The 41,370-nt window shown below is 36.6% G+C and carries 37 protein-coding genes and 3 pseudogenes (1 of these 40 cut by a window edge); 31 read left to right on the top strand and 9 right to left on the bottom strand.

Annotated features, from left to right (window positions below; translation table 11 throughout):
- Positions 1 to 70 precede the first annotated feature (70 nt).
- Both WQ54_RS29105 and WQ54_RS29100 read left to right on the top strand, forming a co-directional pair.
- Positions 71 to 400 (top strand): helix-turn-helix domain-containing protein, encoded by a 330-nt coding sequence (locus tag WQ54_RS29105; protein ID WP_046512178.1) that lies wholly within the window; start codon positions 71 to 73, stop codon positions 398 to 400.
- Positions 322 to 1,263 (top strand): IS3 family transposase, encoded by a 942-nt coding sequence (locus WQ54_RS29100; RefSeq protein WP_156178051.1) that lies wholly within the window; start codon positions 322 to 324, stop codon positions 1,261 to 1,263. The genes WQ54_RS29105 and WQ54_RS29100 overlap by 79 nt, the downstream gene beginning before the upstream one ends.
- A 104-nt stretch (positions 1,264 to 1,367) precedes the next feature.
- On the opposite strand, the gene WQ54_RS29095 is transcribed toward WQ54_RS29100, so the two are convergent.
- Positions 1,368 to 1,607: a hypothetical protein gene (locus WQ54_RS29095; RefSeq protein ID WP_046589940.1), complete on the bottom strand. Its 240-nt coding sequence runs from the start codon at positions 1,605 to 1,607 to the stop codon at positions 1,368 to 1,370.
- Between the two features lie 806 nt (positions 1,608 to 2,413).
- Between WQ54_RS29095 and licT the strand changes: the two genes are divergently transcribed.
- The 3 genes from licT (at position 2,414) to WQ54_RS29080 (ending at position 6,747) form a co-directional block, all read left to right on the top strand.
- Positions 2,414 to 3,253 (top strand): BglG family transcription antiterminator LicT, encoded by an 840-nt coding sequence (gene licT, locus WQ54_RS29090; protein ID WP_046589939.1) that lies wholly within the window; start codon positions 2,414 to 2,416, stop codon positions 3,251 to 3,253.
- Between the two features lie 139 nt (positions 3,254 to 3,392).
- Positions 3,393 to 5,222: a beta-glucoside-specific PTS transporter subunit IIABC gene (locus tag WQ54_RS29085; protein ID WP_046589937.1), complete on the top strand. Its 1,830-nt coding sequence runs from the start codon at positions 3,393 to 3,395 to the stop codon at positions 5,220 to 5,222.
- Positions 5,223 to 5,304: 82 nt separating this feature from the next.
- Positions 5,305 to 6,747 (top strand): glycoside hydrolase family 1 protein, encoded by a 1,443-nt coding sequence (locus WQ54_RS29080; protein ID WP_197089689.1) that lies wholly within the window; start codon positions 5,305 to 5,307, stop codon positions 6,745 to 6,747.
- A 371-nt stretch (positions 6,748 to 7,118) separates the two neighbouring features.
- Here WQ54_RS29080 and WQ54_RS34075 read toward each other — a convergent pair whose 3' ends face one another.
- Both WQ54_RS34075 and WQ54_RS33160 read right to left on the bottom strand, forming a co-directional pair.
- Positions 7,119 to 7,262, bottom strand: a complete 144-nt coding sequence (locus WQ54_RS34075) for a hypothetical protein (protein ID WP_156178232.1) — start codon at positions 7,260 to 7,262, stop codon at positions 7,119 to 7,121.
- A gap of 76 nt (positions 7,263 to 7,338) precedes the next feature.
- Positions 7,339 to 7,431 carry a YjcZ family sporulation protein gene (locus WQ54_RS33160; protein ID WP_046589935.1) on the bottom strand — a complete coding sequence of 31 codons (93 nt, stop codon included), beginning with the start codon at positions 7,429 to 7,431 and terminating at the stop codon, positions 7,339 to 7,341.
- Between the two features lie 719 nt (positions 7,432 to 8,150).
- Here WQ54_RS33160 and rpiA point away from each other — a divergent pair.
- Positions 8,151 to 8,819, top strand: coding sequence for a ribose-5-phosphate isomerase RpiA (gene rpiA / locus WQ54_RS29065; protein ID WP_046589932.1), 669 nt, complete (start codon positions 8,151 to 8,153; stop codon positions 8,817 to 8,819).
- A 121-nt stretch (positions 8,820 to 8,940) separates the two neighbouring features.
- On the opposite strand, the gene WQ54_RS29060 is transcribed toward rpiA, so the two are convergent.
- The 3 genes and pseudogenes from WQ54_RS29060 to WQ54_RS29055 form a co-directional block, all read right to left on the bottom strand.
- On the bottom strand, positions 8,941 to 9,774 hold the full coding sequence (locus WQ54_RS29060) for a nitronate monooxygenase family protein (RefSeq protein ID WP_052738037.1): 834 nt from the start codon (positions 9,772 to 9,774) through the stop codon (positions 8,941 to 8,943).
- Between the two features lie 26 nt (positions 9,775 to 9,800).
- Positions 9,801 to 9,967: pseudogene (locus tag WQ54_RS35060) on the bottom strand (LysE family transporter); the annotation flags it as partial.
- Between the two features lie 190 nt (positions 9,968 to 10,157).
- Complete coding sequence (locus WQ54_RS29055) at positions 10,158 to 10,481, bottom strand: hypothetical protein (protein WP_046589930.1); 324 nt, start codon at positions 10,479 to 10,481, stop codon at positions 10,158 to 10,160.
- 602 nt (positions 10,482 to 11,083) lie between these two features.
- Here WQ54_RS29055 and WQ54_RS29050 point away from each other — a divergent pair.
- From WQ54_RS29050 to WQ54_RS29040, 3 genes are all read left to right on the top strand, one after another.
- Positions 11,084 to 11,677, top strand: coding sequence for a YdeI family protein (locus tag WQ54_RS29050; protein WP_046589926.1), 594 nt, complete (start codon positions 11,084 to 11,086; stop codon positions 11,675 to 11,677).
- A gap of 137 nt (positions 11,678 to 11,814) precedes the next feature.
- Positions 11,815 to 12,144, top strand: a complete 330-nt coding sequence (locus WQ54_RS29045; protein WP_046589925.1) for a helix-turn-helix transcriptional regulator — start codon at positions 11,815 to 11,817, stop codon at positions 12,142 to 12,144.
- Complete coding sequence (locus WQ54_RS29040; RefSeq protein WP_046589924.1) at positions 12,141 to 12,533, top strand: SRPBCC domain-containing protein; 393 nt, start codon at positions 12,141 to 12,143, stop codon at positions 12,531 to 12,533. The genes WQ54_RS29045 and WQ54_RS29040 overlap by 4 nt, the downstream gene beginning before the upstream one ends.
- Positions 12,534 to 12,632: 99 nt before the next feature.
- Here the strand turns inward: WQ54_RS29040 and WQ54_RS33150 are convergent.
- Positions 12,633 to 13,981, bottom strand: a protein-coding gene (locus tag WQ54_RS33150; RefSeq protein ID WP_156178230.1) for an IS3 family transposase whose coding sequence is annotated in 2 segments (ribosomal slippage) — positions 12,633 to 13,537 and positions 13,537 to 13,981 — 1,350 coding nt in all. Because the reading frame shifts where the segments join, the coding sequence is not laid out codon by codon here.
- Between the two features lie 277 nt (positions 13,982 to 14,258).
- Between WQ54_RS33150 and WQ54_RS29025 the strand changes: the two genes are divergently transcribed.
- The 8 genes from WQ54_RS29025 to WQ54_RS28995 all read left to right on the top strand — a co-directional run bounded on the left by WQ54_RS29025 (position 14,259) and on the right by WQ54_RS28995 (position 22,213).
- Positions 14,259 to 14,486: a hypothetical protein gene (locus tag WQ54_RS29025; RefSeq protein ID WP_046589920.1), complete on the top strand. Its 228-nt coding sequence runs from the start codon at positions 14,259 to 14,261 to the stop codon at positions 14,484 to 14,486.
- A 766-nt stretch (positions 14,487 to 15,252) separates the two neighbouring features.
- Positions 15,253 to 15,849, top strand: a complete 597-nt coding sequence (locus WQ54_RS29020) for an NTP transferase domain-containing protein (protein WP_046589919.1) — start codon at positions 15,253 to 15,255, stop codon at positions 15,847 to 15,849.
- A 479-nt stretch (positions 15,850 to 16,328) separates the two neighbouring features.
- Entirely contained in the window at positions 16,329 to 18,482 is a 2,154-nt protein-coding gene (locus WQ54_RS29015; RefSeq protein ID WP_046589917.1) for a xanthine dehydrogenase family protein molybdopterin-binding subunit, read from the top strand.
- A gap of 1 nt (position 18,483) precedes the next feature.
- Positions 18,484 to 18,960, top strand: coding sequence for a (2Fe-2S)-binding protein (locus WQ54_RS29010; RefSeq protein WP_046589915.1), 477 nt, complete (start codon positions 18,484 to 18,486; stop codon positions 18,958 to 18,960).
- A complete protein-coding gene (locus WQ54_RS29005; protein WP_046589913.1) occupies positions 18,945 to 19,814 on the top strand; it encodes a xanthine dehydrogenase family protein subunit M in 870 nt (289 codons plus the stop codon). The genes WQ54_RS29010 and WQ54_RS29005 overlap by 16 nt, the downstream gene beginning before the upstream one ends.
- A 24-nt stretch (positions 19,815 to 19,838) precedes the next feature.
- Complete coding sequence (locus WQ54_RS29000) at positions 19,839 to 20,633, top strand: XdhC family protein (RefSeq protein ID WP_052738036.1); 795 nt, start codon at positions 19,839 to 19,841, stop codon at positions 20,631 to 20,633.
- 626 nt (positions 20,634 to 21,259) lie between these two features.
- Positions 21,260 to 21,406: a hypothetical protein gene (locus tag WQ54_RS35055; protein WP_231597694.1), complete on the top strand. Its 147-nt coding sequence runs from the start codon at positions 21,260 to 21,262 to the stop codon at positions 21,404 to 21,406.
- A 3-nt stretch (positions 21,407 to 21,409) separates the two neighbouring features.
- Positions 21,410 to 22,213, top strand: a complete 804-nt coding sequence (locus WQ54_RS28995) for a DnaD domain protein (RefSeq protein WP_231597693.1) — start codon at positions 21,410 to 21,412, stop codon at positions 22,211 to 22,213.
- Between the two features lie 126 nt (positions 22,214 to 22,339).
- Here the strand turns inward: WQ54_RS28995 and WQ54_RS28990 are convergent, their stop codons facing one another.
- Complete coding sequence (locus WQ54_RS28990) at positions 22,340 to 23,086, bottom strand: hypothetical protein (RefSeq protein ID WP_197089688.1); 747 nt, start codon at positions 23,084 to 23,086, stop codon at positions 22,340 to 22,342.
- A 923-nt stretch (positions 23,087 to 24,009) separates the two neighbouring features.
- On the opposite strand from WQ54_RS28990, the gene WQ54_RS33145 reads away from it, so the two are divergent.
- From WQ54_RS33145 to WQ54_RS28965, 5 genes are all read left to right on the top strand, one after another.
- The gene (locus WQ54_RS33145) at positions 24,010 to 24,288 is read left to right on the top strand and encodes a heterocycloanthracin/sonorensin family bacteriocin (protein ID WP_084822375.1); all 279 of its coding nucleotides are present in this window, start codon (positions 24,010 to 24,012) and stop codon (positions 24,286 to 24,288) included.
- 149 nt (positions 24,289 to 24,437) lie between these two features.
- Positions 24,438 to 26,336 carry a putative thiazole-containing bacteriocin maturation protein gene (locus tag WQ54_RS28980; protein ID WP_046589907.1) on the top strand — a complete coding sequence of 633 codons (1,899 nt, stop codon included), beginning with the start codon at positions 24,438 to 24,440 and terminating at the stop codon, positions 26,334 to 26,336.
- Between the two features lie 2 nt (positions 26,337 to 26,338).
- Positions 26,339 to 28,285, top strand: coding sequence for a TOMM precursor leader peptide-binding protein (locus WQ54_RS28975; protein ID WP_046589905.1), 1,947 nt, complete (start codon positions 26,339 to 26,341; stop codon positions 28,283 to 28,285).
- Between the two features lie 17 nt (positions 28,286 to 28,302).
- The gene (locus WQ54_RS28970; RefSeq protein ID WP_046589904.1) at positions 28,303 to 29,868 is read left to right on the top strand and encodes a SagB family peptide dehydrogenase; all 1,566 of its coding nucleotides are present in this window, start codon (positions 28,303 to 28,305) and stop codon (positions 29,866 to 29,868) included.
- A gap of 459 nt (positions 29,869 to 30,327) precedes the next feature.
- On the top strand, positions 30,328 to 30,873 hold the full coding sequence (locus tag WQ54_RS28965) for a TetR/AcrR family transcriptional regulator (RefSeq protein ID WP_046589902.1): 546 nt from the start codon (positions 30,328 to 30,330) through the stop codon (positions 30,871 to 30,873).
- 370 nt (positions 30,874 to 31,243) lie between these two features.
- Here the strand turns inward: WQ54_RS28965 and WQ54_RS28960 are convergent.
- A pseudogene (locus tag WQ54_RS28960) lies at positions 31,244 to 31,528 on the bottom strand (MFS transporter); the annotation flags it as partial.
- A 440-nt stretch (positions 31,529 to 31,968) separates the two neighbouring features.
- Between WQ54_RS28960 and WQ54_RS28955 the strand changes: the two are divergent.
- The 9 genes and pseudogenes from WQ54_RS28955 to WQ54_RS28920 all read left to right on the top strand — a co-directional run.
- Positions 31,969 to 33,066: an alpha/beta hydrolase gene (locus tag WQ54_RS28955; protein WP_231597690.1), complete on the top strand. Its 1,098-nt coding sequence runs from the start codon at positions 31,969 to 31,971 to the stop codon at positions 33,064 to 33,066.
- 202 nt (positions 33,067 to 33,268) lie between these two features.
- A complete protein-coding gene (locus WQ54_RS28950) occupies positions 33,269 to 33,550 on the top strand; it encodes a cyclophilin-like fold protein (protein WP_046589899.1) in 282 nt (93 codons plus the stop codon).
- A gap of 3 nt (positions 33,551 to 33,553) precedes the next feature.
- Complete coding sequence (locus tag WQ54_RS35775; RefSeq protein WP_369094761.1) at positions 33,554 to 33,697, top strand: hypothetical protein; 144 nt, start codon at positions 33,554 to 33,556, stop codon at positions 33,695 to 33,697.
- A 1,317-nt stretch (positions 33,698 to 35,014) separates the two neighbouring features.
- Positions 35,015 to 35,722, top strand: a complete 708-nt coding sequence (locus WQ54_RS28945; protein WP_046589955.1) for a response regulator transcription factor — start codon at positions 35,015 to 35,017, stop codon at positions 35,720 to 35,722.
- 6 nt (positions 35,723 to 35,728) lie between these two features.
- Positions 35,729 to 37,081, top strand: a complete 1,353-nt coding sequence (locus tag WQ54_RS28940; RefSeq protein ID WP_046589897.1) for an ATP-binding protein — start codon at positions 35,729 to 35,731, stop codon at positions 37,079 to 37,081.
- Positions 37,082 to 37,146: 65 nt separating this feature from the next.
- A complete protein-coding gene (locus tag WQ54_RS28935) occupies positions 37,147 to 37,569 on the top strand; it encodes a PepSY domain-containing protein (RefSeq protein WP_046589895.1) in 423 nt (140 codons plus the stop codon).
- Positions 37,570 to 38,064: 495 nt separating this feature from the next.
- Complete coding sequence (locus tag WQ54_RS28930) at positions 38,065 to 39,327, top strand: SulP family inorganic anion transporter (RefSeq protein ID WP_046589893.1); 1,263 nt, start codon at positions 38,065 to 38,067, stop codon at positions 39,325 to 39,327.
- Between the two features lie 647 nt (positions 39,328 to 39,974).
- Positions 39,975 to 40,538, top strand: a complete 564-nt coding sequence (locus WQ54_RS28925; protein ID WP_231597688.1) for a M15 family metallopeptidase — start codon at positions 39,975 to 39,977, stop codon at positions 40,536 to 40,538.
- A gap of 545 nt (positions 40,539 to 41,083) precedes the next feature.
- A pseudogene (locus WQ54_RS28920) lies at positions 41,084 to 41,370 on the top strand (SDR family oxidoreductase) (it continues 503 nt past the right edge of the window).

Genomic DNA, 41,370 nt, shown 5'->3' with positions numbered 1-41,370 from the left:
TGTTATTATCCCCTTATAGTGGACAGTAAAAAGAAAGGATTGTACTGTCTTCTATGGAGGGGATTTTTTCATGGGGAAAATTAGAACAACCTATACAAAAGAAATTAAACTAAAAGCTATTAATTTATACGAAAACGAAGATATGGGGATCAGATCAATTTCCAAAGAGTTAGGGATTGGATATACAATTGTCCAAAGATGGATAGCTCATTATAAAAGTGAGGGAATTCAAGGGTTAAACGAAAAGAGAGGAAAATCTCGAAACCCACTTAAAGGTAAAGCTAAAAAAGACCACGAGAGTGATACAGAAAAAATAAGTCGATTAGAAGCAGAGAATGCCTATTTAAAAAAGCTATTAGCTGCGAAAAGGGAGATGATTCCGGAAAAGAAAAATCGTTAAAATACAAAATAATTCATGAGCTTACGGATCAATTTACTATTATCACGTTGTGTAAGATAGCCGGTGTTTCAAAAAGTGGCTATTACAAATGGCTAAAACGCCAAGATAACCCAACAGATAAGGACTTGGAAGATCAATCCATCGTAACTAAGATTATTAAATGCCAACAAGATCCTGATATTAATTGGAGCTACGGTTACCCAAGAGTTCAAACTTGGCTTAAAAAGATGTATGGTTTGAAAGTTAATCATAAGAGAATTTATCGTTTAATGAAGGCGAATGGAATTCAAGCAAAGATACGAGTAAAGAAGTGGAAACACTTTGGACGAAAAGAAAAATATGTCGTTTCAGAGAACGATTTAAACAGAGAATTTTCAGCTTCACGCCCAAATGAAAAATGGGTAACTGATATAACATATCTACTATTTAATGGAAAGAAACTCTATTTATCTACGATACTAGACCTTTACAACAATGAGATTATTTCATATAAAATAAGTGAAAGAAATGATCTAAAGCTAGTAGCTGATACAGTAAAAAAAGCAATAAAAAAAAGAGATGTGAAAGGACTCCTATTACATAGCGATCAAGGATTCCAGTACACCTCAATAAGATATAACAAGCTATTAGAAAGATACAACATTAAGCAAAGCATGTCTAGAAAAGGAAATTGTTTAGATAACGCTTGTATGGAGAGTTTTTTTAGCCACTTTAAAGCTGAATGTTTTTACCGATACCAATTTGAGAGTTCGAATGAGGTTAAGGAAGCAGTAAGAAATTATATTAAGTTTTATAATAATAAACGTTTTCAAAAAAAATTAAATAACCTTAGCCCTACTGAATATAGAGCTAAGGCTGCCTAATAAGTGAACCTTTTATTAATTGTCTACTTGACGGGGATAAGACCAAGCCGAAGATCCTTTTCACGTATCGATAATACCACATTGTGTTAATTTAAGTGAATATATTATACATTATCTTTTAATTCATCCATTAATTGTCGAGAACGTTTAGCATTTCCTTCAGCAAAATTTCGCAATCGGTTTTGTAGTTCTTGATTGTCATGAATACGTTCTGCCGTGATTAAGTATGTTTTCATCATTTCATTTTCTCTTTCTAAAGACATTTCTAAGATTTGTTTTAGTGACTTCTTAGATATTTCATCTTCGTAGTCATAGTCACGATCATAATCCAGTTCGTGGTTCATTATTATCCTCCCAAGATTTTATTCCGTTTGTTTTATACATAAAATTTTCATTTATGCTAAAAGACTTTTTCTGATAACGTCTCATTATTTAAACTCAATTTCAACTAAAATAGAGGTTAGCTCCTTAAGAGATGAAAGAATAAGTTAGTAACAGGTAGTGGTTCCCATCCCAACATAAAATATAAAAAAGAAACAATAAAAAAAAACAACGTTGAGAATACTTGAGACCAGTTATCAAAAATTTTCAATCTGATCATCCTTTTTCTTTTTAGTATTTGCAAAAGGATGATTAATAAACTTGTTTATTCTTATTAATTAGTATAAAAGGTTCTTCTAATAAACACAGTTGGCTCGGGAGTTATGGTTAATTAAAATACAAGTATTCTTATTAAACTCAACAGATTTATCAAAAAGTAATCGAGTTTAAGAAAAGGAGTTGTTTCGGCAATTCCTTTTCAAGAGGCAGGATTGTGGAAGGAGAAATATTGTTAAATGATATTTACAGAGGAAGATATTCCATCAATAAAACAAACATTTCTCCGTAAGTGGTGAGACAGCTGCCATTTTTGGCGGCTTTTTTCTTATTGTACGGTGCAATTCTTTTAATCAGCAGGTAAATTTTGAGTAAAAGTTTAAGGGAAAAGAAATACTTAAAAAACAACAAAAAATCTATTGCAAATAAAAAAAACTCATGATACTATAGGTTAAGCGTATACAGAACGGATTGTAACTGTTAAATCAGGCAAAACCGATTACCTTAGAAAATGGGTATGGTTTTGCCTTTTTTCTATGTCGGAGGTGATAAAGTGAAAATTGAAAAAATACTAAACAATAATGCAGTTATTTCAGTAAAAGACAAACAGGAAATTATCGTTGTCGGCCGTGGAATTGCTTTTAATAAACGCGTTGGTGAAGAGATTAACGAACAACAGATCGATAAAATTTTCACTTTAGAAAACGAAGATATAATGAAAAAATTCAAAGCCTTAATTTCTGATATGCCGATTGAATATATGGAATTATCCGAAAGAATCATCGCTTATGCAAAAATGAAATTGGGTAAAAAGCTAAACGATCGTATTTATATTCATTTAACAGATCATATTCACTTTGCTATTGAACGTTATAAAAATAATCTCCCTATTAAAAACGGATTACTTTGGGAAACGAAGCAATTATACAAAGATGAATATGAAATAGGAATAGAAGCTTTAAACATGATTTGCGAACAAACAGGTGTCATTTTACCGGAGGATGAAGCTGGTTTCTTAGCTCTTCATATTGTAAATGCTGAATTGAATGAAGAAATGCCTGTTGTAAAAAGTATGACGAAGGTGATGCAAGAAATATTAACCATCGTGAGATATCATTTTAAGATCGAGTTTAATGAAGATTCTTTAGCATATTATCGTTTTATTACACATCTTAAGTTTTTTGCACAAAGGCTGGTCAAAGGCAATCATTACAATAGTACTGCTGATGATGACTTATTTCTTGTCATTAATAAAAAATATCCGGAAGCATTTAGTTGTTCCCAGAAAATCAAGAAGTTTATTGAAACTAGTTATACCTATGAGTTAACGGATGAAGAAATGATTTATTTAACCATTCATATTGAAAGAGTGGTAAAAAACAACGGACGATAATAGGGTTGTTACCTAACGGGCAAAACCTAAATCAAGCATTCAAAATGGAATGCCTGGTTTAGGTTTTTTTTATTACCATTTTTCGTCTGTCATCAAGTAATAACACAAAATGTAATACTACTGACAAGGAGTGTTGGATATGAGTTACAACGATTTTGCAAAAAACATCGTAGATTTAGTTGGCGGAGAAAAGAATATCTCTAATGTTGTCCATTGTGCCACCCGTTTACGCTTTAAATTAAAAGATAAGGGCAAAGCAGATAAACCAGCCCTACAAGACTTAGATGGAGTTCTGAGCGTAGTAGAGAGTGGCGGGCAATTTCAGGTAGTTGTAGGAAGCCATGTTGGGGAAGTCTTTAAGGAAATTACAAAAATAGCAAATGTAGGATCGGCAGCTGATTCAACTGATGAGCCAAAGGGAAGCATCGGATCCCGCATTTTCGAAATTATCTCGCGCAGCTTTTCGCCATTGATTGGTGCACTTGCTGGAGCGGGTATGCTGAAAGCGGTGCTAACGATATTAACAATGACAGGACTATTATCTGCTGAAAGCGGAACTTACTTTATTCTTTCTGCTGCTGGAAATGCTGTCTTTTATTTCTTGCCTGTCTTTTTAGGGATTACGCTTGCAACAAAGCTTGGCGCAAATCCGTATGTGGGCGGTACAATCGGTGCTGCGTTGCTGGAACCTAATTTTACTGGCTTATTAAAAGAAACAGGAGATGTTTCAAATTTTTTCGGAATTCCTGTTGTTTTGTTTGATTATTCATCCTCTGTATTTCCTATTTTTATCGCAGTTAGCATTTATGCTGTTTTAGAAAAATACCTAAAGAAAACGATTCATAAAGATTTACAAATGTTTTTAGTTCCGATGCTGTCATTAGCGATTATCGTCCCACTTACTGTTATTGCTTTTGGACCTTTTGGTGTGTATGTCGGTAATGCAATTGGTGCAGGAATTGATTTCTTGAGTACAAAGAGCGGTATATTAACAGGAGCGGTTGTTGGTGCAGGATGGACATTCCTTACACTGTTCGGTCTGCATTGGGGACTCGTTCCAATTCTTTTAGATCAGCTTGCACATGGAGGCAGCCCGATCTTTGCTATGCTTGCAGCTGCTCCGCTTGCACAGGCTGGTTTGGCATTAGGTGTATTAATACGCGCGAAGGACAAATCATTAAAAACACTTAGCGGATCCACATTAATACCAGCTTTACTATCCGGTGTAACAGAACCAATTCTTTACGGTTTAATGATGCGTTATAAAAGAACAATTCTATATGTACTAATCTCTGCAGCAGTTGGCGGAGCAATAAATGGTATGTTTGGTACGAAAGCAATCGTGTATGTATTCCCAAGTGTCCTTTCTATACCAGCCTTCGCCCCAATGGGTATCCACATTATCGCAATTGGGATTGCTTTTGTTGGCGCAATGGTCCTCACTTTATTATTTGGGTATGACGATAAAAAGAAAAAAGCAGCGGAAGAAAATAAGATAGAAGCAAGTCAGATGAAAAAAGAATCAATTGTCAGTCCACTAACCGGAGTAATTAAGCCGCTATCAGAAGTGGATGATCAAGTGTTTGCATCAGAAGCAATGGGAAAAGGGATCGCGATTGAACCAACTGTTGGCCAAGCTATATCACCTGTTAACGGAATTGTTTCAACCATCTTCCCAACAGGCCATGCCATTGGTGTTACTTCAGACGATGGTGCAGAAGTATTAATCCATATAGGAATTAATACGGTTCAATTAGAAGGAAAGTATTATTCACCTGTCGTTAAACAGGGTGAACGGGTGAATCAAGGTGATGTATTAGTCAATTTTGATATTGAAAAAATTAAAGAAGCTGGCTATCCAGTTATTACACCTATTATTATTACAAACACAAATCGTTATGTGGATGTAATTGAAACCGGTGCTGAAACTGTTCGTGCAAAAGACAGTTTATTAACATTAGTCATTTAATTGTCTTTCTGCAAAAGGGAGAAGGGCCATGATTGATCTTCCCCAATTTGGTTTAATAGATTGTTATAAGGAGGAAAATTTAATGAGTTTTGAAGTGAAAAGATTTCCACAAGGATTCTTATGGGGTGGAGCAACAGCAGCTAATCAACTAGAGGGAGCGTACCAAGAAGGTGGGAAAGGATTAAATACACCAGATGTTTTACCTGGAGGCAAAGTAAGATTAAACGTATTAAAAGATCCTGGTTTTGATTTTGAGTTGGATACTGAAAAGTATACGTATCCGAATCATGAAGCCATTGATTTTTATCACCGTTACAAAGAAGATATTGCTCTTTTTGCTGAAATGGGATTCAACGTATTTCGTATGTCTATCTCATGGTCACGTATTTTTCCTAAAGGTGATGAATTAACACCAAACGAGGAAGGTCTTGCTTTTTATGACCGAGTATTTGATGAACTGCGCAAATACAATATTGAACCGGTTGTCACCATTTCACACTATGAATTGCCAGTACACCTTGTAAAAGAATATGGAGGCTGGAGAAGCCGTAAGCTGGTTACATTTTTCGAAAGATATGTAACAGCAATCTTCAATCGATATAAACATAAAGTAAAATACTGGATGACATTTAATGAAATTAACAGCAGTCTCCATATGCCTATTTTAGGACTTGGGTTTGCCATTCAAAAAGAGGAAGACTATTATCAGCCAACATTCCAAGCGTTTCATCATCAATTTGTCGCCAGTGCCAGAGCGGTTCAGCTATGCCATGAAATGATTCCTGGGGCTCAGATCGGATGTATGATCGTCTATCTCCCAACCTATTCTGTTGACTGCAATCCTGAAAACGTGCTTTATGCGTTAAAAGAAGAACAATTATTCAACTACTTCTGCGGCGATGTACAAGTACGCGGTGAGTATCCTGCTTTCATTAGGCGCTACTGGAGAGAGCATGGGATAAAGCTTGAAATTCATGAAGGCGATCTTGAGCTTATCAAAGAAAATACCGTTGATTATATTGCTTTTAGTTACTATATGTCACGTACTGAGCAGAAGGACAAAACTCCTGATGAAGTTGGTCAAGGTAATATCTTAGGAGGAATAATAAATAAGTTTTTAAAGGCAAGTGAATGGGGATGGGAAATTGACCCAATTGGTCTGCAAATCTCTTTAAATCAATTGTATGATCGATACCAAAAACCGTTATTTGTCGTAGAAAATGGACTTGGAGCCTATGACAAAGTAGAAGAGGACGGTTCAATCAACGACGATTACAGAATTGACTATCTCCGTGAACACATCAAAGCAATGGGTGAAGCCATTGAAGATGGAGTAGAGTTAATGGGTTACACTCCATGGGGATGTATTGATTTAGTGAGCGCTTCAACTGGTGAGATGAGTAAGCGTTATGGCTTTATTTATGTAGATAAGCATGATGATGGTTCAGGGACACTGGATCGTAAGAAGAAACAGTCATTTTTCTGGTATAAAAACGTAATTGCAACAAATGGTGAGGAACTCTAATTAACTTTTTAATCATTTTAAGGGCTGCTAAAAGGTAGCTCTTTTCTATTTAGAAGAAAGATTGTGAAAGATTGAACTTAAAAGCTTATACAAGCTCGGTTCTTATTCTGCTAACGGCTGCAATCATTTAAGATCAAGTTTGTCATTTCGGCAGTCTTTTTTTATTCTACTAAAGTGACAGTTGAACAAGGGAGTTTTCTTATAAAAGCTCTGCTAAATATTATTGTTGGTATTTAATCAATACAAAAAGGACCCATTAAGGTCCTGGAATAGTCTTCTTCAGCCAGCTTCTTATCTTAAAGAGAACAGCTGCTTTTAATAGCAGCTTGTTCTTAACGTTGACTAATAGAAATACTGTTTAAATCTTTTGCTTAATAGAATCTACGTCTTCTTTCTCTTTCAAATTCAAAGCGTCTTCTTCTATCTAATTCGATAATTGCAAAGGGGAAAAACCGTCTTCTTCTAAAGTCGTCACGAAAAAATCGATCTCTTCGATCAAATCCAAAAAATGGCATTGAATTCATTCTCCTTTCATTACAGAAGTCTATATGAAAAGGTCAGATTAGCCCAACCTCCCTTGGTCCTTACAATTTAGTAGCCGACGAAAGAAGTTCCTATAATGATAAGAAGAATGAACAATACAACAACTAACGCAAAATTAAAACCATAACCATAATCTGACATAATATATCACCTCCTTTATTAAGAAGCAGTAGTACATCATATGGCAATAGGATTTATAATGAAATGGACAGAAATGGAAATATATATGTAAAGATAGCTGCTGCACAATTCAATGATATTTTCATTAGTAAACCAGTGTTCTTGTTCACGGGTATTAAGAGTTGAAGAAAAAAATGGGTTGCGGCACCTTTTCTTATTGTGCAAACGGAGCAGATTAGTTTAAGAAATATGGTAAAATTGTCTAGGGGTAAATTTTAGTGGGGATAATGATGAATTCGAAAACTGTAATTAATGTAATTGTATTTATAATAAATTTTCTATTCACAACAATTAATGCTATTTGGGCTTTATGGAGTGGTTTACTTAAATTGATATACTTCTTATGGTTGTTTATTGGGATAATAAGTACAATCTTTTTTGCTTTTTACTTCATAAGATTTTCAAACTGGAAGGAATTTATGTATAAAAGCCTTTTTCACGGATGGTTAATATATAGCATTTTATGGATACTTACTGTTAGTCAGGGAATTGGTAAAATGAAATTAAAGTTCTTCAACTAAAAGGTGCGATGCTTCAATTAGGAAGGATCGCTTTTTTCTTATTCAAGTAACGGGGAAGTTTAGCTGAAGAAGGATTTCGATTAGAGGATTTTGAATTTATAGTGATAATCGAGCTTACACTTTAGTTAGAACATAAATTTATTATTGGAGGTTAATTATATGAATCCTAAACAGCTTGCTGGTGAGAAAGCTGTTGAATATGTCAAAGACGGAATGCTTTTAGGTCTCGGAACTGGTTCAACAGTCTATTGGTCAATTTTAAAACTAGGAGAGTTGGTAAAAAAGGGACTAGATATTAAAGGGGTGCCTACTTCTACAACCACTGAAAAGCTAGCAATTGAATTAGGGATTCCATTAGTATCTCTGTCTTCGATAAATCAATTAGATTTAACAATAGATGGTGCTGATGAAGCTAATAAGAATTTTGAAGTTATTAAGGGTGGAGGAGGAGCTTTATTACGTGAAAAAATGGTGGCATCCATTTCCAGACGTTTAATTATAGTTATTGATGAAACTAAATTAGTTACTTATTTAGGTCAATATCCGTTACCCGTTGAGATTGTACAATTTGGTTGGGAAATGACTTTTAAACAGATAAATAATTTGGGATGCAAACCTACATTACGAATGGATAATAATACCCCTTTTATCACTGATAATGGGAACTATATATTGGATTGTGATTTCGAGATAATACAAGACACTAATGAACTGAATAATACATTAAATATGATTCCAGGTGTAGTTGAGAATGGTCTTTTTGTTAATATGGCTGATACAATTGTGATTGGCAATAGAAATGGAAGTGTAAATACCTTTTTCAAATAATTATTTTCAAGAAAAACATAACTTTTTGACCGATCTAATAAGTAAATTTATTTCAAAATCTGTGATATTTTTTTATTAGCTTTGGATTTTTTGAAGGAACTTAGTTTGTGAAAAAATACACTTAAGCAAACTGGTGCGTTTCTACAATATGGTAGAGACGCTTTTTCTTATTCCAGTAACTATGCATTTTAAAATATTCGAGAAAGCAAAAACAAATATTCCGATATAATAAAATATAGCTACTAGTTGTTTTGGAAGTCAACTTCATAAAGTCAGCCATTAATTCTTTGACAATGGCTTCACAGCTCTTTACTTCTGTAATTAAATCAATAGCAGTGTTTACAGAAACAATTCCCTCATCGAGTCTTCCTTCTAGCATTCCAGGGCGAAGACTGCCGCTCTGGTTGATCTTTTCATCTGTAGGGAGCCCATTTTTGTACATATTTTCAAGTTCAATTGCGAATTTATGGGGTGTAGAACGTTGAGTCGCAGACACAAAAACAAGATCCTTCGCTTTAGTGCGGATAATATCTTCTTTCGTCTTGTCTGAAGCAGGACATTCCTCTGAAACTATAAAACGAGTTCCAACATAAACGCCTTCAGCACCAAGAGCAAAAGCTGCTCTCACACCCCGAATATCATTAATTCCACCGGTTGCCATTACCGGAATATCGACTGCATCCACAATGGTCGGAACGATTGAAAATGTTCCAATTTGGTTCTGGGGTATCCATCCGCCTTCATCATATCCCGTGGCAATTATAATATCCGCACCTGAAATTTCAGCCATTCTTGCAGCATCAGGTGTAGGGGTTGATTCTCGGTGGATTAACGTAGCATGATGATCTTTGATTTGCTTAAATAATGTTTTGTTGACATTTCCAACACTTACGAAGGTTTTAACTCCTTCTTCTAAAGAAATAGTTAAAACTGTTTGTGTGTAAGGATCATCCATTCCTTCTTCGGGACTGAAAATATTCCAGAAGTTATATGGACTAATAGTCCTGTGCAAAGACCTAGTGTCGTAAAGATACCAGCCTTTTTCCCTTTCGCTATACTTTGTGCCAAGTGAACAAATTATCTGGTCCTGGCATAAGGGTAAGAACGATTGCTGCACCCAAAAAAGATAGTACAGATAGGAAGTCCATATTTATCCCTCCGCTTTTTTAATGTGAATTTTAACATAATCTTTTGAAGTAAGCACAACAAATAATATTTAATAAGAGTGCTTGAGTTGAAGATTAAGCTGCTGCTAGCGGCGGCTTTTTCCATCAGTGCCAAAACTCATAATATATAAGATTCCTCCTTTTTTATACATATTAATCCATGCTTTTAAGCCTAGACATATGCAACACTAACAAGGAAACACTGATAAAAAATTAAGAAGGGACGATTAAAATAAATCAAAAAAGGTATGGTTATTCCACTTAATTTTAAATGTTTCCCTTTAATATTGATTTCTATTTCTTCTATTTTTCGATTTTCCTTCACAACTTCTATTGGTTTTAAACCGTTAGTTTCATTTGTAAAGGATTGGTAAGTTATAGGAGCAGGCGGACCAATCACAACCGGAAAAATGGAGATAGTTAGGATAATATTTTCTGGGTCATGAAATGCTTCATTTAGGGATACCAGGAAATTTTGTTTGTTCAGCGAAAACATGCCTCCTCTTAAATAGCAGATGACTATATAATTCAATATCCACTTCATTATCATCTCTTTTAAGATTAAATGATACGAGGAGAATTCCTACTGGTACAATACATGAAAAATAGTTTTGGCTATTAAAGATACAGTTCTTTCCTACTTGACTAAAGGAGCAGTTTTATTTAGATATTTAAAAAGAGTGGAATATAACCTTATTCTTTTAGGGAACGATGCTTTCATTGGCTTCGTTTTTATTGTATTAAAGGGGCAGAATAACGACATAAGCCTTTTGTAACTTTCCGGGCCAGGTCTGCTTGACAGGACACCAATTAATGTCCTATTATAAATTGGACACCATTCGGAGTCTTTTTATAGTTAAAAAGTAAGGGGATGGTGATTGTGGCTGAACCAAATAACATAGTACCGTTGCCTTCCCGACTCGACGTGAACTGATTAGTTTATTAAAGGACCTAGAAGATTTACATCTTGGTTCATGGAAACGGATTCAAGGTGGATGAATTTTCAAGTAAAGCAAAATTGACAGAAAGAATTGGAGAAATTGAAAATGATCATTCTTAGCAGTCAGATGATCAAAAAAATTCAGAGAGGGTGTCATGATGACAAATAGTAGCAAGAATCGTAAGGTTGATGGATTTTTAAAGAAAACGAAAAAGTGGAAGGAAGAATTTGAGACGTTGAGAAATATCGTTCTTGACTGTGAGCTAACCGAAGATATTAAGTGGATGCATCCTTGTTATATGTATGATAATAAAAACATTGTTTTGATACATGGATTTAAAGAATATTGTGCGCTTCTGTTTCACAAAGGTGCCCTGTTAAAGGATCCGCATGGAATTCTAATCCAACAAACGGAGAATGTACAAGCGGCACGCCAGATTCGGTTTACCAATGTTCAAGAAATCGTTGAAATGGAACCTATCTTGAAAGCCTATATTAACGAAGCCATTGAAGTTGAAAAAGCCGGTTTGGAAGTGAATCTTAAAAAGAATACTGATTACATCATTCCTGAAGAACTTCAAAGTAAATTTGCTGAAATGCCTGCTTTGAAAACTGCTTTTGAAGCACTGACGCCGGGACGGCAAAGAGCATACATACTTTATTTTTCTCAGGCGAAACAATCCAAAACTCGACAGTCAAGGATTGAAAAATATACGCAGCAAATTCTCGATGGAAAAGGATTAAATGATTAGCGCGCACTTATATACTTGATGATAGATAGGAGAATAAAACGAATGCAATTATTAAGAATAAAGAAATTGACAGGACACCAATTAGTGTCATATAATAAAGACACCAATTGGTGTCCGATATAAAGGCGGGGGTGATCTTGAACGATAAAAATCAAGAACGTGACGTTTATGTAGCTATCGCTGACCCAACAAGACGTAAAATGCTGCGCTTGTTGGCAGATGCAGAAGAGTTATCTCTTCACGAAATAACCCCTCATTTTCAAATGGGTCGTACAGCTGTTTCTAAACATCTGGCTATCCTTAAAGAAGCTGGTCTAGTTTCAGCCCGTAAAGTTGGCAGAGAAACAAGGTATCGGCTGAATGCTGGCCCATTAAGAGAAATTGAGGATTGGGTATCGTTTTACAGGAAATTCTGGAGAGAAAGAATGTTACTTTTAAACCAAATATTAGAGGAGGAAGAAGAATGAATTTAACAGTAACACAAGATTTTAATTTTAAGAGCCCGATCAATAAGGTGTGGAACGCATTAACAGATTCAGATACTCTTGCAAAATGGATCATGGAAAATAACTTTAAACCAATCGTCGGACATAAATGTCAATTCCGAAATGACGAGTGGAATTTAATTGTAGAATGTGAAGTATTAGTAGTCGAGGAGCCTAATACGTTATCTTACACATGGGTAGGCGGTCCGATAAATACGATCGTCACATGGACATTGAAGGAAGAGAATGGAACAACCTCCTTACACCTTGAACAATCAGGATTTGAAAAAGAAGATCAAGCGTTCAATGGTGCGAAATATGGTTGGGTGAAAATGGCCGAAGATCTTAAAAAAGTGTTAGGGGAAATGTAAGGCCACCCTCGGAACTTGTTTTTTAGTATGAAGCTAACAATTCATAATAAAGAAAACTCGCCAATTTTGAAGTGAACCAAAATTGTTAGACAATATACCTTAAGCAGCTTGCTGGACCTGGGACCTGTATTCTACAGGACTCAGGTCATTTAACTTTGCCTTCATTCGTATATTGTTGTAGTAGTATATATAATTGTGTAATTCTTCTATAAAATGATCAATGCTTTTAAACTCCTGTAGATAGAGGAGTTCTGTTTTAAGGATGCCAAAGAAGTTTTCAATAACGGCATTATCGAGACAGTTTCCCTTTCGGGACATGCTTTGTGTTATATTCTTGGCTTTAAGGGTTTTCTGGTACTTAGCCATCTGGTAATGCCATCCTTGGTCTGAGTGTAGGATTAATTTATCCTCTGGATTTAAGACCTCTAAAGCTTGTTCAAGCATGTCTCCTACTAAATCAAAAGTAGGTCGGAACTTTACTGTATACGAGATGACTTCACTATTAAACAAGTCAAGTATAGGAGATAAATAGAGTTTCTGTCCGAAAAGACTAAATTCTGTTACATCCGTTACCCATTTCTGATTAGGTTTATCCGCTTTGAAATCCCGCTTCAGAACGTTAGGCGCAACTTTCCCCACATTTCCGCGATAGGACTTATATTTCTTCATACGAACTTGGCACTTAATACCAAGCAGGTTCATAAGCTTGAGGACAGTCTTCGGATCATGATTTAAACCTTTCTTATCAAGCTCTTTTTTTATGTTACGATGTCCATAACGACCTTTATGTTGGTGATATATCTCTTGTATTGCCTCTTTAACCTCAGCGTATTTATCAGGGCGGTCCATGTGTTTTGTCCAATAATAATACGTACTTCTTTTAATCCCTGCTACCTTGGTCAGCTCAGCGACTTTATAGTCATTCCTTAGTTCAAAAATTACTTGCGCTTTGATTTTTGTTGTAATTTTTTCTGTTCCTGAACTAAGGCATTCAACTTTTTTAGATATGCGTTCTCCATTCGTAAACGTTCGACTTCTTGGATAAGGGATTCATTTGTTTCGTTGGTTAAATCGTTCTTCTTTCTATCTTTTGTCATGGGAGGTCGCACCTTCTTTTTTGGTAAGAGGGCTTCCGCTCCTTCTGTATCAACAGCTCTCCTCCAAGCACTGATGGTTGAGGGGTCGGGAATTTTAAACTTCACCGCTGTATCATTAAGAGATGCCCAATTATCATCCATATATTTGAGTACCTTCATTTTAAACGCAGCAGAGTAATTTGTGTAACTTTTTCTTAAGGAATCTTCTCCATATTCAACATAAAGATTTACCCACTTTTGTATTGACTTATGATGAGTACCTAGCTTATTAGCAATATCACGATATGAAAGAGATCCTTTTTCATACTCTTTTACTGCCCATAACTTGTCCTCGAATGTGAATTTAGCCATATAAAAAACTGCACCTCCATTGTTAGTTTTGTGTCTAACAATTTTGGTGCAGTTCAATTTTTGGGCGAGTTTTCTTTTTATATGTGCCTATTACAATTATAGAACGACTGTCATTGAAGTGCATATTTTATAAAAAAGCACCTCAAAACGGAACTCTTTACATTATTGGCACGATCTTATGAAATGTCCTATACAAGGGGTATTTTTTACTTTGGGTACAGATTTTATTTACATAATCGAACGTAGGTTCGTATAATATAACGTAGAGGTGATCGTAATGGAAAATGAAAATTGCGGTATCATGACTACGACAAAGAAAACGGATATTCACGGTTATACGTATACGGAGGTTCATTTGATGGATTTTCGAAGAGAGCGCATATGGCATGTTAATTTCGAAAACTTAGATAACGAGCTTATTCCGGAAGGTCTACGAGAATATATAAGAGAGAATAGCGAGAAGATTAAGGAGGGGAGTTGGCATTATTCTGGGGATCAACGGTAATAGAGTGGTCGGTCTTTAAACGTTAATGATTATGATAGCATTTGCAATTATGGTGTTGTCAATCATCAAGACAAAAAATAACCCACCCTTGAGTGTTTTTTACAGAGGGAGTGGAGGGACTTTACTAGATTCTATAGAGCTTTTTTAACTAAATTTTAAGCAGTCGGTTCGACGCCGATCGCCGGTATTTTTAAAAGAAACGCTGAAAAAAACACAAAATTAGACCAACGATTGTTCGTTTTTTATTGCCTTCAAGAATGTGAATCCTTAAAGGATTAGCTATAGGTAGGAAGACGACAAGTTCACTCCTTTTGTGACTTCTACGATGTCTTGGCCACTAGAACCTTTCTAGTGGCCACTTTTGTTATGTCTCCGAAATGTTAAAAAGCAAGTGAAGCGTAATGGTCTATTAAAGAATGATAGATCATAAGGATTATCAAAGAAAATGTAATTAAGTGGAGGAAAAATGGAAAAGAAAATACTCGCAGGCAAGCTGTAAAGCAAAAGAAAGCATTAAATAAGATCTTCGTTGTAAAGTGATTCCGCTTGTTGCTAATAAGTTGTATTCATTACCGAAAGAAACCCGAAATATGGTAGAGATATATGTCTGATGTGGACATTGCTGTGATGTCGTTCAAATTGAACATGTAACCACTAGTGAAACAAAGTTTGGCATAACTTTAGATGGGAATGTAAACGATGTGGATAAAGTTACAAAACGAATAGATGATTAAGATGAAACGATAGATAGAAAGGGTGATAAAAAATGGAATCCATCGTCTTAGCTGCTGGATATTCCAGCCGAGCGAATGCATTTAAAATGACTTTGCAACTGGGGCAAATGTCCGTGTTGGAGCAAACGATTTCTAAATTTGAAGGATTATGCAGCAGAGTCATCGTCGTAGCTGGGTTTAAAGTGGAACTTATTCAAGAGGAAATGGAAAAAATCCGCAATAAAAATACCTATTCATTTCAGATAAAGGTTGTTTATAATGAAAACTTTAACCAGGGAATGTTTACTTCCATTCAAAGGGGCTGCAAAGAAGTAAATGCCCCAACCTTCTTTATAACACCCGGAGATTATCCGCTTGTTAAAAGAGAGACCGTTCAGCAAATAGCAGAACACAAAGGGAACGTAGTTATTCCAAGCTTTAATTATAATGGTGGTCACCCCATCAAATTGTCAAGCAAAGTAAAACGGGAAATTCTTGAAACCAATCCAGAAAGTAATTTGCGTGTGGTCCTAAACGATTACCAAAAGGTATATCTTAATGTAGATGACCCGGGAGTAATAATGGATATTGATACGCTGGAGGATTACCAAAAAGCCATTTGTTATGATCATTTTCGGCAGGTAAAATGAATTGTTGAACAAGGTAATGATTGACACATACATGATTGATAATCATAACTTTTTGCGATGATCTAAAAATCAGAGGAAAGAGTAATATTTTAGCAACTTCGAATAAGCTCCGTTATCGGGCTTATTTTATTTGAAGCTTTTTTACTAGAAATAATGAAAGCAATGATTCATATCTGTTTAGTTGTCGCCAATTATTAAAGGCGAATCAAACCGAATGTATTAAAGATAAAAGGAAATAAGGTCTGGGTGAGAACCGACAGGAGCGAATACCTCAAGGAGGTACATCGACCGCCTATGAAAAGCGAAGTGCCTCTCGCTGCAATCAACAGGCAAGTTTAACAAAGTCTATAAAATAAATAAAAACAAATATTCTTGAATGAAATTAATCATAAAATATCATTCTCATTTATAAAATCGTAGGAAGAGGTTTCTATTCATATTATGTCGCCTATAAAAAAGAGTCGAAGGGTGTTGTTGCAATGAATCTAAAAGACATAAGCACATCAGTTCCCAAAAAAGACCATAAAGGGAAAGTATCTGGCCAGTTGGCCTATATTAGTGACGTAAAAGTAGAAAATATGGTTTACGGTGTTTTGTATCGGTCGCCAATTGCTTATGGAAAAATCATATCTATTCAATTACCAAACCTTCCAGAAGGATATGAAGCTGTTGGTGCAGAGCATATCCCAGGACCGAATTATGTCAAAATTATCAAAGAAGATCAACCCATTTTTGCTAATGAATGGGTCAATTATATTGGTGAACCGATTCTTATGTTGGTTGGATCAGATCTCAATATCCTGTATCGTTTGTTAAATGAAGTGAAGATTGAATTTGAAGAACATCAAGCAATTTATACATTAGAAGAAGCAATTAAACTAAAATCAACATCTGAGTGTTTTGCAAGCTATGAATTTGGCGAAAGTTTATCGAACATTTCAGCTATAGAGCAGGGAGCTCATCAAATCATCGAAGAAGAGTATGATACGGGCTATCAGGAGCATGTCTACCTTGAGCCACAAGGTATGCTCGCCATATATAAGGATGATGAGATTGTTGTCCAGGGATCGATGCAATGTCTATATTATATAAAAAATGCATTGCTAAGCGCTTTAGCATGTGGCGACGATGAAGTCAGAGTTGTTCAAAGCCCTACCGGCGGAGGTTTTGGCGGGAAAGAAGATTATCCTTCGATGATGGCGTGTCACGTAGCTGTTGCTGCAAAAACAGTCAAAAAATCGGTGATGCTTGTGTTCGACCGTTCTGAGGATATGGAAGTTACAACAAAAAGGCATCCTGCCAAACTCAAATATCGAACAGCACTTGATAAGGAAGGAAATATTTTAAGCATGTGTGTTGACATTTTTCTTGATGCCGGAGCGAATGCGGGATTGAGTTCTGTCGTGCTGCAACGCGCATTAATAAACAGTGCGGGTGTTTATAAAATTCCTCATTTTCATGCAAAAGGCTATGTCTTAAAAACCAATACAGTTCCGAACGGTGCCTTTAGAGGCTTTGGTGCACCACAAAGCTTTGCCGGAATTGAGAGTCATATGGGACATCTTAGTAAACTAGCAAACACCGAATCTCTTAAATATAAACGGAAATATCTCGTCAAACAAGGAGACCCCACCATCACCAAAGGGAACTTCCGCGACCCAATATTAATGAAAGAAATGATTGAGGACCTACTCGACGTGTCAGATTACCATAAGAAAAAAGAGGAGTTTCATCTTTTCAATCAGCAGAATCAGCGCTTTAAAAAAGGCATAGGAACTTCGCTGTTCCTCCACGGATGTGGATTTACAGGAAGTGGAGAAAGAGATCATATTAAAGCAACGGTGAAGCTAGTTAAATCAAAGGACGACCAAGTATCGCTAAAAATTTCAAATTCTGATATTGGACAAGGCATTTTGACGACGCTGTGTAAAATTGTCGCCAAAGAACTAAACCTCCCATATGAAGAAATTTTGTACCCTTATCCCGATACAAAAGAGGTTCCCGACTCCGGTCCGACAGTAGCTTCCAGGACGACAATGATCGTGGGAAAATTGCTAGAACGTGCCGCAAAAAAACTTAAGGCTCAGTGGCAAACAGGGGTGGAACAGGAAATAGTTGAGAACTATGTTCACCGTGAAATGATTCCTTGGGATGAGAAAACCTTTACTGGAGATGCATACCCTGCTTATTCATGGGGAGTTAATATCGTAGAAGTAGAAGTTGATCGATTAACAGGAAGTATAAAGTTAGTAAAAGTATACGGCAATTATGAAGTTGGAAAGGTCATCGATGAACGGATTATGAAAGGCCAAATTGACGGTGGTTTAGCTCAAGGATTAGCGTACGGTTATCTAGAAAAGATGACTTCAAAAGAAGGCAAAATCCAGCAAAAAAGCATAACAGATTATGGACCCCCTACTTCGTTGGACGTTGTTTCGATTGAAAGCAAGGTCTTTGATAATCCATATGCTGATGGTCCATACGGGGCGAAAGGTGCAGGAGAATTGACATTAATAGGTGGTGCTCCAGCCGTCCAAGCAGCAATAGAGGATGCACTGAACATTTCTTTTCAGCAAATTCCAATTACACCAGAAGTCATTATTGAAAGTCTTTTGGTGAAAGAAGGTGAATAGGTTGATTATATTTACGCTTAATGGAAAAACGGTTGAAACTGACGCCCCAGCCACAGAAAGATTACTAGATTTAATAAGAGATGAGTTTGAGTTAATCGGAACAAAGGAAGGCTGTGGTGAAGGAGAATGCGGAGCCTGCAGTGTGTTTGTGAATAACCAACTGCAAAACAGCTGCCTTATTCCAATCGGCTCGATTGATGGAGCCGATGTTAAAACGATTGAAGGGATCATGGAAACAGAACAATTTAAGATTTTAGATGAATGCTATTCCATTGCCGGAGGAGTGCAATGCGGATATTGCATTCCTGGAATGGTCATGGCAAGTGCAGCTTTATTATCCGAAAACCCTCATCCTTCAGAGGTTGACATTCGTGAGGGTATTTCCGGAAATCTATGTCGGTGTACGGGCTACAATATGATTGTTGATGCGATTAATTTAGCAGCAAAAAAAGGGGACGGCTTATGGCAGAAAAAATAACCGCTTATCGCTTCAATCATTTAGACGAAACTTTGAACCAATTGAGTAAAGAAGACTGTTTAATCATTGCTGGAGGCACCGATGTCATGGTCCTTCACAAAAGTCGAAGGGGAGTTCCCCCGAGTATCCCTAAACCTATTGTTTTTATTGACCATCTTTCTGAGCTAAAACGGGTGTATCGAAATCATAACGATCTCCACATCGGTGCCTGCTGTACCTATAGCGAATTAATTGAAGACCCGTTCATTCCAATCCCATTAAAGAATGCAATCAAAACGATTGCGGCACCAGCAATTAGAAACAGGGGGACATTGGGAGGTAATATTTGCAACGCTTCTCCAGCTGGGGACACACTGCCATTATTATATGTATACAACGCAAAACTTTTGCTGCGCTCTGTTAATGGTGATCGTGTAGTAGCTATTAGTGATTTTATTCAAGGTCCACGAAGGGTTCAACGACTTCAAAATGAAATGTTGGTTGAAATTATCTTGCCATCCGTATTAGAAGAAGGGTCTCATGTCGTGTTTGAGAAAGTCGGCAACCGTAACGCAGATGCAATTGCCAAAGTATCGTTTGCAGGATTTATCAGGATAAATGGTGTTCGAATCGAGGATGTTCGCTTCGCATTCGGGGCAGTCGGACCTACTATGGTCCGTTCCATTGATATTGAGAAGAAGTTGCTCGGAAAGACCATACCATTAGCAGATGCAGACATCGCTCAGATTGTAGCAGCATTCGATAGCATCATTAAACCAATCGACGATCAGCGTTCAACTGCTTTATACAGAAAAACAGTCGCCTTAAATCTTTTACGTTATTTTCTTAGCATAAAGCAATATCAATCGAATTAATGTTAAAAAAAGGGGGAGCTATTCATGCTGCTGATGGAAAAAGTGGCCAAGCTGACACGTCAAAACGAAACCTTTGCTTTAGCCATGATTATTGAATCAAAAGGCTCGACTCCCAGCCATGTAGGAAAAATGATTGTATACCGTGATGGTACGATTGAAGGAACTGTTGGAGGGGGCTTGGCTGAATACTATATTATCGAAGAGAGTATAAAGGCACTCCAAAAGGGTCAATCGAAAATCGTTGAATACAAATTGAATAAACATGCAAAAGACGGAATTCAAATGAATTGCGGCGGAACGTTGCGGGTGTTTATTGAAGTCTATACAAGCAGGCCTGAACTCGTTCTGGCTGGTGCCGGTCATTTAGGCTATGCGTTGGCAAAGCTTGCTGATTTACTTGAATATCCTTATTGCGTTGTCGATGATCGGATTGGTTACTGTACGAAGGAACGCTTTCCTAATGCGGCCAACCTTTTTGTAAATGAGGATATTGGAGCGGCAATGCTTGAAGCCAACCTCAATGAGAAGTCTTACGTGGTGATTGTTACAAAAGATCGTGATGATATTGTATTAAAAACGGCCCTGCAATTTCCGATTTCATATGTTGGGATGGTCGCCAGCAAGCGAAAGGTCATAAACATATTTGAAAAATTAAAAAGTGAAGGAGTCACACAAGAACAGTTAGAGCAGGTCCATTCCCCAATCGGATTGGAAATTGGCTCGGAAACAACAGAAGAAATTGCAATCAGTATTATCGGAGAAATCATCAAACTAAGCAGAGAAAATAAGCCTACAAAAGTGAAACAATTAAACAGATAAGGAAAAAGAAGAAACAGAGAGATAAAACACTTATAAATGTGATATATCAATGTTTGTAAGTGTTTCTTTTTTGGATAAATAAACATCTTACAATCCTTTTTATAACTTAACAGAAGTGACAGGTACCACATACGCTGATATGAGATAAAAGTAGTTTGACTCTTAGAATATAGATGGTTTTTTTAAAATGTTAAGTAGACGATACTTTCGTTCATTATTCTACGAATCGTGGGCAAAAAGAAAAAGAAAAAGAAAAACAACAACAAAAAGAAAAAGCAGTTAACCCAGATATAGAGAATAAGCCAGAAAAAGTAGATTCAATCACTAAAATAAAAAATGAAAGAGTGAAATATCAACGTTTCTTACACATGGTAAGAAACGTTTTTTTATGAATTTTCAAACAAAATAACTTGAAACCAAGGGGAAATGAAAAGTGCCAGTAGTCAATATTTTTACTGTTTCTATTTTGAAATGAGGTTATCATTCAGAACATTTTTTTCTTAACAAGAGATTGTTGTCACAAGATATTCGCACCTTTTTATGTGAACCTCCGCTACTTTTCCACTTCCTTTTCCCTATATAGTCTATGAATAGAATTTTCCTGGAAGAAAGGGTAGTGATGAAAAATGGCAAAATATCGTATGGTGCGTACTGAATTTTGGAGAGATTCGATTGCTTTAGATGAGATGACCCCAGAGGATAAGTATTTTTATCTTTATCTACTTACGAATCCAAAAACGACTCAAATTGGAATCTATCGAATCACAAAGTAAGAAATGGCGTTTGAATTGGGTTATTCAATTGAGAGTGTTCAATCATTAATGGAACGATTCATCGATCATCACAAGTTAATCCGTTACAATCCTAAAACAAGAGAACTCGCCCTTAAAAACTGGGGGAAATATAACCTGCAAAAGGGCGGGAAACCTGTTATGGATTGTATTAACAATGAATTGAAAGATGTCGAGGATACTTCGCTTATTCCATTTGTATCCAAAGCCATTAATAAAGAGGAGATTCGTTGCCTATTTGACACATTTTGGAAACAAGGTGATGAGAAGGAAAGCAGCGATCAAGTTGAACATGATACATATCCAAATACTGAACGTGATGAAGTTGAAAAGACTTTCATACCTCGCGAGACGAAATCAGGGCAAAAAGAAAAAGCTGTTAAACCACATGTAGACAATGATCTAGATATAGAGAATTCATCACAAAATCAAAAAACAACAGATGAGAAAGAAATAATCGAGTTCTGGGACAACAATGGCTTTGGTTTTTCTAACGTCCATGCGAAAGAGCAGCTGTTAGCTTGGTTAGATGACTCTAGCTTTTTGCAGCCTAAAGATGTCATCTTAAAAGCCTTGGCAATAGCCTGTGCGAATAACAAGCGAAAGTTGAACTATGTTGTTGGGATTCTTAAAAACTGGGAAAATGAGTCATTACTGACCGTTGAAGAAATTGATTCTTATCAGGAAACCAACCCCCCTGTTTCTAAGCCTATGCAAACAGAATCGATACCTGCCGGCAGAGCGATACCAGGTGAATTTGTCCTTGATATTACTGCGGGGGAAGAGTAGCGAGTATTACTGTAATCATTTTTAGGAAGTTTGATGGAGATGGAGTACTATTCTAAAACACGGTCATTTTTGGTACAAAATGTATGTACCTGATCCCTTCTCTATTGTAATCAGGCACATACTATTTTATCGTTTAACCTGTTTAAACATCCACTCTATCATGTCCTTGTTATTGTAAGCTGGCACCCAAGAGCCGTGATTATAGCCTAATTCTGCAGGATACTCTGTATATAATGGGTTTCCTCCAGCTTTTTTTATCACCTCAATGGCATTTCTTGTTTGTGAAACTGGGATCACTGCATCGTCTTCCGCATGAAAAGCCCAAATTGGTTTATCTTTTAAAACATGCACAGTTTCTGGATTTCCGCCGCCAGCAATTGGGACCATAGCAGCAAAGAGGTCAGGGTACGCATTATTTAAATGGAACGTTCCATATCCACCTTGAGAAAGTCCTGTAGAATATAATCGGTTATGATCAATGTTGTATTCTTGGGTTACTTTTTGCAGGATATCATAAGCCTTGCCAAGATCATTTGAAAATTCAAAAACTCTTGCTAAATCGATCATATTTTCTGTATTTCGGGTAATTCCGAAACCACCATTGTATTGGTTTCTTGCCTGCGGTGCCAGAACAAAGGCAGGGTTTTTGGCTTGATTTTCAGGTGAAGCCCAAATAACGGCTCCATCATATGCTAGCAATTGTTTTTGATTATCGTTTCCTCTTTCTCCTCCACCATGAAGAAATAAAACAAGCGGGTATGAAATAGAAGGATCATAGCCTTCTGGAACGTAAAGTCGATAAGGCATGTTATGAAATTCAAAAGCTAAAAACTTTTTTGCTATTTCTTCTCTAGTAACAAAATCGTAAGTCACTATGGTCACCTCACTACTAGTTTTTCTTGCCATTTGATAAGATTTTTTCTTCTGCCATTAAAAAATTGGGGGAGAGATTACATAATAAGAAATGTTTAAATCGATTTAATAAACCGGTAAATGAGAGGATCATCCCGCTTCTTTTATTATACTAAAACCGATAATTAAAATGTTTGAAATGGATCGTTTTTCTGTCTTATATCGCTATAGTTATTTGTCTATCTCTCTCCTAAAATAACAACATAAGTGCTTTCGATTTTAGAAAGAGAGATGGGGTGAAGATGAATTCTAAAGCAAAAGCACCGTTTCCGCGTTTGCTAGCTGGCATTTCGCTTGCAAACTTGGGTTACATTGTTAGGGCGATAGTTCCAATTGCGGTATTACTGACAATCAAATTAGCTATGCTTGATCCTGAAAACGCATCTAAAAATATAAAGTATTGTCTCCATTATAAACGCTTTAGTAGGAATTGTAGGTCTTTAAAATGGCGGGTTTTATAAGTGATCGTACATCATGGAAATTTGGCCGGCGCCGTTCTTAGATCCTATTAGGGGCAATCACTGGCGGTTCTTCTCTTTATATGGTTGGTGCTTTCCAATCGGTTGTTATGGTATGTATTACCTTTGCGATTTCTAAATTTTTGTTAAGTTTTATATAAGCTCAGTATATGGATTAATTCCTGATCAGGTGGGGAACGTTTTTTTATCTAAAAATTGAGGAATTCGATTGTGTCAAAGGATATGTCTTATTGTTGCTTTTTATCTGTATTAAAAAAATTAAATAATTAGGCTTTTTTATCAGTAACAATACCCACCCAATTTACATAAGTTGTTGATGGAAATACCCAAAACCCAGTTTGAATTTCCGTGTTCGTTTCTTCTGTCACTGGCTTTAACGTAATTATTTTGAGGAGGTTTTTATTAATGAATAATTTTCAACATGAAATTCAGAACTTAAATCTTGGTGATTATCAAGCTACTCCGGCAGTACCTTATGACGCGAACCAATATTATACTAATGATGAAAGGTTTATCGTTGGTGTCGGTGGTTTTCATCGCTGTTCTAACTGTTTTAACTGTTTTAATTGCTTCCACTGTTTCCACTGTTTTAGTTGTTTCCATTGCTTTAGATGTTCTAACTGTTTCAGTTGTTTTCATTGTGGTGGAGGTCGCTGCGGTGGCGGAGGTCGCTGCGGAGGTTGATAAAATAAGTTTTGTAAAGAAATACTGCAAGCCTCTACATGTTGATGTAGAGGCTGTTCACATTAATAATCATAAGGGACAAATTACAGTACATAGGATGTTAGTAATGATATAAAAGACAATGGCAGCTATTGCTAAGGAGGATCGATATGACGAATTTGTACCCTTCTATGCGTTTGAAGGTGAAAAGGGACACGTTTTTTCTCCCTGTAGCCAACAGCGGTGTATATTTTCGAAATAATGTAAGTTCGTTTCAAATGGAAGGTAGTATGGTCGATAAGTGGGTTGAAAAACTGATACCAATGTTCAATGGAGAACACACATTGGAGAGTTTGACAAACGGATTACCGGGACCGTATCGTGATCGAGTGTACGAAATTGCAGAAACATTGTATCAAAATGGATTTGTAAAGGATGTAAGTCAAGACCATCCTTATCAATTGTCTGAACAGGTTCTAAAAAAGTATGCTTCACAAATTGAATTTGTTGATAGTTTTGTAGAGTCAGCCGCGTTTCGCTTTCAAACATATCGTCAGGCAAAAGCATTGGCAATTGGTTCAGGAGATATGTTTGTTTCATTGGTATCCGCATTACTTGATTCTGGATTACCAAAGTTTCAAACACTAATCACTAATAGGAATCAGACGAATATACAGCGGCTGCAGGAACTCGTGGCACATGCCAAAAAAACTGATTCGGAGGTGGCGGTAGAGGAGATCTCACGAAGTTCTTGGAGGGAGATTCTGGAGCCGTTTGATTATATTTTATATGTGTCACAAGAGGGAAATGTAGAAGAGCTAAAACTTCTGCATAGGATTTGCAGAGAAGAAAAGAAGGTCTTTATCCCTGCTTTATGTTTCCAACAGATTGGAATGGCGGGTCCTTTAGTTTTACCTGGTTCAGAGAATTGTTGGGAATCTGCATGGCGCCGGCTGCATCGATCGGAACTCTTCAAAGAAAATCGAATTACTCATATATCCACCACAGCCGGGGCAATGCTATCTAATCTAATTGTATTTGAATTGTTTAAAAACATAACCGGAGTAACGGAAAGGGAACAGAATAATCAATTCTTTTTACTGAATTTAGGGACAATGGAAGGCAACTGGCATAATTTTATTCCTCATCCATTCTTAAATGGAGATACATCAGCTAGACGGGTAGACGATAATGATGAACGGATTCACCAAGATTTGGAAAGAGAAGAAACGGGCAAATTACTGCTTTTTTTAAATGGGTTAACATCAAAGGCAACAGGGATTTTCCATACTTGGGAAGAAGGCGATTTGCTTCAGCTTCCGTTAGCTCAATGCCGCGTTCAACCAATCAACCCATTGTCTGATGGACCTGCTGAGTTGCAGCAAAGTATGATCTGTTCAGGACTGACCCACGAGGAGGCCAGAAGGGAAGCTGGTCTAGCTGGAATTGAAGCATATGGAAATCGATTAACGGCATTACTTGATCTGCCATCACAAGTTCATGTTGGTGCAGGCGAAACATTTACCGAAAGTGTATGCCGAGGATTGCAGAAGTATTTAGTACAGGAGTTAAATAGAAAACAGTCAAACAATAAGATTACTCTAACCCGAGTACAGCTGAATACGGTAGAAGATGAACGATGCAGGTTTTATTTACAGGTATTATCAAGGATCCAGGGTGACCCAATTGTTGGATTAGGAGAGGAAATATCTGGTTTCCCTGTTGTCTGGATTGGTACGAAAAATGGATGGTATGGAAGTGCAGATTTAAATATAACATTTGCGTTAAGAAAAGCATTGCAACAGGCTCTTTTTACACTGCAAAACAAAGAAGATCCTTCAACATCCCAAGGCTTAGTCGTATCATCCGTGCTGCTTGACGAAAATGCACCTAGACTTTTAACTATCCCTGTTTGTGATGATCAGAAACATTCTGTGCTTTTGCAATCTGCTAAGGAAGTATTGGATCGGAACGGAAAGCAGCTTGTCATTTATGAACTTGAAGTAGAACCAATTCTAAAAGAAGGTTTAGCTGGGATCGTTGGAGTTGTTGTTCGAGAGGAGGAATGAAGGTGAGTGCTGATTTGTTGGTTGTTGGTGAGGGATTGTTAGCAGATCTTTTTTGTACAGAACTATCCTCAGAATATCTGATTGTTCGCCAGACTCATTTTGATTCAGTCGTACCAGAAACCATTGATTTGGCATTGGTCCTGCAAGATGAATGGAACCCTTCTATTCATCAAAGTGCAGAAGAGGAGTTTCGAGCAAGCAACACCCCATGGCTTCGAGGCTTTGTATCATTTGGAGAAGGCATCATTGGGCCTTTAGTTCAACCTGGAATTTCAGGTTGCTCTCAATGTGCCGATCTCAGACGCGTCCTAGCAGGCAATCATCGTAACGAGATGTGGCAGATGCAGAAAAAATTAGAGGCCTCTGGAAAAACACAACAGGAAGCCTGGACATCTCGTACCGGGTTATTACAAATGGTTCATCTCCTCAAAGCAGAGGTTAAAAGGTTTCTACAAGGGAAACAGACTTCCTCAGAGAAGAGGCTTGGTTTCATTAACCTAAAAACATTGAACATTTCATGGCATTCCTTTCAACCAGTCCCTCTTTGTACTGTATGTAGTTCCATACCTGATGATTCAGCGGATTTAGCCCGAATTTCCCTGCAGCAAAGTCCTAAAGTCAGCATAGATAGTTACCGAACTCGTTCATTAGATGATCTGAAAAACGTGCTGGACAAAGACTATGTTGATTCTCGAACAGGGATGCTTAAAGATAAGATGTATAATCTCGTGCCTCCATTTGCTGATGTAAGTGTAAATTTACCTATGTTTGAGGGGGATGAAGGAACAGCCGGACGTACAAATTCCTATGCGGTAAGTGAATTAACGGCCATTTTAGAAGGATTGGAACGATACTGCGGCCTCCAGCCCCGCGGCAAACGGTCAGTGGTATATGATTGTTATCATAATATAAAAGATCAAGCCTTAAATCCTCAATTGGTTGGTGAACATGAAGAAGAACAGTATCAACGCACAGGCTTCCCCTTTGAAAAATTTGATCCTGACCGTCCTATGAATTGGGTATGGGGTTATTCATTTTTACAGAAGCAGCCGATTCTAGTTCCAGAGCTGCTTGCCTATTACAGTTTGGGATGCGGGTCACGGGGATTTGTCTATGAAACGTCGAACGGATGTGCATTAGGAGGAAGTTTAGAGGAGGCTATTTTTTACGGCATTATGGAGGTGGTCGAGCGAGATTCGTTTCTAATGACCTGGTATGGAAAATTGTCGTTACCTCGTCTTGATCCATACTCTGCTGAAGATGAAGAACTAGTGTTGATGATTGACCGGATGAAAGCAGTTGCAGGATATGACCTGTATGTATATAACGCTACAATGGAACATGGAATTCCAAGCATTGTAGCATTGGCAAAAAACAGAAAGCAAAATGGGTTGAATCTAATTTGTGCAGCAGGGGCTCATTTGGATCCGGTGCGGGCTGTGAAAACTGCTGTTCATGAGTTGGCTGGCATGATGTTGACACTGGATGAGAAATTGGAGACAAACAAAGAGGAATATATGCGAATGTTAGATGATTCTTCCTTAGTACAACAGATGGATGACCATGGCATGTTGTATGGCTTACAACAAGCAGAAGAGCGCCTGGATTTTTTACTTAAAAATAACCGGCCGATTAGAACATTTAACGAGGAATTCAAGTGGAAGTCGAACCACACTGACCTTACAAATGATCTTCAGGATATTCTTCAAGCGTTACGGAACGTAAACTTGGATGTTATTGTCATTGATCAGTCAACACCGGAAATCAAACAAAACGGATTACATTGTGTAAAGGTGTTGATTCCTGGGATGGTGCCGATGACCTTTGGACACCATTTAAAGCGCGTATCAGGATTAGAGAGGTTATTACGGGTTCCTATGGAACTGGGGTATACGTCAGAACCACTTACACGCGAAAAGCTTAATCCGCTTCCTCATCCGTTTCCATAAGAAGGGAGTCTGGAAGGATGATTCTTGATGAGTTTTTGCACAATTTACATTTTGACATTGAAAAGGCAAGCATTCCAAACTGGGAAGTGGATTGGGAAGATGGCCCGCTTCCTTACAAACTTTACTGTGATTTACCTGAAGTTCCGCTTTCTATGGATATACCGCTAACTCTGGATGGGCAGGAAGTTCCCTATAAGCCGGATCTTCGAAAAATCGGTCACTTCCTTTGGTATGTTTATGGGATTACCCAATATAGCCAATCTGTTTTTCCGATGGATTCCCCCGAGAGACAGCTGGAAGTCATGCAATCCTATAGAAGGTTTGCTCCATCGGGTGGAGCGTTGTATCCAAACGAATTATACGTCTATTTAAAAATTGAAGATTTACCTGATGGGGTTTATCATTTCGATGTCTCACACCATCGCTTAGTATTATTGCGTGAAGGCAATTTTGATGATTATCTTACACGGGCACTTGGATGCCGATGTGATCTTACATCTTGTTTCGGAACCGTTTTTATCTCAACGATGTTTTGGAAAAACTTTTTCAAGTACAATAACTTTTCTTACCGGCTGCAAGGGTTGGATGCAGGTGTTCTGATGGGGCAGTTAGTAGAAGCAGCAAAGCGTTTTGGATTTGCATCAGGTGTGTACTATCAATATCTCGATCGTGCAATTAACCATCTTCTAGGGCTTACGGAACAAGAAGAAAGCGTGTATGCTGTCGTCCCGATAACAATAGAACCAACTATTTGGTCAGGAAACCGGAATGGCGAGAATGTCTTAGCTGCTGACTTATTACCAGAAATAACCCCTATTCAGCCTAAACATTACGTTCGATCAAAGAAAATGAAAGAGTTTCCGATGTTACTAAAAATGAATGAAGCTTCTATGCTCGAATCTACATCTTTTCGATGGATAGAGGAGAAGGAGATTCGAACTGTTGAGGGCAAGAAGTATCCTTTACCCCTGGTTAATCGACTTTCATATGATTTCATGTCCTGCTGTCGAAAGCGATTTTCACCTGAGATGGATTTCATATTGGGAAAAGTAAATCTGCAACAAATTGCTTACCTTCTAAATGAGGCAACAGCATCTTACCGTTATCGAAATGACTTAGAGGAAGCATATAACGATGAGCAGCGAGTCTCTATTTTCTTATGTTTGTATAATATTGAAGGAATCCCTAATGGGGCTTATTACTATGACAACAGTGAGCACGCATTACGCCAGATGAATCCAGGAGACCATCGGCAAATGCTGCAATCTGGAATGACTTTAGGTAATATAAATTTGCTGCAAGTACCGATCACCCTGCATGTTGTCGGTGACAAGGATTACTTTAAAGATTCACTAGGTTACAGAGGATATCGAATTCAACAAATGGAAGCAGGGATGCTGGTCCAAAGAATATTATTAGCAGCATCAGCCCTTGAAATGGGAGGTCACCCGCTCCTCGGTTTTGATGTGAACTTAAGTGATCAACTTTACAACTTGGGTTCACTTGGAAAAACAAGCTTAATCCAAATCCCAATTGGTCCATATCGACAACGGCCATGGCTGATGGGAAGACTTCATACTTAAATGAATCAAGACTTCAGTCGAAGAAAAATGACGGGAAAAGATAAATTGGCTACGTTTCTTACATAATAGTAAGGAACGTTTTTTTTATGATAAAAAGATAAATCTTACAAAATCTTTTTTAAAGATTTAAAAGAGATTAATAGATAAATGGAATAATCCGGAAATAACTATTCTGTTGCTTCGCTAATTCCATTTGATTCACCCATAATAACAACAATTTTATCTTGGCTATTTGACATAATATGTAACACCTTTTCTTTTATTTGTATTGAAAACAAGTCATTTGCAACTATAATGTTAGGCTCTGATTTCGCTTAGTAATAAAAACCATCATTGATTGATTAACCAACATCTGTTTATAATTTTAATAAAAAATATCATACCAACAATGATAATTGAATGCGATTTGTTTATTCCTCATCATATTAAATATCTTTAGGAAAGTCTGGTGAACAAACATTGCCGAATATAGATAGAAGAGTAACCAAAAGCCAAGAAGCTATTAAAAAGGCTCTTATTGAACTGATGTCTGAAAAAAGCTTTGATAACATTACCATTCAGGATATTTCTGACAGGGCAAATGTTAATAGAGGAACCATCTATCTTCATTATTTAGATAAATATGATTTATTAGATAAGATCATGGAAGAGCATATTAACAACATGAGTAATTTTTGCGAGTCGGCAACTGAAATGGATTTTATCGAATCGACTGTGCACTGTATGGAATACTTCGAGAGTAATTATCTATTCTTTTCGACCATGTTAGCAAGTGAAGGAGCTCCATACTTTCGTAATAGATTTCTTAAATTTAATATCGAAGAGTTCAAGAAAGATGTTGACATAACAAAAGGAAAAAATTTCGGTCAAAATGAAGAGATCATTGTTGAATTTGTTGCAAATGCTTATGTAGGGGTCGTTGAATGGTGGTTAAAGAATGGAATGCCTTATCCACCACGTGTTATGGCTGAAAAAGTAGGGGACTTGCTAGAGAGGATTGTATAGTTATTTCTAATACCATTTAATAAAAATAACACGAACAAGTACACTTATTTATAGGTGCGAAGGAAATAAAATGAACAATTTTAAAAAAAGGACAGGTAGTTGTCATACCTATCCTTTTTTTTACATTGAGGAAAATTAAAAATAACTTTATAGAATCTTGATCTAATTTCTTATCTAGAAAGTTGTTGTGAAGGAGTAATCATGTAGTTTCTTAGAAAAATAGTTATCGAACTAAATATCAATGATAGTATTCCCACGAATACCACGTATTGTGTACCCATTTCAGCAATAAATAATCCGCCAACTGACTGCCGCACCGATTGTTGTTCCAAGGTTAGCCGATGTTAAAAATAACTTATTAGCGAAATCAAAAATTAGTTGTGAAGATGGGGACAATGTTTGCCGAAACAAAAATATCAAGAACGAGTAACATTACTTTTTTCCGATTTATACGAGAAAACATTAGAGGCATAGTTGGTCCGGCTATTGCAACAGCAAGTGCAAATAGACTCACCAGCAAACTTGCTTGAGATACACTGTCGTCATAATGTTCAGCAAGAGTAGGTAATATTCCAATAACCCCCATTTCAGTATTTATGATACCGAAAACTCCTAAGCTCATTATGATGATCAATAGATTATTGCGTTTACTCATAAATATGTCATTTCACTTTCATTCATCATAAAAAATCATACATTGTTTATTAATCAACATCTGTCTATAATTATAAAAAGTAGCAGGATGATTTCAATGGATAGATGAACACAATTTGTTGTTTATTAAACAAATGAAGAGAAGTTGTTGATTATATGGAAAAGAGATTGTAGATTTCACATTGTCTCAACAGATAGTAGAATCTTTTCTTATGAAGAATTGTACTTAAACTACTCGTTTAAGAGAGGGAAACCAAATTCATTTGGATTTCCCTTTTTTATTTGTTACAGAATTCTAATTAATTTCTAATCGTTTTATTATTTTTTTTTAATTTAAATGGATTAATGTGGTGATGTTCACAAAGAAAGGGGGTTAATGCAACTCAAAGAGAACATAACAGAATAGAAATAACATCAGCAAAAACATTGGAGGGATTTAACGTGCAAAAAAAATCTATTATCAAGCGTGGTTTTCAGATTCTCGCAGTGATGGGACTTGGCTTAGTTTTATCTACGACAGGAGTTGGTGCTGCATCAAAGACAGGCGTTGACAATACATACACGCCGGACATGTCCAATGGAGCAGACAATTTTTACAAGAGCAATAAGGTAACCATGAAGAAGGTTGAGTTTAATAACCAATACAACATGAATGTTGTAGGGAATCTTTATATTCCCAAAGGTTTGAAGAAGAACACCGAAAATCCCGCGATCATTGTCGGGCATCCAATGGGCGCAGTAAAAGAACAAAGTTCGAATCTGTATGCCCAGAAAATGGCTGAACGGGGATTCGTTACTTTGTCCTTGGATTTGTCTTTCTGGGGAGAGAGTGAGGGTCAGCCTCGCAACGCTGTTTCGCCGGATATCTATGCCGAGGATTTCAGTGCTGCAGTGGATTTTCTAGGCACCAGGTCGTTTGTTGACAGGGATCGGATTGGTGTTCTCGGGATTTGTGGCAGTGGGGGCTTTGCCATCAGCGCAGCCAAGATCGACCCGCGCATGAAAGCCATTGCGACAGTCAGTATGTACGACATGGGCGCTGCCAACCGTAATGGGATTAAAGATTCCCTGACACTTGAGCAAAGAAAGAAGATCATTGCAGAGGCAGCAGAGCAACGCTATGTGGAGTTCACGGGCGGTGAAACCAAATACACCAGCGGGGCAGTACATGAACTGAATGAAAACTCTACCGCCATTGAGCGTGAGTTTTATGACTTCTACCGCACTCCAAGAGGTGAATTCACTCCCAAGGGCTCGTCACCTGAACTCACGACACACCCGACGCTGACCAGTAACGTCAAGTTCATGAATTTCTACCCGTTCGAAGACATAAAGACGATTTCTAGTCCCATGCTTTTCATCGCGGGTGAAAACGCTCATTCCAGAGAGTTCAGCGAAGACGCCTACAAGCTAGCAGGCGAACAGAAGGAACTCTACATTGTTCCGGGTGCAGGTCATGTGGATCTGTACGACCGGGTGAATTTAATACCCTTTGACAAGCTCGAGTCCTTCTTCAAAGAAAATCTGAAGAAAAGATAAGGCTTGTGTTGGAAGAGAGTAGAGAGCTTTGTGTGCCAATAGTCCTATGAGTGAACCCACTGTGTGAATCCCGCCTATCTGGTCGGGATTCACATTTTGTTTAATAGAAATCCATATTCGGCATTTATTTGTCTGTCACTACCATAAGGGGAAAGTTTTATGCCTTGCGAACGAAACAAATCAAGCAGGGGAGAAGAGTGATGTGGAAGGAATTAGGAAAAAAATAAAAATTGGCGATCAGGAATTAGTTGCAGTAATAGAAGACAACCCAGTTACTCGATCATGTATTATTAAACTCCCGACAACTGTGAATTTTAGCGATTTTGCAGGAGGAAAGAAACTCGGAATCGCCTATGCCCCAGTTGCTAGGGGTGATAGCTTGGGTACTAATCTAACTAAACAAAAAGTTTTAAAGGAAATTGCTGATAAACATCATTCAGATAGATTTCAAGTTTTATTAGCATGGTGTATTCGAAATGGTTAAACAATTGCTATACCACAATCTAGTAATACCGCTCACGTGTTAGATAATGTGAAAGCAGCTAAGATTCAATTAACACAGCAAGATTTAGAGCAATTAGACTCAATCTATCCAAAACCTAGCATGAAACAGCCACTTGCTTTATGGTAAGAAGAGAATGTAGAAATTACTAAGCTAGAAAATAGTTGGTCCGTATTTAAAAAATTATGCCCTCTTTGTAATGAAATTGTATTTGAGATGAAAATTCATGGTCCTAACAGTTTGCATTGTTTCCAAACCATTATGCCAGTTTATAAATGTTTTAGAAATGCTCATCAAGCATATCTTGATATAAGATATAAGCATTTGCTATACGCGAAAAGCACGCTAGAATAAATAACAGAGGAGGCAATATGGTGGCTTATATCACTGAAGAAGATGTTCTGATTATCCGAATTTTCGTGTGAATGAGTCTGCTATCTTATCTTTCGCGGGTATGCGATCAGCGCTGCGCAGATTGACCCTCGGCTTAAGGCCATCGCGACAGTCAGTAGGGGTCAATGGTACTTTGAGTGAAACGGCTGTGTGAATCCCGCATATTTTTTCAGGATGCACTCTTTTTTGTCTGAATAGATTTCCATACGCTATTTAGGATAGAAATGTTAGCAAATAAACGCATACTTGAAAGAAGAGTTTCTGGATCATTTATGATGAAAAATTAGATCATATTTATCCATTTAATGAAGGTAGATAGATCTTTAGTTAACATACAGTTGGAAATACTTTCATCATAATATCACCATTTTTCGGACTTTAGTATGATAATAGTTTTTTTATCCCATTCTTAACGGGCAGTAAGACCTCCACATAAAGATTCGAGAGAAACAAAAAAGATAAGTGGGAGATAACTGCCCGTAAAGATCCGTCGAAGGACAGGACGTCCGAGTCAGGCGCAAGCCACAGGATGTGGCGTCTTCTAAGCTTGATAAGTTTCGCTAACCATCAGTGGGGGATGAAGATAACCTCCACTGATGAAAGTCTCACTTTATTGTTTTTTGGTTATTAGTCATTCTCTACCTACTTTAGCCAATTTTCTTAAAGTTAATTAACAAAATTGATTAATATGTTCACTAATCAACAAATTTTCTATTTTTGACGATTGCAAGCATATTGATTCTTTTTATAATTATAGACAGATGTTGATTATTCAATAATTAAGTTTTATTCTCCACTAAGAAAAAGAAACCACAATCTAGTAGGAAAAAGAGTCATCCAGATTACTGACTGGACATCATTTTTTCTTAACATTTACTTGAAGTACTATTCTCCTTTTGTAAAAAGTATTTAAACAGCATTTTGTTCCTAATTAAGAAGAATTTTCAAAATATTAACCTATTAAAGTTAGAAAATATAGCTAAATCTTAGGAATTAAAAAAGAAAGGAGGAATATACATGTCAAATTCAATAGATCTTACTATTTCAAAGAAAATGATAGTAGATTTTGAAACCGAACCTAAAAAAGTATTAATTATTGAAGATGAAGCAAATATTGCGAGAATCATTAGATTAGAACTTGAACATGAAGGATACAAGGTTGAAATAGCCGAAAACGGTATAGCAGCACTTGAAAAATTTAATAATGAACAATGGAACCTTGTGTTACTAGATATAATGATACCTAAGTTAAACGGAATGGAAGTTCTTAGGAGAATTAGAGCGACAGGGGACATGACTCCAATCATTTTATTAACAGCAAGGGATTCCATCCCTGATAAAGTGAGCGGGCTAGATCATGGTGCCAACGATTATATTACAAAGCCGTTCCAGATTGAAGAGCTGTTGGCGAGAATTAGAGCTTGTTTACGAATAAATCAAATGATGGAACAAAAAGTGGACAATAAACTTTTATCTATTTCTGATTTGAAAGTTGATAAAAAAACACGAATAGTAACACGTAATTGCATAAATATTGAACTAACCCCCAGAGAATTCGATTTACTTGTTTATCTAATACACAATCAAAATCAAGTATTAAACCGTGAGCAGATTTTAACACATGTTTGGGGCTTTGATTACTATGGAGAGACAAACGTTGTAGATGTATATATTAGATACTTGCGTAAGAAAATTGATGATTCCTTTCATTCTCCACTTATCCATACAGTGCGTGGAATTGGATATGTCATAAAGGAGTAATATTTTATGAATATCCGAAAGAAAATCCATATGTATTTAACTGTTTCGGTGCTTTTGATTAGCATTGTGATTAATACATCCATATATTATTTATTTTACTCAATTACGACGAACGATAAATTAAATCATGTTCGTTTACAGGCTGAAAATATTGCTGGCGAATTGAAACCTGTTACGAATGATAGCAGAATACATGATATTTTGACTTCTCGGTTACCATTGAATGGAATGATACGTGTTGTGAATGAAGATTCCCATTCCATCATAACGATTACAAAGGAATCGGTGTTTACAGAATATAAATCAAGTTTTAACAATTCACAGTCAGTTGAATTGAAATCAGTTGCTGGGATTCGGTATGCTGTTTCGAGGTTTCCAATCATCTGGCACGACGGAAATATTATGATGTTGGAAGTTACAGCAAGTTTGGCATCCTCTTATGAAAGCTTAAAAATCTTGAAGCTTGTGTTAATTGTCGCTTCCCTAATCGTTCTGATTCCTTCATTTTTAGCAGGCAGAATGCTAAGCGACATCATTTTAAAACCCATTAATTCTATGATTGAAACGATGGAGGAAATTCAACGAAAAAGCATCTTTAAAAAGCTTGAGTTAAAAACACAATCAAAAGATGAATTATACAAATTAGGTAGTACGTTTAATAAGATGATGGATATCTTAGCAAGAAACTTTGAAAAACAGCAGCAATTCGTTTCAGATGCCTCCCATGAATTAAAAACACCCTTAACTGTTATTGAAAGTAATGCAAGTATGCTGAAACGATGGGGGATAAAAGATCAGACTTTATTAGTAGAATCTGTGGAAGCAATCTATTCAGAAGCTATTAGAATGCAAGAAATGACAAAGCAAATGCTTATGCTTGCAAATCATGATGCAGAATGGAATTTGGATATAAGAGAGGTGGACCTTGTTTCACTTAGTAAAGAGACAAGCAAACTGATGAAAAATACGTATGGTCAGCACATTTCTGTATACACTCCATTCGATAGAGTTATAGCAAAAGCAGATAAGCAAAAAATGAAGCAACTATTGTTTATCTTGCTTGATAATGCATTAAAGTATAGTGCATCACCTATTGAGATAAATGTTGGATATGAGAAAGGTCACGCTTTTTTCACTGTGAAGGATCATGGCATCGGCATACCGAAAGAAGATATCACTCATATATTTGATCGCTTTTATCGGGTTGATAAAGCAAGAAATCGGGAAACTGGCGGGACGGGGCTAGGTTTATCGATCGCAAAACAGATTGTAGATTCCCATGGTGGAAACATAAATGTCGTAAGCAAGGAAAATGAAGGAACAAGTTTTACTGTTGCTTTACCTATGGCATCTTATTGATTTTTATTGTTTTTAAGGGAAAATGTCCTTTTTTAAAGAAAAACTCTCTTGTTAGGAGAAATCGTATGAACCCCATAAAAATTATTTGTCTTTTTAGCTTTCTAATCGTTGGTTTTATCATTGCCGAAGTTCAATATATTTTTGCAGATAGAGACAGCGAAATCCTGAGTGCTGTAGAAATAAAAAGAAATATCCAAACAAAATACCTAGGAGACATCAGGGATATAAAGCTTAGTAAAAACGAGAAAAATAAAATGTATGTAGTAAATTTACACGGTCAGGATCGTGAATACACGTTAAAAGTAGATGCTTATTCGGGGGAAATCTTGTATTTAAATCAATTGGAGAATGTAGCATCTGAAAATGTAGTACACATTAAAAACGAAGGGATAGCCTCTTTTTCTTCTGGAGAAAAAGGGGATGGAAAACTGGTCAAAGGTAAAACTTCCGATTGTTCAGTTAAAATAATGAATGCAAAAAAGAGTTGAGTTTACGCACAGTTTTAAAAGAAAAAGGAAGAGCCCAGAAATCATAGGGCTCTTCCTTTTTTTCGTTTAAAAATGATTGAATTGTGGATAAACACTTTGACATCCAGCACCAAGGACCACTAGGGTGTAGCCTATTTAGAATTGAAGGCAATGAGCGTCTTCCTATAATAATTGTCTTATACTCGTCTGGTCTGAAAGAGGGCTTGCACTTTTCTGGTATTTTCTAACTGAATTCTCACTATTTTCTAATATTTCTATCATTTTCTTCTAACTTTGAAAACTTAATATGAAATTAAGCTATTAAAAAGGAGGTGTACAGAAATCAACATCTTTAAATAGCTTTTTGTAGGATATTTAGATAAATTCTTTTAATTGTCGAAGAAAGTCCAAAGTTTAGAAAGGAGAAATACGGATCCAATTGGGGTAACAACTCAATTCAGCTTTATTTGGCATACAAACTTTTTTAATTCTTCAAATGGGAGGAGATGTACGTTTATGAATTTAGAAGCGTTTAGAGATTATTCTATTGATAACCTAAAAAAGGATTTGCTTTCAGGAATTGTTGTCGGTATCATCGCTATTCCTTTAGGGCTAGGGTTTGCTATTGCATCCGGTACAACTCCTGTTTCGGGACTTTATTCAACTATTGTCGCAGGATTGTTGATTGCCATCTTAGGAGGTTCCAGGTTTCAAATCGGAGGGCCTACCGGTGCGTTTGTTCCGGTTTTACTAGGGATTGTTTTGCAGTACGGATTTGAAAACCTATTAATTGCCGGGTTTATGGCTGGGATTTTACTGATCATCTTTGCACTATTCAATGTTGGAAGTTTAATCGAATTTTTTCCTAAGTCAATCATTATTGGTTTTCAGTCTGGTATAGCGGTCATTATTTTCAGTAGTCAAATCCCAAACTTTTTAGGGCTGCATCATATAGAGAAACATGAATACTTCCATTTACATTTAAAGGAAATAATTGAAAATATTGACCTGGTCGGAATCTATAGTATCATCACTGCACTTTTTTGTTTGCTGATTATTTTGACTTTACCACGTTTTTTTCCTAAAATCGGAGGGATTTCCTATTTGCTGGGAATTCTAGCTTCAAGTCTAGTTTCGTCATTTCTTTTTCCGAATCAAATTGAAACGATCGGTTCGATTTATGGGCAAATCCCCAATCAATTTCCAAGACCTCATTTTCCCGAGGTGACCATTGCAAAAATCCTAGTACTCTTTCCATCTTCCTTTGTTATTGCAATGCTTGTGGGCCTGCAATCTTTATTAACCGCTCGGGTTGGGGATGAAATGACTCAATCAAGGCATAACAGTAAAAAAGAGCTAATTGGTCAAGGTATCGTAAACATGGTTACACCTTTATTTTATGGCATTCCTGCGGCAGGGGAGGTAGCACGAACTGTAACAAATATCAAAAATGGTGCTTCTTCGCCTATTGCAGGAATATCGCATGCTTTATTCGTTTTATTGGTATTATTATTACTTGCCCCCTATGCTTCACATGTTGCGCTTGCTAGCATAGCTCCGGTTTTGATGGTAGTTGCATGGCATATCAGCAAAAAAGAGCAATTTTCCAGTGTCATAAAGGAAAGATCAGGACATTCATTGATTTTAATGATTACCTTTTTAATGACTATTTTCACTAATTTAACTATGGGTATTGGAGCAGGGTTATGTCTTTCTGCTTTCCTGTTTCTAGCTAAGAGAATGAAAGATCAACAAAAAGAAATTGAGAAGGCCAGTTAATGTACTACATTTGATCAATATTAGTAGGATAGACAGGTGGTTACAGACAATAAGATCGAAATGATGAAAGCAATGTAGAGTTAGTATATGGTAAGAATCTAAACAGTGGAGGAAGAGGCTAGAACACATAGGGCTCTTCCTTTTTTATTTTCTTAAAATTCAAACCATTTTCTAATATGTCTATATTTTTCTTCTAATTTAGAATGCTTGACAGAAAATAAAATGTCTCGGCTAACATCTAAAATGAAGTAAATAATTTAAGAATATTTCTATTCTAGAATATTAATATACCTGAAAAAGAGTGCGGAGGAGGCTTTCAAATAAAAAATTTACTAACGATTCACTTCCATATTATACTGAAAACTTTAATAGTGATTTCCCGTCCCTTTACCATTTAAATAAAAATAGATGTAAAAGATTGAACAGAGAACTATTGTTTAACATGGGAGCTGAAATTATACATTTTTATATGATAACAGCGAGAAATGAGTATACCATTGTTAAATATGAAGGAATCACATACCTATTCTTAATAAAATGAAAGTTTGTTTTTCTGAAGATTAAATTCGTGCAATTTATGTCGTTTTCACGTTAAACTATTAGTAGATTTTGTCGAAAAAACTTAAGTAGGAGTGAGGCAACAACTTGTGAAAAGACAACTAAAATTATTTCTGTTATTCCTCTTTGCGCTTGTTATCTATCAATCTTTCTTATTCATTAAGGACTATCCTGGCTCAGTAGACGAGGTTGAATACGAAGTAAATACAGAGACTCTGCCAAATGAGCTGCATCCAATGGTAGCTGAGAAAGTAGAGATTTTAAAAGAAAAAACAGCAGAAAAAGAGATTACGATCCTAATCACAGATGATTACCGCTCGTTCGAGGAGCAAGACAAGCTTTATGATAAGGGCAGAAAAACTCCCGGAAAAGTAGTTACTCATTTGGAGGGAGGAGAATCGTATCACAACTTTGGCCTTGCAGTCGATTTTGCTCTTCAGCTTGAGAATGGTAATGTGATTTGGGATATTGAATATGATGGGAATGGAAATGGTCAATCAGACTGGTTTGAGGTTGCAGAAGTTGCAAAGGAACTGGGCTTTCAATGGGGAGGAGACTGGCACGGATTTAAAGATTATCCTCACCTCCAAATGGATTTTGGCTTAACAATCAACGATCTTCAAGAAGGAAAACGCCCAAAAATCCCAAGCTAAAAACCGAACTTTACAGAGAAATTAAGCTTGTATTTGTCTTGAAGTTGGATAAAAGATTATCAATATGCAATAAAAACAGCGGTGAACGGAAAATGTTTACCGCTGTTTTTTCGAGAAGAAAACAACTATACGAATATAAAGACAACTTCCTTACTTTTTCTTCGAAAATTTAAGGGGAATTTTGTATAGTGGGTAACTATATAAACCCTCTAAAACAAATCCACTACATTTTCAGACTAGGAAAGAAGCGGGCATGGCATTCCATTTTTTTACTGCTATTCCACTAATCTTACATACGTAATGGCAACAGGAAATGAAAGGTCATCGCTAAAACCCTTACAAATAATCAACAATTTTTATGGAATTGTTGATTATACAACATATTGCGTTCTTTTAACTATTGAAAGCTTATCTATTCTTTTTATAATTACAAACAAATGTTGATTAATCAATCAATAATGGTTTTCTTGTAGAGTAATTTCAAGGTATTTCATCAAGTTTCCAGTGGATTGTTTAAAAAGAATCATAAGGGGATGATATGAAGTATGACAAATATTCAAGGTAAAGTGGTTGTTATAATGGGTGCTTCAAGTGGTATTGGTGAGGCAACCACTAAGAAACTGGCAGAGGAAGGTGCAAAAATAGTTATTGCAGCTCGTCGTAAAAATCGCCTGAAAGCTCTTGTTGAATCATTGCCAAACGCTGATATATCATATGCTATTGCAGATGTCACGAAAGAAGAAGAAGTACAAGCAGTTGTCGATTTAGCAGTTGAAAAATATGGCCGTGTAGATGTCCTCTTTAATAATGCAGGAGTCATGCCAACTGCTCG

The sequence above is a fragment of the Bacillus sp. SA1-12 genome (assembly GCF_000981385.1).
Taxonomy (GTDB): Bacteria; Bacillota; Bacilli; order Bacillales; family Bacillaceae; genus Metabacillus.
This window is presented reverse-complemented; position numbering and strand designations above follow the sequence as displayed.

Coding starts and splice junctions, on each gene's coding strand:
- WQ54_RS29105 (WP_046512178.1), top strand. CDS start 71: ATGGGGAAAATTAGAACAACCTATACAAAAGAAATTAAACTAAAAGCT.
- WQ54_RS29095 (WP_046589940.1), bottom strand. CDS start 1,607: ATGAACCACGAACTGGATTATGATCGTGACTATGACTACGAAGATGAA.
- WQ54_RS29085 (WP_046589937.1), top strand. CDS start 3,393: ATGAGTTACAACGATTTTGCAAAAAACATCGTAGATTTAGTTGGCGGA.
- WQ54_RS29080 (WP_197089689.1), top strand. CDS start 5,305: ATGAGTTTTGAAGTGAAAAGATTTCCACAAGGATTCTTATGGGGTGGA.
- WQ54_RS34075 (WP_156178232.1), bottom strand. CDS start 7,262: ATGCCATTTTTTGGATTTGATCGAAGAGATCGATTTTTTCGTGACGAC.
- WQ54_RS33160 (WP_046589935.1), bottom strand. CDS start 7,431: ATGTCAGATTATGGTTATGGTTTTAATTTTGCGTTAGTTGTTGTATTG.
- rpiA (WP_046589932.1), top strand. CDS start 8,151: ATGAATCCTAAACAGCTTGCTGGTGAGAAAGCTGTTGAATATGTCAAA.
- WQ54_RS29060 (WP_052738037.1), bottom strand. CDS start 9,774: ATGGATGATCCTTACACACAAACAGTTTTAACTATTTCTTTAGAAGAA.
- WQ54_RS29055 (WP_046589930.1), bottom strand. CDS start 10,481: ATGTTTTCGCTGAACAAACAAAATTTCCTGGTATCCCTAAATGAAGCA.
- WQ54_RS29050 (WP_046589926.1), top strand. CDS start 11,084: ATGACAAATAGTAGCAAGAATCGTAAGGTTGATGGATTTTTAAAGAAA.
- WQ54_RS29040 (WP_046589924.1), top strand. CDS start 12,141: ATGAATTTAACAGTAACACAAGATTTTAATTTTAAGAGCCCGATCAAT.
- WQ54_RS29025 (WP_046589920.1), top strand. CDS start 14,259: ATGGAAAATGAAAATTGCGGTATCATGACTACGACAAAGAAAACGGAT.
- WQ54_RS29020 (WP_046589919.1), top strand. CDS start 15,253: ATGGAATCCATCGTCTTAGCTGCTGGATATTCCAGCCGAGCGAATGCA.
- WQ54_RS29015 (WP_046589917.1), top strand. CDS start 16,329: ATGAATCTAAAAGACATAAGCACATCAGTTCCCAAAAAAGACCATAAA.
- WQ54_RS29005 (WP_046589913.1), top strand. CDS start 18,945: ATGGCAGAAAAAATAACCGCTTATCGCTTCAATCATTTAGACGAAACT.
- WQ54_RS29000 (WP_052738036.1), top strand. CDS start 19,839: ATGCTGCTGATGGAAAAAGTGGCCAAGCTGACACGTCAAAACGAAACC.
- WQ54_RS35055 (WP_231597694.1), top strand. CDS start 21,260: ATGGCAAAATATCGTATGGTGCGTACTGAATTTTGGAGAGATTCGATT.
- WQ54_RS28995 (WP_231597693.1), top strand. CDS start 21,410: ATGGCGTTTGAATTGGGTTATTCAATTGAGAGTGTTCAATCATTAATG.
- WQ54_RS33145 (WP_084822375.1), top strand. CDS start 24,010: ATGAATAATTTTCAACATGAAATTCAGAACTTAAATCTTGGTGATTAT.
- WQ54_RS28980 (WP_046589907.1), top strand. CDS start 24,438: ATGACGAATTTGTACCCTTCTATGCGTTTGAAGGTGAAAAGGGACACG.
- WQ54_RS28970 (WP_046589904.1), top strand. CDS start 28,303: ATGATTCTTGATGAGTTTTTGCACAATTTACATTTTGACATTGAAAAG.
- WQ54_RS28945 (WP_046589955.1), top strand. CDS start 35,015: ATGATAGTAGATTTTGAAACCGAACCTAAAAAAGTATTAATTATTGAA.
- WQ54_RS28940 (WP_046589897.1), top strand. CDS start 35,729: ATGAATATCCGAAAGAAAATCCATATGTATTTAACTGTTTCGGTGCTT.
- WQ54_RS28935 (WP_046589895.1), top strand. CDS start 37,147: ATGAACCCCATAAAAATTATTTGTCTTTTTAGCTTTCTAATCGTTGGT.
- WQ54_RS28930 (WP_046589893.1), top strand. CDS start 38,065: ATGAATTTAGAAGCGTTTAGAGATTATTCTATTGATAACCTAAAAAAG.